The 57,671-nt window shown below is 63.3% G+C and carries 48 protein-coding genes and 4 tRNA genes (1 of these 52 running past the window's edge); 48 read left to right on the forward strand and 4 right to left on the reverse strand.

Features of this window, described 5'->3' with window-relative positions:
• Window positions 1-240: 240 nt before the first annotated feature.
• Window positions 241-921: a Bax inhibitor-1/YccA family protein gene (locus RUGAMON1_RS00005; protein ID WP_445228577.1), complete on the reverse strand. Its 681-nt coding sequence runs from the start codon at window positions 919-921 to the stop codon at window positions 241-243.
• Window positions 922-1,170: 249 nt separating this feature from the next.
• Here RUGAMON1_RS00005 and ndk point away from each other — a divergent pair, with 249 nt between their 5' ends.
• The 32 genes from ndk to RUGAMON1_RS00165 all read left to right on the forward strand — a co-directional run bounded on the left by ndk (window position 1,171) and on the right by RUGAMON1_RS00165 (window position 39,998).
• A complete protein-coding gene (gene ndk, locus RUGAMON1_RS00010; protein WP_020701986.1) occupies window positions 1,171-1,578 on the forward strand; it encodes a nucleoside-diphosphate kinase in 408 nt (135 codons plus the stop codon).
• 72 nt (window positions 1,579-1,650) lie between these two features.
• Window positions 1,651-2,823, forward strand: a complete 1,173-nt coding sequence (gene rlmN / locus RUGAMON1_RS00015) for a dual-specificity RNA methyltransferase RlmN (RefSeq protein WP_445228578.1) — start codon at window positions 1,651-1,653, stop codon at window positions 2,821-2,823.
• Window positions 2,823-3,644, forward strand: a complete 822-nt coding sequence (pilW, locus tag RUGAMON1_RS00020; RefSeq protein ID WP_445228579.1) for a type IV pilus biogenesis/stability protein PilW — start codon at window positions 2,823-2,825, stop codon at window positions 3,642-3,644. Before rlmN ends, pilW begins: the two co-directional genes overlap by 1 nt.
• Before the next feature lie 13 nt (window positions 3,645-3,657).
• Window positions 3,658-4,641: a helix-turn-helix domain-containing protein gene (locus RUGAMON1_RS00025; RefSeq protein WP_445228580.1), complete on the forward strand. Its 984-nt coding sequence runs from the start codon at window positions 3,658-3,660 to the stop codon at window positions 4,639-4,641.
• 22 nt (window positions 4,642-4,663) lie between these two features.
• A complete protein-coding gene (gene ispG / locus RUGAMON1_RS00030; RefSeq protein WP_445228581.1) occupies window positions 4,664-5,935 on the forward strand; it encodes a flavodoxin-dependent (E)-4-hydroxy-3-methylbut-2-enyl-diphosphate synthase in 1,272 nt (423 codons plus the stop codon).
• Window positions 5,922-7,265: a histidine--tRNA ligase gene (hisS, locus tag RUGAMON1_RS00035; protein WP_445228582.1), complete on the forward strand. Its 1,344-nt coding sequence runs from the start codon at window positions 5,922-5,924 to the stop codon at window positions 7,263-7,265. The genes ispG and hisS overlap by 14 nt, the downstream gene beginning before the upstream one ends.
• 51 nt (window positions 7,266-7,316) lie before the next feature.
• The gene (locus RUGAMON1_RS00040) at window positions 7,317-7,976 is read left to right on the forward strand and encodes a YfgM family protein (RefSeq protein WP_445228583.1); all 660 of its coding nucleotides are present in this window, start codon (window positions 7,317-7,319) and stop codon (window positions 7,974-7,976) included.
• A gap of 106 nt (window positions 7,977-8,082) precedes the next feature.
• A complete protein-coding gene (bamB, locus tag RUGAMON1_RS00045) occupies window positions 8,083-9,219 on the forward strand; it encodes an outer membrane protein assembly factor BamB (RefSeq protein WP_445228584.1) in 1,137 nt (378 codons plus the stop codon).
• Between the two features lie 4 nt (window positions 9,220-9,223).
• Entirely contained in the window at window positions 9,224-10,570 is a 1,347-nt protein-coding gene (gene der, locus RUGAMON1_RS00050; RefSeq protein ID WP_445228585.1) for a ribosome biogenesis GTPase Der, read from the forward strand.
• Window positions 10,571-10,753: 183 nt separating this feature from the next.
• Window positions 10,754-10,990, forward strand: coding sequence for an RNA chaperone Hfq (gene hfq / locus RUGAMON1_RS00055; protein WP_008450615.1), 237 nt, complete (start codon window positions 10,754-10,756; stop codon window positions 10,988-10,990).
• A gap of 48 nt (window positions 10,991-11,038) precedes the next feature.
• Window positions 11,039-12,223 (forward strand): GTPase HflX, encoded by a 1,185-nt coding sequence (gene hflX / locus RUGAMON1_RS00060; protein ID WP_445228586.1) that lies wholly within the window; start codon window positions 11,039-11,041, stop codon window positions 12,221-12,223.
• Between the two features lie 17 nt (window positions 12,224-12,240).
• Window positions 12,241-13,539 (forward strand): FtsH protease activity modulator HflK, encoded by a 1,299-nt coding sequence (gene hflK, locus RUGAMON1_RS00065; RefSeq protein WP_445228587.1) that lies wholly within the window; start codon window positions 12,241-12,243, stop codon window positions 13,537-13,539.
• The gene (gene hflC, locus RUGAMON1_RS00070; RefSeq protein WP_445228588.1) at window positions 13,539-14,450 is read left to right on the forward strand and encodes a protease modulator HflC; all 912 of its coding nucleotides are present in this window, start codon (window positions 13,539-13,541) and stop codon (window positions 14,448-14,450) included. The genes hflK and hflC overlap by 1 nt, the downstream gene beginning before the upstream one ends.
• A gap of 186 nt (window positions 14,451-14,636) precedes the next feature.
• Complete coding sequence (locus RUGAMON1_RS00075; protein ID WP_445228589.1) at window positions 14,637-15,797, forward strand: ATP phosphoribosyltransferase regulatory subunit; 1,161 nt, start codon at window positions 14,637-14,639, stop codon at window positions 15,795-15,797.
• Window positions 15,798-15,801: 4 nt separating this feature from the next.
• Window positions 15,802-17,112, forward strand: coding sequence for an adenylosuccinate synthase (locus RUGAMON1_RS00080; protein ID WP_445228590.1), 1,311 nt, complete (start codon window positions 15,802-15,804; stop codon window positions 17,110-17,112).
• A 16-nt stretch (window positions 17,113-17,128) separates the two neighbouring features.
• Window positions 17,129-17,674, forward strand: coding sequence for a phosphoribosyltransferase (locus RUGAMON1_RS00085; protein WP_217945404.1), 546 nt, complete (start codon window positions 17,129-17,131; stop codon window positions 17,672-17,674).
• A gap of 267 nt (window positions 17,675-17,941) precedes the next feature.
• Window positions 17,942-18,595 (forward strand): choice-of-anchor E domain-containing protein, encoded by a 654-nt coding sequence (locus RUGAMON1_RS00090; protein WP_445228591.1) that lies wholly within the window; start codon window positions 17,942-17,944, stop codon window positions 18,593-18,595.
• Between the two features lie 54 nt (window positions 18,596-18,649).
• Window positions 18,650-19,330 carry a choice-of-anchor E domain-containing protein gene (locus tag RUGAMON1_RS00095; protein WP_445228592.1) on the forward strand — a complete coding sequence of 227 codons (681 nt, stop codon included), beginning with the start codon at window positions 18,650-18,652 and terminating at the stop codon, window positions 19,328-19,330.
• Between the two features lie 67 nt (window positions 19,331-19,397).
• Complete coding sequence (locus RUGAMON1_RS00100) at window positions 19,398-19,994, forward strand: MarC family protein (RefSeq protein ID WP_070268658.1); 597 nt, start codon at window positions 19,398-19,400, stop codon at window positions 19,992-19,994.
• Between the two features lie 180 nt (window positions 19,995-20,174).
• A complete protein-coding gene (locus RUGAMON1_RS00105; protein WP_445228593.1) occupies window positions 20,175-21,188 on the forward strand; it encodes a LacI family DNA-binding transcriptional regulator in 1,014 nt (337 codons plus the stop codon).
• Window positions 21,189-21,242: 54 nt separating this feature from the next.
• Complete coding sequence (locus tag RUGAMON1_RS00110; RefSeq protein ID WP_445228594.1) at window positions 21,243-24,098, forward strand: TonB-dependent receptor; 2,856 nt, start codon at window positions 21,243-21,245, stop codon at window positions 24,096-24,098.
• 110 nt (window positions 24,099-24,208) lie between these two features.
• A complete protein-coding gene (locus RUGAMON1_RS00115; protein ID WP_445228595.1) occupies window positions 24,209-25,633 on the forward strand; it encodes a glucoamylase family protein in 1,425 nt (474 codons plus the stop codon).
• Window positions 25,630-26,898: a sugar ABC transporter substrate-binding protein gene (locus tag RUGAMON1_RS00120; protein WP_445228596.1), complete on the forward strand. Its 1,269-nt coding sequence runs from the start codon at window positions 25,630-25,632 to the stop codon at window positions 26,896-26,898. The genes RUGAMON1_RS00115 and RUGAMON1_RS00120 overlap by 4 nt, the downstream gene beginning before the upstream one ends.
• On the forward strand, window positions 26,895-27,770 hold the full coding sequence (locus RUGAMON1_RS00125) for a carbohydrate ABC transporter permease (protein ID WP_445228597.1): 876 nt from the start codon (window positions 26,895-26,897) through the stop codon (window positions 27,768-27,770). The genes RUGAMON1_RS00120 and RUGAMON1_RS00125 overlap by 4 nt, the downstream gene beginning before the upstream one ends.
• A complete protein-coding gene (locus RUGAMON1_RS00130) occupies window positions 27,767-28,597 on the forward strand; it encodes a carbohydrate ABC transporter permease (RefSeq protein WP_445228598.1) in 831 nt (276 codons plus the stop codon). Before RUGAMON1_RS00125 ends, RUGAMON1_RS00130 begins: the two co-directional genes overlap by 4 nt.
• Window positions 28,594-31,734: a discoidin domain-containing protein gene (locus RUGAMON1_RS00135; protein WP_445228599.1), complete on the forward strand. Its 3,141-nt coding sequence runs from the start codon at window positions 28,594-28,596 to the stop codon at window positions 31,732-31,734. Before RUGAMON1_RS00130 ends, RUGAMON1_RS00135 begins: the two co-directional genes overlap by 4 nt.
• 24 nt (window positions 31,735-31,758) lie before the next feature.
• A complete protein-coding gene (locus tag RUGAMON1_RS00140) occupies window positions 31,759-33,117 on the forward strand; it encodes a GH1 family beta-glucosidase (RefSeq protein ID WP_445228600.1) in 1,359 nt (452 codons plus the stop codon).
• Window positions 33,118-33,121: 4 nt separating this feature from the next.
• Window positions 33,122-36,934 carry a GH36-type glycosyl hydrolase domain-containing protein gene (locus RUGAMON1_RS00145; RefSeq protein WP_445228601.1) on the forward strand — a complete coding sequence of 1,271 codons (3,813 nt, stop codon included), beginning with the start codon at window positions 33,122-33,124 and terminating at the stop codon, window positions 36,932-36,934.
• A gap of 12 nt (window positions 36,935-36,946) precedes the next feature.
• Window positions 36,947-38,026, forward strand: coding sequence for an ABC transporter ATP-binding protein (locus RUGAMON1_RS00150; RefSeq protein WP_445228602.1), 1,080 nt, complete (start codon window positions 36,947-36,949; stop codon window positions 38,024-38,026).
• 91 nt (window positions 38,027-38,117) lie between these two features.
• A complete protein-coding gene (locus tag RUGAMON1_RS00155) occupies window positions 38,118-38,405 on the forward strand; it encodes an autorepressor SdpR family transcription factor (protein WP_445228603.1) in 288 nt (95 codons plus the stop codon).
• A complete protein-coding gene (locus RUGAMON1_RS00160) occupies window positions 38,402-39,037 on the forward strand; it encodes an SdpI family protein (protein ID WP_445228604.1) in 636 nt (211 codons plus the stop codon). The genes RUGAMON1_RS00155 and RUGAMON1_RS00160 overlap by 4 nt, the downstream gene beginning before the upstream one ends.
• A 13-nt stretch (window positions 39,038-39,050) precedes the next feature.
• Window positions 39,051-39,998: an alpha/beta hydrolase gene (locus RUGAMON1_RS00165; RefSeq protein ID WP_445228605.1), complete on the forward strand. Its 948-nt coding sequence runs from the start codon at window positions 39,051-39,053 to the stop codon at window positions 39,996-39,998.
• 11 nt (window positions 39,999-40,009) lie between these two features.
• Here the strand turns inward: RUGAMON1_RS00165 and uvrB are convergent, their stop codons facing one another.
• Entirely contained in the window at window positions 40,010-42,082 is a 2,073-nt protein-coding gene (gene uvrB / locus RUGAMON1_RS00170) for an excinuclease ABC subunit UvrB (protein WP_445228606.1), read from the reverse strand.
• Between the two features lie 113 nt (window positions 42,083-42,195).
• Between uvrB and RUGAMON1_RS00175 the strand changes: the two genes are divergently transcribed.
• The 5 genes from RUGAMON1_RS00175 (at window position 42,196) to RUGAMON1_RS00195 (ending at window position 45,622) form a co-directional block, all read left to right on the forward strand.
• Complete coding sequence (locus RUGAMON1_RS00175) at window positions 42,196-43,398, forward strand: amino acid aminotransferase (protein WP_445228607.1); 1,203 nt, start codon at window positions 42,196-42,198, stop codon at window positions 43,396-43,398.
• A gap of 49 nt (window positions 43,399-43,447) precedes the next feature.
• Window positions 43,448-43,523 (forward strand) — tRNA-Asn (locus RUGAMON1_RS00180).
• A 176-nt stretch (window positions 43,524-43,699) separates the two neighbouring features.
• On the forward strand, window positions 43,700-45,070 hold the full coding sequence (locus RUGAMON1_RS00185; protein WP_445228608.1) for an HD-GYP domain-containing protein: 1,371 nt from the start codon (window positions 43,700-43,702) through the stop codon (window positions 45,068-45,070).
• A gap of 61 nt (window positions 45,071-45,131) precedes the next feature.
• Window positions 45,132-45,207, forward strand: a tRNA-Asn gene (locus RUGAMON1_RS00190).
• Between the two features lie 124 nt (window positions 45,208-45,331).
• On the forward strand, window positions 45,332-45,622 hold the full coding sequence (locus RUGAMON1_RS00195) for a hypothetical protein (RefSeq protein ID WP_445228609.1): 291 nt from the start codon (window positions 45,332-45,334) through the stop codon (window positions 45,620-45,622).
• Window positions 45,623-45,627: 5 nt separating this feature from the next.
• Here the strand turns inward: RUGAMON1_RS00195 and RUGAMON1_RS00200 are convergent, their stop codons facing one another.
• Window positions 45,628-46,467, reverse strand: a complete 840-nt coding sequence (locus tag RUGAMON1_RS00200; RefSeq protein ID WP_445228610.1) for a substrate-binding periplasmic protein — start codon at window positions 46,465-46,467, stop codon at window positions 45,628-45,630.
• A 138-nt stretch (window positions 46,468-46,605) separates the two neighbouring features.
• Between RUGAMON1_RS00200 and RUGAMON1_RS00205 the strand changes: the two genes are divergently transcribed.
• The 5 genes from RUGAMON1_RS00205 to RUGAMON1_RS00225 all read left to right on the forward strand — a co-directional run bounded on the left by RUGAMON1_RS00205 (window position 46,606) and on the right by RUGAMON1_RS00225 (window position 49,698).
• On the forward strand, window positions 46,606-47,940 hold the full coding sequence (locus tag RUGAMON1_RS00205) for a GAF domain-containing sensor histidine kinase (RefSeq protein WP_445228611.1): 1,335 nt from the start codon (window positions 46,606-46,608) through the stop codon (window positions 47,938-47,940).
• Window positions 47,941-48,082: 142 nt separating this feature from the next.
• Entirely contained in the window at window positions 48,083-48,703 is a 621-nt protein-coding gene (locus RUGAMON1_RS00210; protein WP_445228612.1) for a choice-of-anchor C family protein, read from the forward strand.
• A gap of 59 nt (window positions 48,704-48,762) precedes the next feature.
• Window positions 48,763-48,838, forward strand: a tRNA-Asn gene (locus tag RUGAMON1_RS00215).
• Window positions 48,839-49,109: 271 nt separating this feature from the next.
• Entirely contained in the window at window positions 49,110-49,433 is a 324-nt protein-coding gene (locus tag RUGAMON1_RS00220) for a transcriptional regulator (protein ID WP_445228613.1), read from the forward strand.
• Entirely contained in the window at window positions 49,414-49,698 is a 285-nt protein-coding gene (locus RUGAMON1_RS00225; protein ID WP_445228614.1) for a BrnA antitoxin family protein, read from the forward strand. Before RUGAMON1_RS00220 ends, RUGAMON1_RS00225 begins: the two co-directional genes overlap by 20 nt.
• 10 nt (window positions 49,699-49,708) lie before the next feature.
• Here RUGAMON1_RS00225 and RUGAMON1_RS00230 read toward each other — a convergent pair whose 3' ends face one another.
• Window positions 49,709-50,575 carry a substrate-binding periplasmic protein gene (locus RUGAMON1_RS00230; protein WP_445228615.1) on the reverse strand — a complete coding sequence of 289 codons (867 nt, stop codon included), beginning with the start codon at window positions 50,573-50,575 and terminating at the stop codon, window positions 49,709-49,711.
• A 197-nt stretch (window positions 50,576-50,772) separates the two neighbouring features.
• Here RUGAMON1_RS00230 and RUGAMON1_RS00235 point away from each other — a divergent pair, with 197 nt between their 5' ends.
• The 6 genes from RUGAMON1_RS00235 to RUGAMON1_RS00260 form a co-directional block, all read left to right on the forward strand.
• The gene (locus RUGAMON1_RS00235) at window positions 50,773-50,985 is read left to right on the forward strand and encodes a hypothetical protein (protein WP_445228616.1); all 213 of its coding nucleotides are present in this window, start codon (window positions 50,773-50,775) and stop codon (window positions 50,983-50,985) included.
• A gap of 9 nt (window positions 50,986-50,994) precedes the next feature.
• Window positions 50,995-51,690, forward strand: a complete 696-nt coding sequence (locus RUGAMON1_RS00240) for a DUF3334 family protein (RefSeq protein WP_445228617.1) — start codon at window positions 50,995-50,997, stop codon at window positions 51,688-51,690.
• A 123-nt stretch (window positions 51,691-51,813) separates the two neighbouring features.
• Window positions 51,814-53,829: a methyl-accepting chemotaxis protein gene (locus RUGAMON1_RS00245; protein WP_445228618.1), complete on the forward strand. Its 2,016-nt coding sequence runs from the start codon at window positions 51,814-51,816 to the stop codon at window positions 53,827-53,829.
• A 315-nt stretch (window positions 53,830-54,144) separates the two neighbouring features.
• Entirely contained in the window at window positions 54,145-56,331 is a 2,187-nt protein-coding gene (locus tag RUGAMON1_RS00250; protein WP_445228619.1) for a TonB-dependent receptor, read from the forward strand.
• A 64-nt stretch (window positions 56,332-56,395) separates the two neighbouring features.
• Window positions 56,396-56,471 (forward strand) — tRNA-Asn (locus tag RUGAMON1_RS00255).
• 122 nt (window positions 56,472-56,593) lie between these two features.
• Window positions 56,594-57,671 carry the 5' end (the start) of a M35 family metalloendopeptidase gene (locus tag RUGAMON1_RS00260; RefSeq protein WP_445228620.1) on the forward strand. Its footprint extends 2,144 nt past the window's final position, so only the first 1,078 of its 3,222 coding nucleotides appear in the window; its start codon is at window positions 56,594-56,596; the stop codon falls past the right edge of the window.

Below are 57,671 nucleotides of genomic sequence, written 5' to 3' on the forward strand. Positions count from 1 at the left end.
GCACCTATCTGACCCACGGGCTCTATGGCACTAAGTCTGATCAGCGTCACTCCGCCTGACCGCACCTACGTCCTTATTATCCGATGGAGATGCGGTATGCTCAATATACGAGGTCTGACATTCGGACACGGCCTCTGCCGTAACAGCCGCTACGGCAGAGGCCGTGTCCGAATGTCAGACCTGACCCCATCATAAAAAAAGCCGGCGCTGGGCCGGCTTTCGAGGGTGTTGCAGGTTCGCTTAGTCGCGGTTGCCGCCGAAGATGCCCAGCAGCGACAGCAGGTTGACGAAGATGTTGTACACGTCCAGGTAAATGTTCAGCGTGGCGCGGATGTAGTTGGTCTCGCCGCCGTTGATGATCTGCTGTACGTCATACAGGATGTAGGCCGAGAAGATCGCGATCGCTACCACCGAGATCACAATCGCCAGCGCTGGGATGTGCAGGAAGATGTTGGCGATCGACGCGAGCAAAATCACCACCACACCCGCGAACAGCCAGGTGCCCATGCCCGAGAAATCACGTTTCGAGACGGTGGCGACGGTCGCCAGCACCGCGAACACCGTCGCCGTGCCGCCAAACGCGGTCATGATCAGGAAGCCGCCGTTGGAGTAGCCCAGGATGCGCGACAGCAATGGCGTCAGCATCAGTCCCATGAAGAAGGTGAAGCCCAGCAGCAGGGCCACGCCCAGGCCGGAATCCTTGTTCTTTTCAATCGCCCAGATGAAGCCGAAGGCCACCGCCAGGAACAGCAGCGCCATCAGCCCGCCGCCCAGCGGCAGGTGCAGCGAGACGCCCAGCGCCGCGCCGAAAATGGTCGGCACCATCGACAGCGCCAGCAGCCAGTAGGTGTTGCGCAGCACGGCGTGCTGCACCGAACGGCGGCTTCCCGCCAGGTCGTAGGTGTTTTGCATGTTGTTCATAAGGAACCTCCTTCATAGTGATTCGAATACCGCTTGCCAAAAGGATAGCACGCCGGGGTAAAAATGCGCAAAATAGGCCCAAAAACCCGCTTAAAGATGGCTTAATCTGGCCATAGTCCTAATATATGGCCGCTCTTGCAAGCTTATCTACGCCCGATTCTCGGTATATGGGGTGTTCTATGGTAAAATCAAAGGTTGATTGAGTTATCAATTTTGTTTTAAACCTTTCTTTTTATTGGAGTTTTTTAAATGGCAATCGAACGCACCCTGTCGATCATCAAACCAGACGCAGTTGCAAAAAATGTAATCGGCCAAATCTACAGCCGTTTCGAAGGCGCTGGCCTGAAGATCGTTGCTGCTCAAATGAAGCAACTGTCGCGTGAAGAAGCTGAAGGCTTCTACGCAGCACACAAAGAGCGCGGCTTCTTCAAGGATCTGGTTGACTTCATGGTCTCCGGTCCTGTCATGATCCAGGCTCTGGAAGGCGAAAACGCAGTCCTGAAAAACCGCGAACTGATGGGCGCCACCGATCCTAAGAAGGCTGAAAAAGGCACCATCCGCGCCGACTTCGCCGATTCGATCGACGCTAACGCTGTTCACGGTTCCGACGCTGTCGAAGCCGCCCAAGTTGAAATCGCTTACTTCTTCGGTAAGTAATTTTTAGTAGATCCGTTTCCGCGCCGCGGTGCGGAAACGGAAAAAATGATTAGTACTGTTTTGAACCTGAATATGACCGCTACTTCGACCAACTTGCTGGACTTCGATCCCGCGCAACTTATCGCTTACTGCGCCGAGTTGGGAGAGAAGCCGTTCCGCGCCAAGCAACTGCAACGCTGGATCCACCAATTCGGTGCGTCGGATTTCGACAGCATGACCGATCTGGCCAAGTCGCTGCGCGATAAACTGAAAACCCGCGCCCACGTCACGGCGCCGGCCGTCATCAGCGACCACACGTCCACCGACGGCACCCGCAAATGGCTGGTCGACGTCGGCAACGGCAACGCGGTCGAAACCGTGTTCATCCCGGAAGAGAACCGCGGCACGCTGTGCATCTCGACCCAGGCCGGCTGCGCCGTCAACTGCCGCTTCTGCTCGACCGGCAAGCAAGGCTTCTCGCGCAACCTGACCGTCGGCGAAATCATCGGCCAGCTGTGGATGGCGGAATTCGAACTGCGCCGCACCAAGGGCATCGAGCCCGGCCCGAAAGGCGAGCGCCAGATCACCAACGTGGTCATGATGGGCATGGGCGAGCCGCTGCTGAACTTCGAGCCGACCGCCACCGCCCTCAAGCTGATGCTGGACGATAACGCCTACGGCCTGTCGCGCCGCCGCGTGACCTTGTCCACCTCCGGCGTGGTGCCGATGATGGACAAGCTGTCGCAGGAAGTGCCGGTGGCGCTGGCCGTCTCGCTGCACGCCTCGAACGACAAGCTGCGTGACAGCCTGATCCCGCTGAACAAAAAATACCCGCTCAAAGAGCTGATGGCCGCCTGCAAGCGCTACCTGGAATTTGCGCCGCGCGACTTCATCACTTTCGAGTACTGCATGCTCGACGGCGTCAACGACTCCGACGAGAACGCCCGTGAACTGCTGGCCCTGGTGCAGGACCGCGAGTTCGGCGTCAACTGCAAATTCAACCTGATTCCGTTCAATCCCTTCCCGGAATCGGGCCTGCTGCGCTCCAAGAACCCGCGCATCAAGGCCTTCGCCCAGATCCTGGTCGACGGCGGCATCGTCACCACCATCCGCAAGACGCGCGGCGACGACATCGACGCCGCCTGCGGCCAGCTGGCCGGCGAAGTCCAGGACCGCACCAAGGTCGCCCAGCGCATGGAAAAAATGGCCGAGTACCAGCAGAAATTCGGCGCTGACTTCGGCAAGATCGTGGAGATCCGTTCCTGATGACCTTCCTGGCGCAGCGTAGCCGGCTCAGCCTCGTCGCCTTGTGCGCCGCAGGGGCGCTGGCCGGCTGTGCGTCGTCGGGACCTGAACGCGGCAAGAGCGGCCAGGCCGAGCTGACCACCGTGTCGGACCAGACCGCCGCCCAGCGCAAGGTGGAGATCCGCATGCAGCTGGCGGTCGGCTACTTCGAGCAGGCGCAGTACACCTTCGCGCTGGACGAGGTGAAGCTGGCGCTGGCCGCCGATCCGAACTACGCCGACGGCTACGGCATGCGCGGCCTGATTTACCAGGCGATGGGCGAGCAGGGCCTGGCCGAGGACAACTTCGTCCGCGCCCGCAAGCTGGCGCCGGCGAATCCGGATTTGGCCAACAATTACGGCTCCTTCCTGTGTCAGGCCGGCCGCGTGGCCGAGGCGCTGCCGCTGTTCGACGCGGCCCTGGGCAACCGTGCCTACCGTTCGCCGGCCAACGCCGCGAACAACGCCGGTTCCTGTGCATTGAAGATCAAGGATTACGCCAGCGCGGAGCGTTATCTGCTGCAAGCCTTGCAGTTGACGCCCGACCTGCCGGCCACCAACGCCAATCTGGCGCGGGTTTATTTTGAAAAGCGCGACTATGTGCGCGCCAATTTCTTCATTACCCGTCTGAACAAGGTGGCAAAGATGGAGAGCCTGACGGCCGATGTGCTGTGGCTCGGGATTAAGGTGCAGCATAAAGTGGGCGACACGGGTGCGGAAACCAGCTGGGCGACGCAATTGCGCCGCCACCACCCCGGTTCGACCGAGTATGCTGCTTATCAACGTGGGGCGTTTGATGAGTGAGACAGGGATACCAATGAATTCAGAGTGGGCAGAACCGCCAAAGGACCAGGGCAGCAGCCTGGCCACGCCCGGAGCACAACTGGCAGCCCAGCGTGAAGCGATGGGGCTGACGGTCGAACAGATTGCCGACCAACTGAAGCTGGCGCCGCGCCAGGTCAAGGCGCTGGAAGCGGGCGACTACGCCGCGCTGCCGAATATGGCCGTGGTGCGCGGCTTTGTGCGCGCCTACGCAAAGGTTGTGAAGATGGATGCCACGCCGCTGGTGGCGATGATCGAAGTGATCTCGCCGACCAGCCACGAAGCTGCGCCGCCGCGCAAGGAAATCGCGGCCACTTTTACCGAGTCGCGCTTCCCGTCGATGACGGGCCGTTCGCCCGGCCCGGCCGCGTGGCTGGTGGGCGTTGCGGTCGTGGTGGTGGTTGCCGCCGCCGGCGTCTATGCCTACCAGGCCGGTTTGATTCCGGCCACGCTGTTCCAGCGCTCGGACAAGGAAGCACCGGCCAGCGCGACCGCCGAGTTGCCGAAGCCGGCCGAGGTGGCGGTTGCGCCGATCGAGACCACGATCGCCAAGCCGGGCCAGGAAAGCGCGCCGTTGCAGTCGCCGAGTGTGCCGCTGATTTCGGTGCCGCCGCCAGGCGCCCCGGCGGATGCCGCACCAGCAGCGACGACGCCGGCGGCTACGACTCCAGCGCCGGCACCGGCGCCGGCCGCGCCGGTTGCGCAAGTGTCGCCGCCGGCCGCCGCTCCGGTGGCAGCCAGCGGTAGCCAGCTGGTGCTGAAGGTGACCCAGGATTCGTGGGTGGAAATCCGCCGCCCGGGCACGACGCCGCTGATTTCGCGGCTGGTGAAAGCCGGCAACACCGAGACCTTCGATATCAAGGATCCGGCGCTGCTGATCGTCGGCAAACCGAGCGGCGTGGAAGCCACGCTGGGCGGCGCGCCGCTGGCCTTGCCGCCGGTCGCCGGCGGTACGATTTCACGCGTGAACATCAAATAAAATAAGTACGAGTACAACCATCATGTCTTCAACGCAAACAGCTATTCCTTCGGGACCATTGAATCGCCGCGCCAGCCGCAGCGTGCTGGTGATGCACGGCCAGCGCAAGATCTGGGTGGGCGGCGACGCCCCGGTGGTGGTGCAGTCGATGACCAATACCGACACCGCCAACGTGATCGAGACCGCGATTCAGATCAAGGAGCTGGCGCGCGCCGGTTCGGAGCTGGTGCGCCTGACGGTGGACCGTCCCGAAGCCGCCGCCGCGGTGCCGTACATCCGCGAACAGCTGGACAAGATGGAGATCGACGTGCCGCTGGTCGGCGACTTCCACTACAACGGCCACACGCTGCTGAACGATTATCCGGAATGCGCCAAGGCGCTGTCGAAGTACCGCATCAATCCGGGCAACGTCGGCAAGGGCGCCAAGCGCGATACGCAGTTTGCGCAGATGATCGAAGTGGCCGCGCGCTACGACAAGCCGGTGCGCATCGGCGTCAACTGGGGCAGCCTGGATCAGGCGCTGCTGGCCCGCATCATGGACGAAAACGCCGGCCGCGCCGAGCCGTGGTCCGCGCAGGCGGTGATGTACGAGGCGCTGATCACCTCGGCCATCGAGAACGCCGTGCGCGCCGAAGAACTGGGCCTGGGCCGCGACAAGATCATCCTGTCGTGCAAGGTCTCGGGCGTGCAGGATTTGATCGCCGTGTACCGCGAACTGGCCAGGCGCTGCGACTATCCGCTGCACCTGGGCCTGACCGAGGCGGGCATGGGCAGCAAGGGCATCGTCGCTTCGACGGCCGCGCTGTCGGTGCTGCTGCAAGAGGGCATCGGCGACACCATCCGCATTTCGCTGACGCCGGAGCCGGGCGGCGACCGCACCAAGGAAGTCGTGGTCGGCCAGGAGATCCTGCAGACCATGGGCCTGCGCAAATTTACGCCGATGGTGATCGCGTGCCCGGGTTGCGGCCGCACCACCTCGACCACCTTCCAGGAACTGGCCGACAACATCCAGACCTATCTGCGCGACCAGATGCCGGAGTGGAAAAAGACCTATCCGGGCGTGGAGGCGATGAACGTGGCCGTGATGGGCTGCATCGTCAACGGCCCTGGCGAATCGAAGCATGCCAACATCGGCATCAGCCTGCCGGGCACCGGCGAGTCGCCGGCCGCGCCGGTGTTCGTCGACGGCGCCAAATTCGCCACGCTGCGCGGTGAGAACATCGTTGTAGAGTTCCAGGAAATCGTACTCAATTACGTCAAGAAGAATTACAGCAAAGAACATGTCCAAAACTGAAAAAATTGTCGCCGTCAAAGGCATGAACGACATCCTGCCGACCGACTCGCATCTGTGGCAGCTGTTCGAGAACACCGCGCAATCGGTGGTGCAGAGCTATGGCTTCCAGCAGATCCGCACGCCGATCGTGGAAAACACCGCGCTGTTCGCGCGCGCCATCGGCGCCGTGACCGACATCGTGGAAAAGGAAATGTACTCGTTCGAAGACTCGATGAACGGCGACAAGCTGACGCTGCGCCCTGAAGGCACGGCCGGCACGGTGCGCGCGGTGATCGAGCATAACCTGGTCTACGAAGGCCCCAAGCGCCTGTGGTACACCGGCCCGATGTTCCGCCACGAGCGTCCGCAGCGCGGCCGCTATCGCCAGTTCTACCAGTTCGGCTGCGAAGCCGTCGGCTTCAACGGTCCTGACATCGACGCCGAAATGATCATGCTGTGCCGCCGCCTGTGGGACGACCTGGGCCTGGAAAACATCCGCCTCGAACTGAACTCGATCGGCGACGCCGAAGAGCGCGCGCGCCACCGCGTCGACCTGATCGCGTATCTGGAACAGCACGAGGACGTGCTCGACGCCGAAGCCAAGCGCCGCCTGCACAGCAACCCGCTGCGCATCCTGGACACCAAGAATCCGGCGCTGCAGGAAATCGTCACCGCCGCACCCAAGCTGCTGGACTACCTGGGCGAGGAATCGCTGGCCCACTTCAACGGCGTGCGCAAGATCCTCGACCACAACAACATCCCGTACGTGATCAACCCGCGCCTGGTGCGCGGCCTCGATTACTACAACCGCACCGTGTTCGAATGGGTGACGGACGCACTGGGCTCGCAGGGCACCGTGTGCGCCGGCGGCCGTTACGATCCGCTGATCGCCTCCTTCGGCGGCAAGCCGACGCCCGCCGTCGGTTTCGCGATGGGCATCGAGCGCCTGCTGGAGCTGATGAAGGAAGCCGGCGAGCCGGCCGCGCCTGACCAGTGCGACGTCTACCTGGTGCACCAGGGCGAGGCGGCGCAGCTGCAAGCCTTCGTGCTGGGCGAGCGCCTGCGCGACGCCGGCCTGGACGTGGTGATGCACGCCTCGACCGCCAACGGCCCTGGCAGCTTCAAGACCCAGATGAAAAAAGCCGATGGCAGCGGCGCCTCGTTCGCCGTCATCATCGGTGAAGACGAAGTGGCCAACCACACCGCCAGCGTCAAGGCGATGCGCGCGGAAGAGGGCGCGTCGCAGCAGTCGACGGTGCCGTTCGACGACGTCGTCGATTTCGTGGTCGACCAGATCACCGACAGCGGCGACCATCACCACCACGTGCACGACGAGCATTGCAATCACTAAGCCGTACTTTCAATAACCCGCGTTTATTTAACCTCTAGCAGACGAACTGACATGGCATACGATCTCGAAGAACAAGAACAAATTGCAACCCTCAAAGCATGGTGGGACAAGTACGGCAATCTGACCTCGTGGGTGCTGATCGCCGGCCTGGCCGCGTATTCGGGTTTCACCGGCTGGAACTACTACCAGCGCAACCAGGCGACGCAAGCGGCGGCGCTGTACGACGAAGTGCAGGCGGCGGTGACCGCGAAAGACAACGCCAAAGTGCTGCGCGCCGCCGGCGACATGGAAAGCAAATTCGGCAACACCGCCTACGCCTCGATGAGCGCACTGGTGGCGGCCAAGAGCAGCTTCGAAGCGAACGACCTGAAATCGGCCAAGGCCCAGCTGCAATGGGCGGCGGAGCATGGCGGCGACGAGTTCAAGGCGGTGGCCAAGGTGCGCCTGGCCGGCCTGCTGCTGGACGAGAAAGCCTACGATGAAGCGCTGAAGGTGTTGGCTGGTGCAGCTGAATCTGCGCCGCAGTTCGCCGGCTCCGTGGCCGACCGCAAGGGCGACATCCTGGTCGCGCAGAACAAGCTGGTGGAAGCGCGTGCCGCCTACCAGGCCGCGCTGGACGCGACCGACAAGAAGAACCCGGGCCGTCAGCTGATCCAGCTGAAGTTCGAAGCCATCGGCGGCTCCGTGCCAGCCGCCAAGGACGCCGCATAACCCAGCGTCATTCCCGCGAAGGCGGGAATCCATGCTGAGCATATTCAGCATGGACCCCCGCCTTCGCGGGGGCGACGATGTACGTAACGATCAAGGTTGAAAATTTATGCGTATTACCGAAAAAGTTATTGCTGCAAGCGTGTTTGCGATGTTGGCCGGTTGTTCCTTGTTCTCGTCCAAAGAAACCAAGAACCTGCCGGCGCCGCTGGTGGAGCTGAAGGGCGGCACGACGCCCAAGACGGTCTGGAAATACTCGATGGGCAAGGCCGGCACCGCCGTCTTCACCCCGGCGCTGGCCGGCGACAGCCTGTACGTGGCCGACGCCGACGGCGCGCTGGCGCGCCTGAACGTGGCCACCGGCAAGGAACAATGGCGCGTCAAGACCGGCACCGATTTGACCGCCGGCGTCGGTACCGACGGCGAAGTGGTCGTGGTCGGCGGCGTCAAGGGTGTTATCCTCGCGTATGACGCCAGCGGCAAGCAGTTGTGGAAAGGCCAGGCGTCGAGCGAAGTGCTGTCGTCGCCGGTGGTGGGCGGCGGCATGGTCATCGTGCGCAGCGTCGACAACCTGATCACCGCGTATGACGCCAAGACCGGCGCCAAGCGCTGGAACGTCACCCGCACCACGCCGGCCCTGACCCTGCGCAACGCGCCGGGCATGGTGGTCAACGGTCCGAATGTGTACGTGGCCCAGCCGGGCGGCAAGCTGCTGGCGCTGGTGCTGGCCACCGGCCTGCAGCGCTTTGAAGTGGTGGTCGGCGAACCGCGCGGCGCCACCGAGCTGGAACGCGTCACCGACATCGCCGGCACCCCGGTGGTGCTGGAAAAAGATGTCTGCGCCGTGTCGTACCAGGGCCGCGTGGCCTGCTACGACGCCATCACCGGCGCCCCGCACTGGAGCAAGCCTGCCTCGTCCGACGTGGGCGTGGCGGTGGACCAGCGTTTTGTATTCGTCTCCGACGACAAAGGTGAAGTTGCAGCCTACAGCCGTGAAAACGGCAGCAACGCCTGGAAGAACGACAAGCTGGCTTACCGCCGCCTGTCGACGCCAGTTTCCTACGGCCGTGCAATTGCCGTGGGCGACTACCAGGGTTATGTCCATCTCCTGTCACGGGAAGATGGCGCATTAATAGGTCGCGCCGCGACCGACGGCAGCCCGATCCAATCGGACCCTGTCATCGCCGGCACGAATTTGATTTTCCAAACCCAATCAGGGACAGTGACCGCTCTCGCGGTCGAGTAATAAAATGAAGCCGGTAATCGCACTAGTGGGTCGACCCAATGTAGGGAAATCGACCTTGTTTAATCGTCTGACCCGCTCGCGCGATGCGCTGGTGGCGGACTTGCCTGGGTTGACGCGCGATCGTCACTATGGCGAGGGCCGTGTCGGCGAACGTCCCTTCCTCGTCATCGACACGGGCGGCTTCGAGCCGGTCGCCAAGGAAGGCATCATGCATCAGATGGCGCTGCAGACCAAGCAGGCCGTGGCCGAAGCCGACATCGTCGTGTTCCTGGTCGACGGCCGCCAGGGCCTGACGCCGCATGACAAAACCATTACCGACTTCCTGCGTAAAAGCGGCCGTCCGGTCATGCTGGTCGTGAACAAGTCGGAAGGCATGCGCTACACCGCGGTCGTCGCCGACTTCTACGAACTGGGACTGGGCGAGCCTTACTCGATCTCGTCGGCACACGGCGACGGCGTCGCCGACCTGGTGGAGGAGGCGCTGGACCTGGCCTTCGCCCAGCGTCCGGACGATCCCGAAGAACTGGAAAAGACCGAGCACGGCATCAAGCTGGCGCTGGTCGGCCGTCCCAACGTCGGCAAGTCCACGCTGATCAACACCCTGCTGGGTGAAGAGCGCGTGATCGCCTTCGACATGCCGGGCACCACCCGCGATTCGATCGAGATTCCGTTCGAGCGCGAAGGCAAGCAGTACACGCTGATCGACACCGCCGGTATCCGCCGCCGCGGCAAGGTGTTCGAAGCGATCGAGAAGTTCTCGGTCGTCAAGACGCTGCAATCGATCTCGGAAGCCAACGTCGTCGTGCTGATGCTCGACGCCCAGCAGGACATCTCCGAGCAGGACGCCCACATCGCCGGCTTCGTGCTGGAGACCGGCCGCGCGCTGGTGATCGCCGTCAACAAGTGGGACGGCCTGCGCACCGACGAGCGCGACGAGATCAAGATCGACATCGACCGCAAGCTGGACTTCCTGTCGTTCGCCAAGATGCACTTCATCTCGGCGCTGAAGTCGCAGGGCATCGCTCCACTGATGAAGTCGGTTGATGCGGCCTACGCCGCCGCCATGTGCAACCTGTCGACGCCGAAGCTGACCCGCGCCCTGATCGAGGCCGTGGAGAAGCAGGAGCCGCGCCGCAAGGGTTCGATCCGTCCGAAGCTGCGTTATGCGCACCAGGGCGGCATGAATCCTCCGGTGATCGTCATCCACGGCAATGCCCTGGACGCGGTCGGCGAGCCGTACAAGCGCTATCTGGAAAAGCATTTCCGCGACACCTTCCAGCTGGTGGGCACGCCTCTGCGCATCGAACTGCGCACCGGTAAGAATCCATTCGCCAAAACTCAGTCGAAATAAGCGGTTTTTTTTGCAGGTGCGCCCTGCAAAAAAGGCAAAAACAGGTTACAGTGGCTTAGAAGCACCATTCCCGGCGTGGCGAACGGTGTTTCAGCGAAAATAGTTTGACTTTCGCTGGGCCACGTACTTGAAATTAAGCGTTCCGCCTCCAATTCCAACACAACAACATAAAATGGAGCTGTTATGAGCAACAAAGGGCAACTGTTACAAGACCCATTCCTCAATGCCTTGCGCAAAGAGCATGTTCCTGTCTCGATCTACCTGGTCAACGGCATCAAGCTGCAGGGCCATATCGAATCGTTCGACCAGTACGTCGTACTGCTGCGTAACACCGTGACCCAGATGGTTTATAAGCACGCCATCTCCACCGTGGTACCGGCACGCGCCGTCAACCTCAACATTGAATCCGAAGCGGAATAAGCGCTTGCAACACAGCTTCTTCTCAACTCGCTCAGCCTTGACCGTCGTATGCGCGCAGCTCTAGTCGGTATCGATTTCGGTCAGGGCGACTTTGCCGCCAGCGTCGAGGAACTGAACCTGCTGGCGCGCTCGGCAGGTGCGGAACCGGTGACGACGATCACGGCCAAGCGTTCGTCCCCGGACGCCGCCTATTTCGTCGGCAGCGGCAAGGCCGATGAAATCGGTCTGGCCGTGCTGGATCACCGCGTCGAAATCGTCATCTTCAATCACGCCCTGTCGCCTGCCCAGCAGCGCAACCTGGAAAAGCGCCTGAACATCCGGGTGCTGGACCGCACCAGCCTGATCCTCGACATCTTCGCCCAGCGCGCCGCCTCCCACGAGGGCAAGCTGCAGGTGGAGTTGGCCCAGCTGCAGCATCTGGCCACGCGCCTGATCCGCGGCTGGACTCACCTCGAGCGTCAAAAGGGCGGTATCGGTTTGCGCGGCCCCGGCGAAACCCAGCTCGAGACCGACCGCCGGCTGATCGGCGAGCGGGTCAAGGCCCTGCGCGCGCGACTGGACAAGCTGCGCAAGCAGCATGAAACCCAGCGCCGTTCGCGCGGCCGCAGCCAGACGTTCTCGGTGTCGCTGGTCGGCTATACCAATGCCGGCAAGTCGACGCTGTTCAACGCCGTCACCAAGGCCGGCGTGTATGTCGCAGATCAATTGTTCGCCACGCTGGACACCACCTCGCGCCGTGTGTACATGGGGCAGGAAGTGGGCAACGTGGTGATCTCGGACACGGTCGGTTTCGTGCGCGAGCTGCCGCACCAGCTGGTGGCGGCGTTCCGCGCCACGCTGGAGGAGACCATCCATGCCGACCTGCTGCTGCACGTCGTCGACGCTTCGTCGCCGGTGCGCATGGAGCAGATCGAGCAGGTCAACCTGGTGCTCAAGGAAATCGGCGCCGACCATATCCCGCAGATCCTGGTGTGGAACAAGATCGACGCCGCGGGGCTGGAGCCGTCGGTCGAGCGGGATGAATATGATAAGATTTCCCGCGTTTTCCTCAGCGCCCGCACCGGTCAGGGCACCGACCTTCTGCGCGGCGCCATCGTCGAATGGGCCAAGAACGCGCCGGGTGCCCGGCTCAATCAGGCCTACCACGTCGATGCTGAAGCAGACGAAGAATCGGCTGAACCCGCAGCGGAACCGGATAGCAGTCCCACCCTCACTCATGTCGGATCACACTAATGCGTGTCTCGTCACTTATGAAACGTCTCGGCCTGAAGCTGTCGCTGAACGATCCCCAATGGGGCTCGGGCAAAAAAGACGGCAAGCCGCAAGCCAATGAAGGCAAGAAGCCCGGCGACGGGCCGCCCGACATGGAGCAGCTGTGGCGCGATTTCAATCAGCGCCTGAACAGCTTCTTCGGTCAGAAGAATCGTCCCGACGGTAACGGCGGCGGCAACGGCGGCAGCGGCGGCGGTCGTCCCGACCTGGCCGGCATGCGCGCCACCGCCGGCGCGATCGGCGCCGTGATCGGCTTGATCTGGCTCGCCAGCGGTTCCTTCATCGTGCAGGAAGGGCAGGCCGGCGTGGTCTACACCTTCGGCAAGATCAGCCATGTGACCGGTTCCGGTTTCAACTGGCGCTGGCCGTATCCGTTCCAGAGCGACGAAACCGTCAAGGTCTCGCAGATGCGCATGGTGGAAATCGGCTACCGCAGCAACATCAAGAACAAGCAGGCGCGCGAATCGCTGATGCTGACCGACGACGAAAACATCATCGACATCCAGTTCGCCGTGCAGTTCAAGCTGAAAGACCCGGTGGCCTGGCTGGTGAACAACCGCGACGAGGAGGAAACCGTACGCCAGGTGGCCGAGACCTCGATCCGCGAAATCGTCGGCAAGAACAAGATGGACTTCGTGCTGTACGAGGGCCGCGACAAGGTCGCCCTCGAAACCCAGCAGCTGATGCAGCAGATCCTCGACCGCTACGCTTCCGGCGTGCTGATCTCGAACGTGACCTTGCAGGCGGTGCAGCCGCCGGAGCAGGTGCAGGTCGCCTTCGACGACGCCGTGCGCGCAGGGCAGGACCGCGAGCGCCAGAAGAACGAAGGCCAGGCCTACGCCAACGACGTGATCCCAAGAGCACGCGGCAGCGCCTCGCGCCTGCTGCAGGAAGCCGAGGGCTATCGCTCGATGATCACCGAGAACGCCACCGGTAACGCCTCGCGCTTCAAGCAGGTGCTGGCCGAGTACCAGAAGGCGCCGGGCGTCACGCGCGACCGCATGTACCTGGAAACCATGCAGCAGATCTTCACCAGCACCAGCAAGGTGATGGTCGACGCCAAGTCCGGCAGCAATATGCTGTACCTGCCGCTGGATAAAATGATCGCCCAGGCCGCGGCCACCGACAGCGCCGCCGCTGCCGCCCGCGCCGCCTCGCAGGCTGCCGCCTCGCCGTCGACGTCCGCGCTGCCGGCCGAAGTGATGCCGCAGGTGGAAGTCAGTCGCCAGCGCGATTCACGCGCCCGCGACGCCTTACGTGAACGGGAGGGTCGTTAATGAACCGCATAGCCAGTACCCTCATTGCGGCCTTCGTCGCGTTCCTGCTGCTGTCGTCCACCATGTTCGTGGTCGACCAGCGCAAGTACGCCATCGTGTTCGCGCTGGGCCAGATCAAGGAAGTCATCCGCGAACCGGGCCTGCACTTCAAACTGCCGCCGCCGTTCCAGAACGTGGTCTACCTCGATAACCGCATCATGACCATCGAGACCCCGGACGCCGAGCGCTTCATCACGGCCGAGAAGATGAACATCCTGGTCGACAGCTTCGTCAAGTGGCGCATCGGCCGCGCCGAGAGCCAGCCCAAGCTGTACTACGTGACCTTCGGCGGCGACGAGGGTCGCGCCCGCGACCGCATGTCGCAGATCGTCAAGGCGGCGCTGAACGAGGAAATCACCAAGCGCACCGTGGGCGAAGTGATCTCCGGCCAGCGCGGCAAGGTGATGGAGGCGATCCGCGCCAAGGTGGTGGCGGAATCGTCGCAGATCGGCGTCGAGATCATCGACGTGCGCCTCAAGCGCGTCGAGTATGTCGAGCAGATCAACAACTCGGTGTACGAGCGCATGAAGGCCGAGCGCATGCGCGTGGCCAACGAACTGCGTTCGACCGGTAACGCCGAATCGGAGAAGATCCGCGCCGACGCCGACCGCCAGCACGCCGTGATCATCGCCGAAGCCTACCGCGACGCCGAGCAGATCCGCGGCGAGGGCGATGCCAAGGCCTCGGCGATCTACGCCGAAGCGTTCGGCAAGAACCCGGAGTTCTACAAGTTCTACCGCAGCCTGGAAGCCTACCGCGCCACCTTCAAGAATCGCAGCGATGTGATGGTGATGGATCCGAGCTCGGACTTCTTCAAGTACTTCAAGGGCTCCGGCGCCGCCGGCCCGGCAGCGGCTGCTGCCAAAAAATAAGTTGTATAGTCATTCCCGCAAGGTGGGAATCCATAGTCAGTATGGATTCCCGCCTGCGCGGCGATGACATCCGGTGTATCTTTTTCCCCTCCCGCAACGCATTTTCGCGTAAAATATCAGGTTCGGCCTTCCGCTTCACGGGCCTCGGCGCGTGCGCCACATTGTTCATTTTTAAACTGCCTCCCCATGCCGAATTGGCTTTTGCCTGAGAATATCGCCGACGTTTTGCCGTCGGAAGCGCGCAAGATCGAAGAGTTGCGTCGTCTGATGCTGGATAATTTCCGTCTGTACGGATATGAACTGGTGATGCCGCCGCTGCTGGAGTACCTGGAGTCGCTGCTGACCGGCGCCGGCCAGGATACCGATCTGCGCACCTTCAAACTGGTGGACCAGCTGTCGGGCCGCATGCTGGGCCTGCGTGCCGACATGACGATCCAGGTGGCGCGCATCGACGCCCACCTGCTGAACCGCGAGTCGGTCACCCGGCTGTGCTACGCCGGCAGCGTGCTGCATACCCGTCCGTCGGGCCTGCACGCCACCCGCGAGCCGCTGCAGATCGGCGCCGAGATCTACGGCCACGCCGGCCTGGAGGCGGATGCCGAGATCCAGGAACTGGCGCTGGCGTCGCTGGCCCTGGCCGGCTTCACCGAGGTGCGGCTGGACCTGACGCATGTCGGTGTGCTGTGCGCCATCCTCGAAGGCGACGCCGCGGCCTTGAAGGATGAAGCCCAGCTGTACCTGCTGCTGCGCGCCAAAGACGTGCCGGGCCTGCAGGCGCTGGCGCAACATTATTCGCCGGTGGTGCGCGACGCGCTGCTGGCATTGCCGAATCTGTACGGCGACGTCGAAGTATTGAAGCGCGCGCGCGAAGTGCTGCCGGACCTGCCGGGCATCAGCAAGGCGCTGGCCGAACTGGCAGCGTTGGCGGCCTCGGCCATCAATCGCGCCGAAGTGGCGATCGACCTGGCCGACCTGCGCGGCTATCAGTACGAAAGCGGTGCGATGTTTGCGCTGTACGTGCCGGGCCTGCCGAACGCGGTGGCGCGCGGCGGCCGTTACGATCACGTAGGCGAGGCCTTCGGCCGGGCGCGTCCCGCCACCGGCTTCTCGCTCGACCTGCGCGAACTGGCGCGCCTGTTGCCGACCGCGGAGCGCAAGCATTCGATCCGCGCGCCGTGGGGCAATGCGCCGGAATTGAAGGAAAAAATCGCCGAACTGCGCAAGTCCGGCGAAGTCGTGATCCAAAGCATGCCGGGTCACAGCAACGAACTGGACGAGTTCGAGTGCGATCGCGCTCTGGTCCTCGATGATAATGGTAGCAACTGGATTCTTAAAAACTTAGGTTAGTGTGATGTCAAAGAAAAACGCAAAAAACGTCGTCGTCATCGGTACCCAATGGGGCGATGAAGGTAAAGGCAAGATCGTCGACTGGTTGACCGATCATGCACAAGGTGTGGTCCGCTTCCAGGGCGGCCACAACGCCGGCCACACGCTGGTCATCGGCGGCGTCAAGACCGCGCTGCAACTGATCCCGTCGGGCATCATGCGCCCGGGCGTGGCCTGCTACATCGGCAACGGTGTGGTGGTGTCGGTGCCGGACGTGCTGCGCGAAATCGACAAGCTGGAAAAGGTCGGCGTCGAAGTCGCGTCGCGCCTGAAGGTGTCGGACGCGGCTCCCGTGATCCTGCCTTACCACTCGGCGCTCGACCTGGCGCGTGAAGCCAAGCGTGGCGAAGCCAAGATCGGCACCACCGGCAAGGGCATCGGCCCGGCCTACGAAGACAAGGTCGCGCGCCGCGCGATCCGCGTCGCCGACCTGCTGAACGAAACCCGTTTCGCCGAGAAGCTGGCCGAAAACCTGGACTACCACAACTTCGTGCTGGAACACTATCTGAAGGCGCCCAAGGTCGACTACCAGAAGACCCTGGACGACGCGCTGGCCTACGTGCCGCGCCTGCGCCCGATGGTGACCGACGTCTCGAGCGCGCTGTACGCCGCGCACAAGGCCGGCGCCAACCTGCTGTTCGAAGGCGCGCAGGGCTCGCTGCTGGACGTCGACCACGGCACCTATCCGTTCGTCACCTCGTCGAACTGCGTGGCCGGCAATGCCGCCGCCGGCGCCGGCGTCGGTCCGAACATGCTGCACTACATCATGGGCATCACCAAGGCCTACACCACCCGCGTCGGCTCCGGCCCGTTCCCTTCGGAACTGCCTACCGATGCAGGCGTCGGCCATCACCTGGCGCAAGTGGGCCACGAATTCGGCACCGTGACGGGCCGCGCCCGCCGCTGCGGCTGGTTCGACGCGGCGCTGCTGCGTCGTTCGGTACAGATCAACGGCGTGACGGGCATGTGCCTGACCAAGCTGGACGTGCTGGACGGCCTGGAAACGCTGAAGCTGTGCACCGGCTACACCATCGACGGCGTGGCCGTGGACATCTTCCCGTCCGGCGCCGAAGAAGCCGCCCGTTGCGTGCCGGTGTACGAAGAAATGCCGGGTTGGACCGACAGCACCGTGGGCGCCAAGTCGCTGGCGGCGCTGCCGGCCACGGCCCGCGCTTACATCAAACGTATCGAAGAGTTGGTCGGCGTGCCGGTTGACATGGTATCGACCGGCCCGGATCGTGAGGAAACGATCGTGCTGCGTCATCCATTCGAGTAATCAAAGGATTTTGCAAATGACGACCCCACAAACGAACGACAAACACCTCTGGGTCTCCTGGGATGAATACCACCGCCTGATCGAGCGCCTGGCGCTCAAGGTGCACGAGTCGGGCTGGAAGTTTGACCAGGTGCTGTGCCTGGCGCGCGGCGGCGTGCGTCCGGGCGACGTGTTCTCCCGCATCTTCGACGTGCCGCTGGCGATTCTGTCGACCAGTTCGTACCGCGAAGAAGCCGGCACCGTGCGCGGTGACCTGGACATCGCCAAGTACATGACGATGACCAAGGGCCCGCTGAGCGGCCGCATCCTGCTGGTCGACGACCTGGCGGATTCGGGCGTCACGCTGGTCAAGGTGATGAAGCATCTGACCGACAACTTCGAAGGCGTGACCGAAGTGCGTTCGGCGGTGATCTGGACCAAGGGCAGCTCGGTGTTCAAGCCGGACTACCAGATGGAAGAACTGCCGCACAACCCATGGATCCACCAGCCGTTCGAAGACTACGACGGCATCCGTCCGCACCAGCTGGCGGCATGGATCAAGAAGGGCGAAAGCGGCAACTAAACGCCGAATACACTGCGTTTATTGCTCCAAAGAAAAGCGGCCACTGGCCGCTTTTTTTATTTGTATGTCGTAGACAACGAATATATTCTTTAAGGCAATAAAAGTTGTAAATTGAATCTGTTAGATGTGCAAAAAGAAATGCAATTAGGATATTTTGTGTTAAGATAGCTTTAAGGTTTGGCGGAAACGATTTTTTGGCCACGCCATGTAGTTTAGCTGGGCAGAAAGAATTCCCCTCAAGAAAAAATAATCTGAATTGGAACATTTATGAATCTGAATAAAATTGCACAAGCTCTCTTCGTAGCAGGTTGCTTCGTTTCCGCCGCCGCATCGGCCGCCACCCAAACCTTCACCAGCAATGTCATCGCCAGCACCCAGACCGACCTGAACGCCGTGCTGAATTTCGCACAGTTCAACGCCTCGCTGGGCACGCTGACCTCCGTTAAGTTCGATCTGTTCGCCGACGTAGCCGGCAAGGTTGACCTGACCAATTACAATGACGACGCGATCACCGTTCCTGTCAGCCTGAGCGTGGACGTCTGGCTGAACCGTCCGGACCACAGCACCCTGGCGCTGTTTTCGGCCCCAGTGCTGAACCAGGATGCGACCATCGACGGCAACGGCACCCTGACCCTGAACAACGCCTTTACGATGTCGAACAGCGCCAGCTTCAACGGCGCCGGCGATCTGTCGCTGTTCACCGGCAACGGCAACGTCGCTACGCTGTTCGCCGCCAAGGCCTACACCCAGGCCAACGGCGATAGCGTCGAAGCAGACTTCATGACCACGGTCGGCGGCTACGGCAAGGTGACCTACACCTACACCACCGCTCCGGTACCTGAGCCAGAAACCTACGGCATGCTGCTGGCTGGCCTGGCCCTGGTAGGCGTCGCAGCCAAGCGCAAATCGCGCAAGGCCTGAGCTGTACCAACACGATACGCCTGCCGATACCCCGGACCATACTACGGATAGAACATGAAAAAACTGACTCAAACCCTCGTCGCCATCGCGGCCCTCAGCGGCGTTGCCGCTGCCCAGGCAGCCACCCAAACCGTCACCGTCAATTCCAACGTCATCGCCAACGCCAAAGTGGGCAACGGCGTACTGGACCTGACCAAGTTCAACACCACGCTGGGCACCCTGCAATCGGTGAAAGTTGAGCTGTTCAGCTCCTTCACGCCAACGCTGAAAGTGGAAAACCTGAGCACCAGCTCGGGCTCGACGATCACCGCCAGCGCCAGCGAAAAGCTGGTGCTGAGCGCTGCGACCGGCACGCTGGTGGTACTGCAAGGTACCGTTGCCAAGAGCTTCGTCGAAGCGGCGTTTGACGGCGTCGCCAACTACGGCGGCCTGTCGGGCGCGACCTACGCCCCTGGCGCCACGCTGTTCAGCAACTCGGCAGTGTTCTCGGACGCCGGCACGCTGGCGCTGTTCTCCGGCGCTGGCGCCGTGCACGCCAATCTGGCCGGCACCGCCACCTCGGCCTTCAACGGCACGTCGGGCAACACCAAATCGCTGAGCGTGACGGCCTTCAACGGCTACGCCAACGTGACTTACACCTACGCGCTGCCAGTACCTGAGCCAGAAACCTACGCCATGCTGCTGGCTGGCCTGGGCCTGATGGGTGTGGTAGCACGCCGCCGCAAATCGGCATAAGCCGAATCTGGTGGTACACTGCAAACGGGAGCTTCGGCTCCCGTTTTTCATTTGACACAGGGATGCCATGACCCAGAACTTCTTCCAGACCTTCATCCTGCTGCTGCTGGTGACCGACCCGTTCGGCAACGTGCCGCTGTTCGCCAGCGTGCTCAACCCGGTGCCGGTGGCGCGCCGTTCGCGCATCGTCATCCGCGAATGCGCGATCGCCTTCGTGCTGCTGCTGGTCTTCATGTTCTTCGGCCGCCATTTCCTGACCGCGCTGCAATTGTCGGAAGTGTCGCTGCGCATCGGCGGCAGCGTGATCCTGCTGCTGATCTCGATCCGCATGATCTTCCCGCACCCGGACGGCGTGCTGGGCCGCACTGAAGGCGGCGAGCCCTTCATTGTGCCGTTGGCGATTCCGGCGCTGGCAGGGCCGTCGGCGCTGGCCACGGTGCTGCTGTTCTCGCGCGAGAGCACCGGCGAAGTGCTGGTGCACGTTGCCGCGCTGGCGGCCGTGGGCGTGGTCTGGCTGGCCGTGTTCCTCAGCGCCGAGAAGCTGCAGAAGGTCCTCGGCCCCCAGGTGATGACGGCCTTCGAGCGGCTGATGGGCCTGATCCTGACCGCGATGTCGGTTGAGATGCTGTTGGGCGGCATACGCGAGTTCGTCAAGACGCTTTAAGCAGGGCGGCGGGGCGGGCACGCGCAGTGCCGCGCAATGTTATGAAAATCGCTTTACAGCCTCGACAAAACGCGAGTAGACTTATCGCTGTCGAATGTAACCGGTTACATTTTCAAAAAAACGTAGCCGGTTTTCTTTTCGATCGTAATGTAACCGGTTACATTTTCATGAAAGCACTCAATGGCGATCACCATCAAGGATGTGGCACAGGAGGCGGGCGTTTCCGTTGCGTCCGTTTCGCGCGCGCTGAACGGCCATGCCAGCATCACCGACGACACCCGCAAGCACATCCTGGCCGTGGTCAAGCGCATGCGCTACATGCCGCACGTGGGCGCGCGCAGCCTGACCACCAGCTTCACCAACACCATCGGCGTGCTGCTGCCTGACCTGTATGGCGAATTCTTCTCGGAGATGATACGCGGCATAGACGGCGCCGCCCGTCGCCGCGGCCTGCACCTGATGGTCTCCAGCCTGCATGGCGACGCCGACGAAGCGGCGCTGGCGATCCGCGCCATGCGCGGCCGCGTCGACGGCCTGCTGGTGATGTCGCCGCACGTCGATGCCGCCTTCCTGTCCGATAACCTGCCGGAAGACCTGCCGATCGTGTTGATGAACACCGCCGCCGGCGGCACCCAGTATCCATCCATCTCGGTCGACAACTACAGCGGCGCGCACGCCATGGTGGCGCACCTGGTGGCGGGCGGGTATCGCCGCATCGCCTTCCTGGCCGGCCCCTCCGGCAACTTCGAGGCGCAGGAGCGCCTGCGCGGCTACCGCGCCGCGCTGGCCGAACTGGCGCCCGGCGCCGCCGCACATGTCTACGAAGGCGACTTCTCGGAGCAGTCAGGCCAGGCGGTCGGCCAGCTGCTGTTGGAGATGAGCGCGGACCAGCGTCCCGACGCGCTGTTCGCCGCCAACGACATGATGGCCATCGGCGCGCTGCTGGCGCTCAAGCAGGGCGGCCTGCAACTGCCGCGCGACATGGCCTTGGCCGGCTTCGATGATATTCCGATTGCGCGGTATGTCAGCCCGGCGCTGACCACCGTGCGAGTCCCGATTGCCGATCTGGGCGTGCAGGCGCTGGAGAGCCTGGTCGCCAAGATCGGCCAGCCGGGCAGCGTGTCCGCCACCGCGCAGACCTTGGGCGCCGAGCTGGTGGCGCGCGCTTCGACGGGAGACGGCACACCCACATAACCCGCAGTTCCGCTTCATGCCCTAGATGTACACAACAAAAATCAGGAGACAAACATGAAAACAAATCCACGGCAGTTGCCCGCATTCCGCCTTTCCATCATGGCCGCCTCGCTGGCCGCCGCCTTGCTGGCCGCGCCCCACGCCGGCGCGCAACTGAGCAGCGCCACCATCCAGGGCCAGGTCACGGCCGCCAACGCGGCGCCGTCGGCAGGCGCCGCGGTGACGGCCACCAATCAGCTCAACGGCTACGTCTACCGCACCACCACGCGCGCCGATGGCAGCTATGTGCTCAGCGGCGTCGCTCCCGGCACTTACCAGATCAAGGTCGGCGAGCAGAAGGCGGAGCTGGTCACCGTCAGCGTCGGCCAGACCAGCCAGGTCAACCTGGCCTTGCAGGGCGGGGTGCAGCAGGTGGTCATCACCGGTTCGGCTACGCGGCGCGATGTCGCCGGCTCCGAGGTCGGCACCTCGGTCTCGCGCGAGCAGATCGAGAAGCTGCCGCAGGTGACGCGCAACTTCCTGTCCTTCGCCGACCTCGCGCCCGGCGTGCGCTTCAACGTCGACGGCAGCGGCAACGTCAAGGTGCAGAGCGGCGCGCAGAACCAGGACAACGTCAACGTCTTCATCGATGGCGTCAGCCAGAAGAACAACATCCTGCGCGGCGGCGTCTCGGGCATCGATTCCAGCCGCGGCAATCCCTTCCCGCAATCGGCGGTGGCCGAGTACAAGGTCATCTCGCAGAACTACAAGGCGGAGTTTGACCAGGTGTCCAGCGCGGCGATCACCGCCGTCACCAAGTCGGGCGGTAACCAGTTCCACGGCGACGTGTTCTGGGACCATACCGGCACCAACCTGACCGCGCTCGATCCGTTTCAGAAGAGCGCGGAGCGCGGTGGCATCTCGCGGCCGGCATCGTCGCAGGACCAGTACGGCATGACGCTGGGCGGTCCGATCAAGCAGGACGTGGCGCACTTCTTCTTCGCCTACGAAGGCAAGAAGATCGACAGCCCGCGCCAGGTGGTGGCGCAGCGTACCGACTTGCTGCCGAATGCCGGCGTGGTGCCGGGATTGCTGGCGCAGCAGGGCGCGGCGGTGTCGTCGTTCAAGGAGAACCTGTTCCTGTTGAAGGTCGATGCGCAGATCGACCGCGACCAGCGCGTCGAGGCGACCGCCCGCATGCGCCGCGAGACCGACCTGGTGCCGGAAGACGCCAAGTTGAGCGTGGCCGAGAATGTCCTCAACCGCAGCAACGACGAGGACCGCTTCGACTTCAAGCACGAATGGAGCAACGACCGCTGGCTCAACGAGGCGCGCCTGGGTTACGAAAAATACAGCTGGAATCCACATTCGAACGCCAACACGCCGTACATCAAGTACCAGGTCTCACCCAGCAATACCGACAACAACATCGTCGACGTGATCATCGTCGGCGGCTCGCCCAACAACCAGTTCCGCCAGCAGAGCGGCACGCTGTTGCAGGACGACCTGACCTACACCGGCATGGCTGGCCACACGATGAAGGGCGGCGTCAAGGTCAAGCACATCAGCTATGACCTGTCCGGCACCGCGCGCGCGGTCGACCAGATCTATGAGCGCATCGACACCGTGACCGGCCTGGCGAGCGTGATCCGCACCGACAAGGCGATCCCGCCGAGCGGCGTCGAATTTGCCAACAACCAGTACGGCGTGTACTTCCAGGACGACTGGCAGGCCAGCGACAAGCTGCTGCTGAACCTCGGCCTGCGCTACGACTACGAAGACAATATGCTCAACAACAGCTACGTGACGCCGGCCGACCGCGTGGCCATCTTCGACCTGCAGGATCCGCGCGACGGCGCGCCCGCCGGCCAGACGTATGCGCAGTCGCTGGCCAAGGGCGGCATCAACATCAAGGACTACATCAGCAACGGCAGCAACCGCAAGCCGTTCAAGGGGGCGTGGGCGCCGCGCCTCGGCCTGTCCTACGACATCAAGGGCGACCGCGCCTCGGTGCTGTTCGCCGGCTGGGGCAGGGCCTACGACCGCACCATCGCCAACCATGCGCTGGACGAATCGCAGAAGAACGCGCAGCCGGGCGGCGAGGTCTGGATGATCAAGAGCGATCACAAGATGGCCTACACCGACCAGTTCAGCTTCGGCCTGCGCCAGGCGCTGGGCATCTGGAACGGCGAGGCGGGCTACACCAACTCGCGCAGCCACAACCAGTTCAACTGGTTCGGCGGCAATCGCGATCCGAAGGGCGGCTGGGGCACGGCCTCGCCGATCGATCCGCTGTGGGGCTCGATGCCTGGCTTCGGCACGCTGATCCTGGGTGACTTCATCACCGAGGCGAAGACCGATGCGGCCTATCTGAAGATGGACAAGCCGTACACCAAGGCTTCCACCTGGAGCCTGGGCGCGACTTATACCTACAGCCGTGGCGAGACCACCAACAAGGAATGGACCAACGATATCTTCAACTGGACCTACGGCCGCAATACCTCGGGCTGGCATCCGTCGACCGATGTCGAACGCCATCGCCTGGTGATGGCCGGCGTCAGCGACGGCTTGCTGCCGTTCGGGGTGATGTTGTCCGGGAAGCTGACGCTGGGTTCCGGCCTGCCTTACCGCATCACGGACTGCTCGACCGGCTTCGATCACTGTGTATCGGCCAAGGGTAACGGCAGCGCCTTCCACCAGGTCGATGTCGGCCTGTCGAAGGAGGTCGGTTTCCGCTTTGGCAATGTATCGCTGCGCGCCGACGTGCTCAATCTGTTCAACAGCGTCAATTACGGCGGCTATGATGGTTGGGGCGGTGGCCCCGGCAATCCGCAGAACCGCCTGGGTGGCGACAACAAGAACCTGGGCACGCCAAACTCGGTGGGCGGCCCGATGCGCACCGTGAAGTTCAGCGCGCGCTACACCTTCTGAGCTTGAGGTAGCAGTGTTCCGCAGTGCCGCTCCCGGTCGAATGGGAGCGGCGGTTTCCTGACGCGCCTTGTGCGCTCGCCATTGGAAGAAAACGATCCATGTCATTTGTCATGCCCCTCGCATTACGCCGCACGCCGCACGCCCTGGCCGGCGTCGCGTTGGTCGTCTCGGCGCTGTTCTCCGGCGCCGCCGCCGCGCGCGACAACCAGTTGCCACCGCTGTTCGACCAGCTGGAACAGCGCACCTTCGACTTTTTCTGGAATACCGCCAATCCGGCCAACGGCCTGGTGCCGGACCGCCATCCAACGCCGTCGTTTTCCAGCGTGGCGGCGGTGGGCTTCGGCCTGACCGCATATCCGGTCGGCGTCGAACGCGGCTACATCACGCGCCAGCAGGCGCGCGACCGCGTGCTGGCCACCCTGCGTTTCTTCCACAACGCGCCGCAGGGGGAGGCCAAAGGCACCGGCACCAGCGGCTACAAGGGCTTCTTCTATCACTTCCTCGACATGAAGACGGGGCTGCGCTACAACGACAAGGTTGAACTGTCGACCGTCGATACGGCGCTGTTCCTGGCTGGCGCCTTGTTCTGCCAGTCTTACTTCGACGGCGACGACGCCGCCGAGAAAGAAATCCGCAAGCTGGCGACGGAGATCTACGAGCGCGTGGACTGGACCTGGGCACAGGCGCGCAAGCCGTCCATCGCGCTGGGCTGGCATCCCGAGTCGGGCTTCATCGGCTATGACTGGAAGGGCTACAACGAGGCGATGCTGGTCTACGTGCTGGCATTGGGCTCGCCGTCGCATCCGGTGCAGCCGGATGCGTGGAAGGCCTGGACCAGCAACTACGCCAAGAGCCTGGAGGGCAAGGGCGACAAGGAACACCTGGGATTCCCGTCGATGTTCATCCACCAGTACAGCCATGTATGGATCGACTTCCGCGGCATCCGCGACGAGTACATGCGCGAACGCGGCTACGACTATTTCGAAAACAGCCGCCGCGCCACCTATGCGCAGCGCGACTACGCCATCAGCAATCCGCTACGCTGCAAAGGCTACGGCGCCAATGTCTGGGGCATCACCGCCAGCGACGGCCCGGTCGACAAGACGCTGGAGTACGAAGGCCAGCAGCTGCCGTTCCACACCTACGCCGCGCGCGGCATCGGTGGCCTGAAAACCTATGACGATTGCACGCTGGCGCCTACCGCCGTCGCCGCATCGCTGCCGTTCGCGCCCGAGATCGTGATTCCCGCCGTGCTGGAAATGAAGCAGCGCTATGGCGATTTCATCTACGGCCGCTACGGCTTCCTGGACGCGTTCAATCCAAGCTTTGCCTACAAGGTGCCGGTGCAGCAGGGGCGCGTGGTGGCCGGCAAAGGCTGGGTGGACAACGACTACCTCGGCATCGACCAGGGCCCGATCATCGCCATGACCGAGAACTATCGCAGCGACTTGATCTGGCGCGTCATGCGCGGCAATCCCGCCATCCGGCGCGGGCTTGAACGCGCCGGCTTCACCGGTGGCTGGCTGTCGAAATGACGCTGCGATTTTCTCCCGCCGTGCTGGTGCTGGCCTGCGCCGCCCTGCTGGCCTCCTGCGCGCCGCGCCGGGAGGAGGGCGTGGTGTTGAAGTTTTGGGCCATGGGCCGCGAGGGCGAAGTCGTCACCGCGCTGATGCCGGAGTTCGAACGCACGCACCCCGGCGTGCGCGTCGAGGTGCAGCAGCTGCCGTGGACCGCCGCGCACGAGAAACTGCTGACCGCCTTCGCCGGCGACGTCATGCCGGATATTTTCCAGCTCGGGAATACCTGGGTGCCGGAGTTCCAGGCCATCGGCGCCTTGCAGGCACTGGACGGCGTGGTGGCGGCTTCGCCGCTGGTGACGCCGGCCGATTACTTCCCGGGCATCTGGGACACCAATATCGTCGACGGCAAACTGTGGGGCGTGCCCTGGTATGTCGATACCCGCGTGATGTTCTACCGCCGCGACATGCTGGCCCGCGCCGGCTACGCCAGGCCGCCGCAGAACTGGGCGGATTGGATGAAGGCGATGACCGCGATCAAGCGCATTGTCGGGCCGGACAACTATGCCATCCTGCTGCCCAGCGATGAATTCGAACCGCTGCTGGCGCTGGCGTTGCAGCAGGACGAGCCGCTGCTGCGCGACGGTGGCCGCTACGGTAACTTCCGCACCGCCGGTTTCCGCCGCAGCTTGCAGTTGTATGCGGACATGTACGCGCAGAAGCTGGCGCCGCTGAACCGCATCACCAATGTGTATCACGAATTCGGCATGGGTTATGTGTCCTTCTACATTTCCGGCCCCTGGAATATGGGCGAGTTCAAACGCCGCCTGCCTGCGGACCAGCAGGACAGCTGGATGACGGCCATCCTGCCCGGTCCATCCGGCCCCGCCGCATCGGTTGCGGGCGGTTCCAGCCTGGTGCTGGCGGCATCGTCCAAACATCAGCGCGAGGCGTGGCAGCTGATCGAATACCTGTCGAGCACCGGCAGCATGGCGCGCTTCCACCAGCTGACCGGCGACCTGCCGCCACGCCGCAGCAACTGGCAGCACGCGCCGCTGGCGGATGACAAGTACGCCTACGCATTTGGCCAACAGCTGGAACGCGTCAAGCCGGCGCCCAAGGTGCCGGAATGGGAGCAGATCGCCACCGAGATGCGGCTCGTCACAGAGCGCGTCACGCATGGCGAACTGACGGTCGAACAAGCCGCAGTCGAACTGGATGCGAAGGCCGACCATATCCTCGAAAAGCGCCGCTGGATGCTGGCGCGGAAGGAGGGAAAATGAACTCGCAACGCGCCGCCTGGTGCTTCGCCGGACCGGCGCTGCTGGTCATCGGCGTGTTCTTCTTCCTGCCGGTGCTGGCCGCGCTGGTCATGAGCCTGACCGACTTCGACATCTATGCGCTGGCCGATTTGCGCAACCTGCGTTTCGTCGGCCTGCGCAATTACGTGGAACTGCTGCAAACACCGTTGTTCTGGCAGGCGCTGGGCAATACGCTGTACTTCGTGGTGGCGGGTGTGCCGTTGTCGATCGCGGCGTCGCTGGGCGCGGCCTTGCTGCTGCATTCGCGGCTGACGCGCTTCAAGGGCCTGTTCCGCACCGCCTTCTTCGCACCGGTGGTGACGTCGCTGGTGGCGGTGGCGGTGATCTGGCGCTATTTGCTGCACACCCGCTACGGCATGATCAACCACGGACTGGAACTGCTGGGCATTTCGCCGGTGGACTGGCTCAACGACCCGCACTGGGCGATGCCGGCGATTATCCTGTTCGCGCTCTGGAAGAACTTCGGCTACAACATGATCATTTTCCTGGCCGGGCTGCAAAGCATCCCGGACGATTTGTACGAGGCGGCCGGCCTCGATGGCGCGGGCGTGTGGCAGCAGTTCCGCTACATCACCTGGCCGATGCTGGGGCCGACGCTGCTGATGGTCAGCATCCTGAGCATGTCCGGCTACTTCCAGCTGTTCGCCGAACCGTATGTGATGACGCAGGGCGGGCCGGTGCAAAGCACGGTCAGCGTGTTGTACTTCATGTATGAGCAGGGCTTCAAGTGGTGGAACCTGGGCGCGGCGTCCGCCGTGGCCTTCGTGCTGTTCGCGATCATGTTCTGCGTCACGCTGCTGCAACTGCGGGTCGCCAAAGGAGTGGACGCATGAGCGCCTTGCATAACAAACCGCGTGCGCTGCTGCTGAATGTCCTGATGCTGGGCGCGGGCGCGCTGACCCTGTTCCCGCTGCTGTGGATGTTGTCGACGTCATTGATGGCGCCGGGGGAATCGAGCAGCTTCCCCTTGCCGCTGTTGCCGCGCTCCGCCACGCTGCATAACTACCGTGAGCTGTTCGGTCACGCCGGCATCGGCAAGTATCTGCTCAATAGCGTGCTGCTGTCGTGCGCGGCGACGCTGCTGTCGCTGCTGTTCAATGTCAGCGCCGGCTATGCCTTCGCCAAACTGCGTTTCCAGGGACGCGACCGCATCTTCAAGGTCATGCTCGGCGCGCTGGTGATACCGAGCCAGGTGGCGATGCTGCCGCTGTTCCTGCTGCTGAAGTATATGGGACTGGTGAACAGCTACGGCGCCGTGCTGGTGCCGGCGATGGCGGGCGTCTTCGGCATCTTCCTGGTGCGGCAGTATGCATTGACGATACCGGACGCCTTGCTGGAGGCCGCGCGCATGGACGGCGCCAGCGAGTTCCAGATCTTCCGCATCATCGTGCTGCCGCTGCTGACGCCTATCCTGGTCACGCTGGGGATCTTTACCTTCCTCGGCACCTGGAACGATTTCATGTGGCCGCTGATCGTATTGACCGACAAGGACTTGTACACGCTGCCGGTGGCGCTGGCGTCGCTGTCGCGCGAGCACGTGCAGGACAATGAGCTGATGATGGCCGGCTCGGTGCTGACCATCCTGCCGGTGCTGCTGCTGTTCCTCGGTTTGCAGCGCTACTACATACAGGGCTTGCTGGTGGGGAGCGTCAAGGGATGAAGCGCATCGTCACATTGTTGGCCATGTTGTGGGCGGCGTTGTCGGCGCATGCCGCCGTGCTGGACGACTTTTCGAATATCGCCCATTGGCAGGCGCAGGCGTCGGATGGCGTGCTGTCCAGGGCCAGCGCGGCCGACGGCGGCCTGCGGCTGGACTTCGACTTTGCGGGCAAGGGCGGTTATGCCTTTGCGCGCCGCAGCCTGCCGCTGGATCTGCCGGAGAATTACGAGATATCGTTCTACATCCGTGCCGACGCACCGGTCAATCACTTTGAGTTCAAGCTGACCGACGCCAGCGGCGACAACGTCTGGTGGTTCCAGCAGCAGAACTACGTGTTTCCCAAACAGTGGCAACTGGTGCGCATCAAGAAGCGCCAGATGCTGTTTGCCTGGGGACCGACCAAGGACCGCAACCTGACCCATGCCGACCGCATCGAATTTGTCGTCAGCGCCGGCAGTGGCGGCGGCAGTGGTTCGGTGACCATACGCCAGCTGGCGATCCGCGAACTTCCACCGACGCCCAAGGCCTGGCCGCAAGCCACTGCTCAAGCCTCGTCTGCATCCGCGCAGGGTGGGGCGGCGCTGGCGCTGGATGGGAATGCGGCGACCGCGTGGATCAGCGCCACCGGCAAACGTCAGCAGTTCGTGATTGACCTGGGAGCGGAGCGCGAATTCGGCGGCCTGGTGCTGCACTGGCAGGGCCGTCGCCATGCGCGCCGCTACGATATCGAGCTCTCCACCGATGGCGGCAACTGGCGCACGGTGCGCCGGGTGGTCGACGGCAACGGCGGCGACGATCCGCTGCGCTTGCCGGAATCGGAAGCGCGGTATATACGCCTTGACTTGCACGACGGCCCGGCGTGCGGCTACGCGCTGGCGGAAGTGGAGCTGAAGGACCTGGTCTACGGCGCCACGCCGAACGATTTCATCTCGGCCGTGGCGCAGGGCGCGCAACGCGGCCTGTATCCGCGCGGCTTCTCCGGCCAGCAATCCTACTGGACGCTGGTGGGCGTGGACGGCGGCGGCGACCATAGTGCGCTGATTTCCGAGGACGGCGCCATCGAGGCGCGGCAGGGCGGCTTCTCGGTCGAGCCATTCGTCGAGGATGGCGGCGCCTCGGTCAGCTGGGCGGATGTCAAAGTCAGCCAGAGCCTGCGCGATGGCTATCTGCCCGTGCCGACGGTGCGGTGGGAGCATCCTTCGTGGACGCTGAACGTGACTGCTGCTGCGGCAGGAACGCCTGCGTCTTCGCAGCTGCTGGCCCGCTACGAGCTGAAAAACCTGACTGCCGCAAGCCGGAAGCTGAAACTGGTGCTGGCCATACGGCCATTCCAGGTGAATGGACCACGCCAGTTCCTCAACACGCCCGGAGGCTTCAGCGCGATCAACGACCTGGCGTGGGATGGCAAGGCCTTGACCATCAACGGCGACGCCAGGGTGTATCCGTTGGAGCGCCCGACCCGTGTGGCGCTGGCGTCGTTCGATGCCGGCCTGTTGCCGGCTGGAGCCGGCGCGGTCAAGCCGGCGGCACGTTCCGCCGCTGCGCACGACGACACCGGCATGGCATCCGCAGCGCTGACCTACGAGATCACGTTGCCGCCGCATGGTAGCGCCGTGCTGGGCGCCATTCTGCCGATGGCCGGTGGAGCCGCCATGCCTGCAGTGGCCGGCCGCAACGCAGCGTGGCTGACACGGGAGCAGGATAAAGTGGCGGGCGGCTGGCGGGTCAAACTGAACCAGGTCACCCTTAGCATGCCACCTGCCGGCCAGCACATGGCCGACACGCTGCGCTCATCGCTGGCCCATATCCTGATGACCCGCGAAGGCGCCGCGCTCCAGCCAGGCACGCGTTCCTACCGCCGCTCCTGGATACGCGACGGCGCCATGATGTCCGAAGCGCTGCTGCGCCTTGGTCAGTCCGCTATCGCCGCCGATTATCTGCGCTGGTACGCGCCATACCAGTTCGATAACGGCAAAGTGCCATGCTGCGTCGACCGCCGTGGCGCCGATCCTGTGCCTGAAAATGATAGCCACGGCCAGCTGATCTTCCTCGCCGCCGAACTGTATCGCTACACGCAGGACAAGGCTGCGCTGGCCGCATCCTGGCCGCGCATGGACGCCGCCGCGCGCTATATGGAAGCGCTGCGTCAGTCCGAACGCACGGCAGCCAACCAGACGCCGGAACGCCGTCCGCTTTTCGGCTTGATGCCGGCGTCGATCAGCCACGAAGGCTATTCCGAAAAGCCCATGCACTCCTACTGGGACGACTTCTGGGCCATGCGTGGTTACAAGGACGCGGCCGACATGGCGGCGGTACTGGGCGAAAGTGCGGCAGCGCAGCGGCTCTCGCTCCAGCGCGACGAGTTTCGTCATGACCTGTATGCCTCCCTGGCCGCCAGCACCGCTGCGCACAAGGTGGACTACATGCCCGGTGCGGCGGAGCTGGGCGACTTCGACCCCACCTCGTCCACCATCGCTCTGACACCCGGCGGCGAACAGCAGCAGCTGCCGCCTGCGCTGCTGCAAGCGACCTACGAAAAATACTGGGACTTCTTCCGCGCCCGCCGCGACGGCAGCAAAGCCTGGGAGGACTACACGCCCTACGAACTGCGCAACGTCAGTGCCTTCATCCGGCTAGGCTGGCGTGAACGCGCCGCCGAACTGCTGGATTACTTCTACGCCGACCAGCGCCCGGCCGCATGGAACCAGTGGGCCGAAGTGGTCGGCCGCGACGCGCGCCAGCCGCGCTTTCTCGGCGATATGCCGCATGGATGGATCTCCTCCGACTACATCCGCGCGGCGCTCGATACGTTCGCGTATGAACGCGAACCCGACCACGCGCTGCTGCTGGGCGAGGGCATACCCAACGCCTGGTTGCAAGGCGGCGGTGTCGGCCTGCACGGCCTGCGCACGCCATACGGCCCGCTCAGCTACACGCTGGCGGCGCAGGGCGGCCGCCTCACGTTGCGCATCGAAGCCATGCCGCGCATGTCGCCCGGCGGCGTGGTTTATACCTGGCCCGGGGCTGGCATGCCGGGCGCGGTACGCCTGAACGGCCAGCCGGCGGCCTTGCAGGGCAAGCAGATCACCATCACCAGACTTCCAGCGGTTTTGCAGATAGATGCCGCGCCGTTTTAACTTCCGTATTCAAGGGATTTTTACATGAACAAAGCAATGCGATTTCCAGCCAACTTCCTGTGGGGTAGCGCCACGTCGGCCTACCAGATCGAAGGATCGCCGCTGGCCGACGGTGCGGGACCGAGCATCTGGCAGCGTTTCTGCGCGGTGCCCGGCAATGTGCGCGACGGCGACCATGGCGACATCGCCTGCGACCACTACAACCGCTACAAGGAAGACGTGGCGTTGATGGTCAAGCTGGGATTGAAAGCCTACCGCTTCAGCGTATCGTGGAGCCGCATCCTGCCGCAGGGACGCGGGATCGTGAACCAGGCAGGCCTGGATTTCTACAGCCGCCTGATCGACGAGCTGCTGGCCAACGGCATCGAGCCGATGGTGACGTTGTATCACTGGGACCTGCCGGCTGCGCTGGACGACCGCGGCGGCTGGCTCAATCCCGATATTGCCGACTGGTTCACCGACTACGCCCGCGTGTTGTTCCGCGCCTTCGACGGCCGCGTCAAATCCTGGGCTACGCTCAACGAGCCATGGGTGGTGACGGACGGCGGCTACATGCATGGCACGCTGGCCCCCGGCCATCGCAGCCTGCACGAAGCGGCGCTGGCCAGCCATAACCTGATGCGTGCGCACGGCAGCGCCGTCAAGGCCTACCGCGAAGAGGGCAAGTACCAGATCGGCATCGTGGTCAACATCGAACCCAAGTACCCGGCCAGCGATTCGCAGGCCGATCTCGATGCGACCCGCCGCGCCGACGCCTACATGAACCGCCAGTATCTCGATCCGATTTTCCTCGGCAGTTATCCGCCGGAGCTGAAGGAGATCTTCGGCGATGCCTGGCCCGATTGGCCGGCCGCAGATTTCGAGTTGATCGGCCAGAAGCTGGACTTCGTCGGCATCAATTACTACACCCGCAGCGTGGTGCGCCACGAGCCGACAAACTGGCCGCTGCGCGTGGCGCCGGTGCGCCAGAGCCAGGCCACCTACACGGAGACCGGCTGGGAAGTGTTCCCGCAAGGGCTGACCGATACGCTGCTCAACTTCAAGCAACGCTATGGCGATACGCCGCTGTATGTGATGGAGAATGGTTCCGCCTTTTACGATCCGCCGCAGGCGGAGGATGGACGGGTGCACGATCCCTTGCGCGTCAGCTGCCTGCGCAAGAACATGGGCGCGCTGCGTGCGGCGCTGGAGCTGGGCGTGGACCTGCGCGGCTACATGGTGTGGTCGCTGCTGGACAACCTGGAATGGTCGCTGGGTTTTTCCAAGCGCTTCGGCATCATCCACGTCAATTTTGAAACCCAGCAGCGCACCTTGAAGGATAGCGCGCTGCTGTACGCCGACATCGTCGCCAGCAATGGCGCTTGCCTGAACCAACCGGTATAACGCCATGACCACTCCTGAACTGTCGCGTCACGCGCAACTGCTGTCCAACGGCAGCTTTACCACCTTGATCACCGGCGCCGGCACCGGTTTCAGTCGCGTCGGCGATTCCATGCTGTCGCGCTGGAATGGTGATCGCATCGAGGATGCGGAAGGCTACTTCTTCTATTTGCGTGATGCCGAAGACGGCCACCAGTGGACCGTGGGCGCGCAGCCCGGTGCGGCCGATGCCGCCGGCGTGCAGCGCTCCGCCGGCGGCGATGCCGGCAGCTGCTGGATCGACGTTGTCGCCCACGGCATCGGGGCGCGCATGGAAGTCGCCGTCGATCCGCTGCGTGACGTGGAGTTGCGCAGCGTCTTGTTGAGCAATCTGTCGGAGCGCGAACGCGCCATCGAATTGACCAGCTATCTGGAGGTGGTGCTGAACCGCCAGTCCGACGAGGCTGCGCATCCGGCGTTCTCCAAGCTGTTCGTGCAGACCGCGCGTGACGACGCCACCGGCGCCTTGCTGGCGCGGCGGCGCCCTCGTGGCGAAGGGGAGGCCGGTCTGTGGATGGTGCATGCGGCGGCCGGTGGCGCCGCAGCAGGATACGAAACGGACCGCACCCGCTTTATTGGCCGTGGACGCGACCTGCGCGCGCCGGCTGGATTGGACGGCGAGTTGTCCGCCACCGCCGGCAATGTGCTCGATCCGGCCTTCAGCCTGCGCCGCAGCGTCGTGCTCGGGCCGGGCGAGCAGGTGCGCCTGGTCTTCATGCTGGGCGCGGCGCCGGGCCGCGAACAGGCGTTGGCGCTGACATCGGCCATGGAGGGCGACGGGCAGCCGCTGTTCGCCGCCGCGCGCGCCGCCGGCAAGGCCTTGCAGCAGCGGATCGGGCTCAGTGACGCGCAGGCCGAATATTGCCATCGCCTGGCGGGCGCCATGTTGTACGGGCAGTCGGCGGTGCGGGTGCCGGCTTCCACTGCGGCCATTGCCAGCGCGGTATTCAGCGCGTCCGCCGGCGACGTCGCAGCGCCGGGTGCGCCAAGTTCCGGCTTGCCGGCGGGGCCGATGATACTGCTGCGCAGCGTGAGCCGCGTCGATTCCAGTGTCGACCTGGTGCTGCGCGCGCGCCGCTACTGGGCCGCGCTGGGTCTGCCGATGAACGTGCTGCTGCTGGCGGCCGACGGCAATTGGCCGCAGCAGGAAGGTGTTTACCAGCGCAAGCCCGACGACATCGCCCCGGCCGACATGGCGAACATTGAACTGCACGCCCTGCTGATCGTGCGTGGCGGCTTGCCTGCGCTCGGCGATGTCGATGGCGCAGCCTGTGCGCCGGCGTCGCTGCCTGAAGCGCGGGCAGACGGTCCGGCATTGTCTCCCGGCCGTTCGCTGCTGCGGCTCTTCAACGGCAACGGCGGCTTCTCCGACGCCGGCGACGAGTATGTGATCCGCCTGGGCTGGGATGCACAGCGCGGGCTGCACCGGCCGCCGCTGGCCTGGAGTAACGCCATCTCCAACGAAAATTTCGGCTTCCTGGTCAGCGAAAGCGGCGCGGGCTACACGTGGAGCCGCAACAGCCGCGTGCATCGCCTGACCCCGTGGTACAACGACCCTATCCGCGATCCGCACGGTGAGGCGCTGTATCTGCGCGACGAGGACAGCGGCGCTTACTGGTCGCCGCTCCCCGGTCCTGCGCCTGCCGGCGCCGGCTATGAGGCGGCGCACGGCTTCGGCTACTCGCGCTTCAGCCACGTCAGCCACGAGCTTGAGCAGGAAACCGTCATGTTCGTGCCGCGCCATGATCCGGTCAAGATCGTCCGCGTCCGCGTGACCAATCGCGGCGCCGTGGCCCGCCGTTTGTCGCTGTTCTCTTACCAGCGCCTGGTGTTGGGCGGCACGCCGGCCGACAGCAGCCGCTTCGTCGTCACCGAACATGACGCCAGCGGCGTGCTGCTGGCCCACAATCCGCTGGCCGGCCAGTTTGCCGACGGCGTGACTTTCGCGGCCGTATTGGCCGGCGAGGGCGCGGCTGTCCACCACAGCGCCGACCGCGCGGCCTTCATCGGCCGCCACGGCAGCCCGGCAAATCCCGCCGCGCTGGCGGCGCCGCGACTCGACGGCGCCACCGGCGCCGGTCTTGACCCCTGCGCGGCGCTGCAGGCGGTGCGCGATCTGGCCCCCGGCGCTACGCTGGAATGCATATTCCTGCTGGGAGAAACCGTGGAGCGCAAGGCAGCGCTGGACCTGGTGCAGCGCTACAGGGCGCCCGGCGCGGTGCAGGCGGCGTTCGATGAGATCACCGCGTTCTGGCGGCATACCGTCGGCGCCGTACAGGTGACGACGCCCGCGCCTGCGGTGGACCTGATGCAGAACGGCTGGCTGGCCTACCAGAACCTGAGCTGCCGCATCTGGGGCCGCTCGGCCTTCTACCAGTCCGGCGGCGCGCTGGGCTACCGCGACCAGCTGCAGGACTCCAGCGCGATGATCTACGCCCGGCCGGACCTGACGCGTCAGCAGATCCGCATCCATGCGGCGCACCAGTTTGTCGAAGGCGACGTACTGCACTGGTGGCACGCGGCGCCATTGGAGCAGGGCTTGCGCACGCGCTTCTCGGACGACCTGCTATGGCTGCCCTATGTGACCACCTTCTACATCAGCACCACCGGCGACTGGAGCGTGCTCGATGAAGTCGAACCCTTCCTCACCGCGCGCCTGCTGGAGGAGGGCGAGGATGAGGTCTATCTGAAGCCGGAGCTGTCGGGCTTCAGCGGCGACGTCTACGAGCATTGCTGCCGCGCGCTGGACCGCTCGCTGACGCAGGGCGCACACGGCCTGCCGCTGATGGGCACCGGCGACTGGAACGACGGCATGAACCGCGTCGGCCGCGAAGGGCGTGGCGAAAGCGTGTGGATGGGCTTTTTCCTGTCGCGCATCATCAAGGACTTCCTGCCGATCTGCGAGCGACGCGGCGACAGCGCGCGCGTGATGATCTACAGCGCCTATCACGACCACCTCGGCCAGGCGTTGAACGCGGACGGCTGGGATGGCGAATGGTACCGCCGCGCGTTCTACGACAACGGCGCCGTGATCGGCTCGAAAGACAGCGACGAGTGCCAGATCGACGCGCTGGCCCAGGCCTGGGCCATCATCTCCGAAGTGGCGCCGCCGCAGCGCGCAGCGCAGGCGCTCGATGCGATGGAACAGCGCCTGGTGTCCGTGCCGGACAAGCTGATACGCCTGCTGACGCCGGCCTTCGTCGACACGCCCAACGATCCCGGCTACATCAAGGGCTACGTGGCCGGGGTGCGCGAGAACGGCGGCCAGTACACGCACGCCGCTTGCTGGGCGGTGCGGGCGATGGCCGAGGCGGGCCGCCGCGATCGCGCCGCCGCGCTGCTGGAGATGCTCAGTCCCGTCAGCCATGCGCTGGACCCGGCGGCGGTGGCCGTGTATCAGGTCGAGCCGTATGTGATCGCCGCCGACATCTACGGCGAAGCGCCGCACGTCGGCCGCGGCGGCTGGACGTGGTACACCGGCTCGTCGGGATGGATGTACCGCGTCGGACTGGAATCGGTGCTCGGGTTCGGCATCGAAGGCGGCAACACCATCGTGATGGCGCCGCGCATTCCAGACGAATGGCCGGAGTTCAGCATCAGGCATCAACTGCCGGATGACGGCGGCAGCTACGAGATCGTCGTGCGCAATCCACAGCGCAGCGCCGGCGTGGTGCTGACCGCCACGCTCGATGGTGCGTCGTTGGCGGTGTTCGACGGTATAGCGCGCATACCGATGCGGCGCGACGGTGCGGCGCATCGCGTCGAACTGGTGTTGGGCTAACAGGGGAACGGAATGGCTGGACTGGAAATACAAGGCATCAAAAAAGGGTTTGGCCAGCAGCAGATCTTGCGCGGTATCGACCTGAGCATCGCCGATGGAGAGTTTGTGGTGTTCGTCGGGCCGTCCGGCTGCGGCAAGTCGACGCTGTTGCGCACCATCTGCGGATTGGAGAACAGCGACGAAGGCGCGGTGCTGATCGGTGGTAAAGACATGACCGACGTGGCGCCGGCCGCGCGCGGCATCGCGATGGTGTTCCAGAGTTATGCGCTGTATCCGCACATGACGGTGTACGACAATATGGCTTTCGCGCTGAAGCTGGCGGGCCTGCCGCAGGACGAAATCCGCAGCAAGGTGACGCAGGCGGCCGTCATCCTGCGTATCGAACCGCTCTTGCAGCGCAAGCCCAAGGAGCTGTCCGGTGGCCAGCGGCAGCGGGTGGCGATAGGCCGAGCCATCGTCCGTCAGCCGCAGGTGTTCCTGTTCGACGAGCCGTTGTCGAATCTGGACGCGGCCCTGCGGGTGCAGATGCGCATCGAGTTGAAGAACCTGCACCGCACCTTGCGCAGCACGATGGTCTATGTGACCCACGACCAGGTGGAAGCGATGACCCTGGCCGACCGTATCGTGGTGCTGCGCGGCGGCGTGGTGGAGCAGGTGGGGGCGCCGCTGGATTTGTACCAGCGTCCCGCCAACCGGTTTGTGGCGGGTTTCCTCGGTTCGCCGGCGATGAACTTCATTGACGGCACGGTGGAGCAGCTGGCGCCGGCAATGATGTCGGTGCGGCTGGCCGGCGGCGCGCTAGTGCAGGTTGCCGCGCGCGCTGGCCTGGCCGCGGGCGACCGCATCACGCTGGGTGTGCGCGCCGAGCACATGGCGCTGGAGGCGGCGGGCGGCGAGGGTATCGCCGTCACCGTGCTGGCGGCGGAGCTGCTGGGCGATGCCAGCTATGTCTACCTGACGCCGGATGGCGGCACGACGCAATTCATCGCCCGTACCGACCCCGAGGTACGCTGGCAGAACGGGCAGGTGGCGGTTTTGCGCGCCGAGCCGGCGCGCTGGCATGTGTTCGACGGCGACGGCCTGGCCATCTAGCCCGGCATGACGGCGGCGGCGAATATCGCTTGACCGCCGTTTTTTTTCGGCCTATATTTAGATAACTGTCTAATTAGATGATTGCCTTAATATGAGTGCTTCCAACAACGCCTTCAAGGCCATCGCCGATCCGGCAAGACGCGAGATATTGCGTCTGCTGCGTCCAGGCGAGATGACGGCTGGCGACCTGGCGGCGCACTTCGACATGAGCAAGCCGACCATGTCGCATCACTTCGCGGTACTGGCCGATGCCGACCTGATTACGCGCCGCCGCGAAGGGCAGACCATCTGGTACGGCTTGAACACCACAGTGCTGCAGGATGTGCTGTCATGGATGATGGACCTGGCCGGCGCCGAAACCAAAGGGGGAAAGAAATGAAAACGCGTTATCTGCTGTTTTGCACCTTGCTGATCGCTGTCGCCAGCGCGGCCACCGTCTACTTCTGGCCGCAACTGCCGGCGCGGGTGCCGGTGCACTGGAACGCCGGCGGCGTGGCCGACGGCTATGGTCCCAAGACGGCCTTGTGGCTGCTGGGCCCCGGCATGATGGCGATGGTGGCGTGGCTGGGCGTGGTGATGCCCGGGATATCGCCGCGCCGCTTCGAGATCGGCGGCTTCGAGTCGACCTGGTACTACGTGAGCGGTGTCGTGGTCGGCCTGCTCGCCTATGTCTACGCGCTGGTGCTGGCGGCTTCGTTGCACATCCCGGTGCCGATGGGGACGGCCATCCCGGCCGGCATGTTCGTGCTGCTTATCCTGGCCGGCAACCCGATGGGCAAGGTGCGCCGCAACTTCTTCATGGGCATCCGCACACCGTGGACCTTGGCCAGCGAGTGCGTTTGGTACGCCACGCACAGGCTGGCGGCGCAACTGATGGTGACCAGCGGGGTGCTGGGACTGTTCGCCCTCTGGCTGGGCGCCCCGATATGGGCCCTGCTGGCGCTGATGCTGGCCTGGGCGCCGCTGGCCGCGGGCTACTCGCTGCTGCTCTACAAACGTCTTCCTCATTGATCGGAGAATTGGTATGCGCTTCAAGCTATTGCTGTCTTTGTTGATGTTGTCGCTGTCGGCCCATGCGGCCCAGCGTCCGGTGTCGCTGGATGTGGGCGGCGGCACCTTGTATGGAACCGAACTGCTGCCTGACGGCGGCGGCAAGTTCCCGGTGGTGCTGCTGCACGCCGGTTCCGGCCCGACTGACCGCGACGGTAACAACAGGCTGCTGCCGGGCCCCAACGATTCGCTGCGCATGGTGGCCGAGGCCTTGGCCCAGCGCGGCATCGCCTCGGTGCGCTACGACAAGCGCGCCATCGGCGCCAGCGCGCTGCCGGTATGGAAGGAGCAGGACCTGCGCCTGGACGACTACATCGGCGACGCCGCCGCATGGCTGCGCAAGCTGCGCGCCGATCCGCGCTTCTCGCGCGTGGTGATGGCGGGGCATAGCGAGGGCGCGCAGATCGCCGCCGAGGCCTGCCGGCAGGCCGCCACCGATGCCTGCGTGCTGATCGCCGGCGCCGGTCATCCGCTCGACGACATCCTGCGCGACCAACTCAAAGGCAAGCTGCCGCCGGAGCTGGAGGCGCAGAATGAACGCATACTGGCCGCGCTCAAACAGGGCAAGACGGTCGACGATGTGCCGCCGGGGTTGATGATGTTGTACCACCCGTCCGTTCAGCCGTATCTGATTTCGTCGCTGAAGCACGATCCGCGCACGGCGATTGCGGCGTTGACGATGCCGGTGCTGATCCTGCAAGGCACGTCCGACATCCAGGTGCCGGCGTCGGAAGCGAAGGTGCTGGCGGCGGCTGCGCCGCGCGCCACGCTGGTGGTGGTGGAAGGCATGAACCATCTGCTGAAGATGGTCGGCGACGACGAGGCCAAACAGAAGAAATCCTACGGCAGCCCCGAGTTTCCGGTGGCGCCGCAGCTGATCGACGCCTTGAGCAGCTTCGTCAAGGCGCCTGCGGGCAAGTGAACAAGTAGGCGTCAGGCGATATTGTCCGCGCCCGGCGCGCCGAACAGCTGCTGCTTGAGATGATGCAGCTGGTCGCGCACCTGCGCGGCCTTTTCGAACTCCAGGTTCTTGGCGTGATCGAGCATGGTCTTCTCCAGGCGCTTGATCTCCTTGCTGATCTGCTTCTCGCTCATGGATTCGTACTTGGCCGTCTCCTGCGCCACCTGCAGCTCTTCCTTCGCATCCTGCGGGCTGTAGACGCCGTCGATCATGTCGCGGATCACCTTGTGCACGCCGCGCGGCACGATGCCGTTGGCGGTGTTGAAGGCGATCTGCTTGGCGCGGCGGCGCTCCGTCTCGCCGATGGCGCGTTCCATCGAATCGGTCATGCGGTCGGCGTACAGCAGCGCCACGCCGTTCAGGTTACGGGCGGCGCGGCCGATGGTCTGGATCAGCGAACGCTCGGAGCGCAGGAAGCCTTCCTTGTCGGCGTCCAGGATCGCCACCAGCGACACCTCCGGCAAGTCCAGGCCTTCGCGCAGCAGATTGATCCCCACCAGCACGTCGAAGGTGCCGAGGCGCAGGTCGCGCAGCAGCTCGACCCGTTCCACCGTCTCGATATCGCTGTGCAGGTAGCGCACCTTGATGCCGTGGTCGCTCAGGTATTCGGTCAGCTGTTCGGACATGCGCTTGGTCAGCGTGGTCACCAGCACGCGCTCGTTCTTGGCGACGCGCAGCGTGATCTCGGACATCAGGTCGTCCACCTGCGAGCTGGCCGGACGCACGATGATCAGCGGGTCCACCAGGCCGGTCGGGCGCACCACCTGCTCGACCACCTGGTCGGCGTGGGTGCGTTCGTATTCGGCCGGGGTGGCGGAGACGAACACCGTCTGCCGCATTTTCTGCTCGAACTCCTCGAACTTCAGCGGCCGGTTGTCCATCGCGGACGGCAGGCGGAAACCGTAGTCCACCAGGTTGGCCTTGCGCGAACGGTCGCCGTTGTACATGGCGCTCAGCTGGCCGATCAGCACGTGCGATTCGTCGAGGAACATCAGCGCGTCCTTGGGCAGGTAGTCGACCAGCGTCGGCGGCGGTTCGCCGGGCAGGGCGCCGCTCAGGTGGCGCGAGTAGTTCTCGATGCCCTTGGTGAAGCCGATCTCGGCCATCATCTCCAGGTCGAAGCGGGTGCGCTGTTCCAGCCGCTGTTCCTCGATCAGCTTGTTCTCCTTGCGGTAGAACTCCAGCCGCTCGCGCAGCTCCACCTTGATGGTCTCGATCGCGCGCAGCACGGTCGAACGCGGCGTGACGTAGTGCGAACCCGGATAGACGGTGAAGCGCGGGATCTTCTGCTTGACGCGGCCGGTCAGCGGATCGAACAGCTGGATCGATTCCAGCTCGTCGTCGAACAGGTCCAGGCGCACCGCCAGTTCCGCATTCTCGGCCGGGAAGATGTCGAGCGTGTCGCCGCGCACGCGGAAGGTGCCGCGGCCGAAGTCCACTTCGTTGCGGGTGTACTGCATCTGGATCAGGCGGGCGATGATGTCGCGCTGCGAGACGCGGTCCTTGGCGCGCAGCGTCAAAATCATCTGGTGGTACTCGGTCGGATTGCCGATACCGTAGATCGCCGACACGGTGGCGACGATGATGACGTCGCGCCGCTCCATCAGCGACTTGGTGCACGACAGGCGCATCTGCTCGATGTGCTCATTGATGGACGAATCCTTTTCAATGAACAGGTCGCGCTGCGGCACGTAGGCTTCCGGCTGGTAGTAGTCGTAGTAGGAGACGAAGTATTCGACCGCGTTCTCCGGGAAGAACTCGCGGAACTCCGAGTACAACTGCGCGGCCAGCGTCTTGTTCGGCGCGAAGACGATGGCGGGACGGCCCTTGCGGGCGATCACGTTGGCCATCGTGTAGGTCTTGCCGGAACCGGTCACGCCGAGCAGGGTCTGGAAGAACAGGCCGTCGTCGATGCCCTCGCACAGCTGGTCGATCGCGGTGGGCTGGTCGCCGGCCGGCGGGAAGGGTTGGTGCAGCTTGAACGGCGAGTCCGGGAAGGTAACTACCGTTGCGTTTGGGGTGTCTACTACTGGTAAATCAGCCATCTTGTCCGACCTTTGTTAAAATAATGGCCTGCCAGCGGCCTGAAGCAGTTTTTCATTGGGCGCTGTCTACCTTCAACCGCTGCGTACCGCTTCCAATCGAATCCAATCTTATCATGACGAATCCTAGCTTGTTCAGCGCCATCGACATGGCCCCTCGCGACCCTATCCTGGGCATTACCGAAGCCTTCAACGCCGACCAGAACCCGGCCAAAATCAATCTGGGCGTGGGCGTCTATTATGACGACAACGGCAAAGTGCCGCTGCTGTCGTGCGTGCAGAAAGCGGAAGAGATGCTGATCGCCGCGCCTGCCCCGCGCACCTACCTGCCGATCGAAGGCCTGGCCGCCTACGACAAGGCGGTGCAGGAGCTGGTGTTCGGCGCCGACAGCGCCGTGATTCAAGAAAAGCGCGCCGTGACCGTACAGGCCATCGGCGGCACCGGCGCACTGAAGATCGGCGCCGACTTCCTGAAGCGCTTCGCGCCGGACTCGCAGGTCTACATCAGCGATCCGAGCTGGGAGAACCACCGCGCGCTGTTCGAAAGCGCCGGTTTCGTCGTCAACAACTACGCTTACTACGATGCGGCCACCCACGGCGTGAACTTCGCCGGCATGCTGGCCGACCTGAAGGCCATGCCGCGCGGCTCCATCGTGCTGCTGCACGCCTGCTGCCACAACCCGACCGGCGCCGACCTGACCTCGGCCCAGTGGGATGAGGTGATCGCGGCCGTGACCAATGGCGGCCTGGTGCCGTTCCTGGACATGGCTTACCAGGGCTTCGGTGCCGGCATCGCCGAAGACGGCGCCGTGGTGCGTCGCTTCGCCGCCGCCGGCGGTCCGCTGCTGGTGTCGAACTCGTTCTCGAAGTCGTTCTCGCTGTACGGCGAGCGCGTGGGCGCGCTGAGCGTGGTCGCCGCCAGCGGCGAAGAGGCGAGCCGCCTGATGTCGCAGCTCAAGCGCGTGGTGCGCACCAACTATTCGAATCCTCCGGTCCACGGCGGCAAAGTGGTGGCCACCGTGCTGACCACGCCGGAACTGCGCCAGATGTGGGAAGACGAACTGGCCGGCATGCGCGTGCGCATCAAGGAAATGCGCGAAGCCTTCGTGGCCAAGCTCAAGGCCAAGGCGCCGGCCCACGATTTCGCCTTCGTGCGCGACCAGGTCGGCATGTTCTCGTACTCGGGCCTGAGCAAGGCGCAGGTCGAGCAGCTGCGCGCGCAGTCGATCTACGCCGTCGATACCGGCCGGATCTGCGTCGCCGCGCTCAATTCCCGCAACATCGACATCGTTATTGACGCGATCGCCAAAGTCCTTTAAAATCTTGCTTCTTCGGGTTGAGCGACTAAGCTTAACCTGAATGTGCTAATCCCTGATAGCTCAGTTGGTAGAGCGACGGACTGTTAATCCGCAGGTCCCTGGTTCGAGTCCAGGTCGGGGAGCCAGAATTTGAAAGCCGCATGTGTGCCTAAACGCCACATGCGGCTTTTTGTTTGTACGCCCCAGCTGTGAATCTGGTGTTTATTTCTACGTAGCAATATATATTTCCTTTCGGTAACTTTTCGACTATCATTTCGATAGTTGAAATTTCGGCCTAGCGCCGCGACCGGAAGGAACCCTCATGTCTGCCCTGCACGCCGCCCCTGTCAATCGCCACTACCTGGAGAAGGTGATGTCGGTGGCTGAAATCATGGAGGTGGAAGTGATCGTCGACATCCTCGACGTGCGCGGCCTGAAGCTGGTCGCCAAGGGCACCCAGGTTACCCGCGCCCTCCAGGAAAAGCTGATCCTGCATAAATTGCGGCAACCGTTTGAAAATTGCGTGCGGGCGAACGGCAGAGTCGATGCGCGCGCCATCGTCGCCGTCGCAAGCCGCCTGATCGATACCAGTCCGCCGGTGGCCCACATCGTGCGCGCCACCAGCAAGGGCGGCGCCTCCGTGCTGGCGCAGCTGGGGCGGCTGGAATTCGGCGGCGCGCTGGAGATGATGCTGACCGTGGCCGACCGCAGCGGCGCCCATGCGCTCGAGCACGCCGTGCTGGTCAGCCTGCTGTCCATCTGCATGGCGCAGAAGCAGGGCCTGAGCGAGCAGGACCAGATGGTGGCCGGGCTGTCGGGCATGCTGCACGATATCGGCGAGCTGTACATCGCCCCGGCCCACCTGGCGCGCGGCAGGCGACTGCTGCCGCACGAGTGGTCGCATGTGGTCGTGCATCCGCGCATCGGACAGATGCTGATCGACGAGCTGGGCAGCTATCCGTTCTCGGTGGGACGGGCGGTGGCCGAACATCACGAGCGTTTCGACGGCAGCGGTTACCCGCGCCAGATCGGCGGCGACCAGATCAGCGCGCCGGGCCAGGCGGTGGCGGTGGCTGAGATGATCGCCGGCCTGTTGTTGAAGGATCATCCGCTGGAGCGGGCCGAGCTGGCGCTGAAGATCATCCCCGGCGAGCACTCGCATCAGTTGCTGTCGGCGATCTCGGGTGCGCTGCGGATGGCCGCCCCGGAAATGGGCGCCGATCCGGTCCGGGCGCAGGGCGGGGAGGACGTGGGGCGCTTGTTTGCCCGCATCGCGGCCATCCTCGACATCGGCGACGGATTGACGGCGGGGGCGGCGGCGAAGTCGCCCAGCACGCTGCAACTGTTGCACAAGACGCTGGAACGGGTGCGCAATATCCGCCGGGCGTTCATCAGCACCGGCCTTGACGTGTATTTGCGGCCTGAGCCGGACCTGGGCGCCGGGACGGACCATATGCTGCTGTTCGAGCGCGAGGTGGCCTGCCGGGAGATTCAATGGCGGCTGCGCGACATCGCGCGCGACCTGACATTGCAGACCACGACCCCGGACGAGCGGCTGACGCTGGCGCCGCTGGTGCGCATGCTGGATGATGACTTGCTCGGGGAGTCGGCTGGCGAAGCGGGTGTTGTCATGCCGCTAAGATGCGTGCAGCCCGGCGCGGACATGGCGGGTGTGCGGCGCTACGGCACCTGAGGAAATTTTTTCCCCAGGGGGAAGCCAAATTGGCTGTGAGCAGCTATAATGTTGCCTCTTTTCCCTGATAGCTCAGTTGGTAGAGCGACGGACTGTTAATCCGCAGGTCCCTGGTTCGAGTCCAGGTCGGGGAGCCAGAATTCAAGGGCCACATCGTTAGGTGTGGCCCTTTTCTATTTCCGCACTGACAAAAACTCAACAACAGGATACAGTCCCGACATTCCTTGTGCGCGCAAGCTCAACAACCAGGGGTATCCCAATATGTTTTCATCAATCGCTTTTGTTGTTTGTTGGATACTGGCGGTGGCTGGCAATTTAGGCTTCATGTTGATGTGGGCGGTCTTTGGGCTGGCGGCTTCAGGTTCGGAGCACAAAACCATGACATTGGGAATTATGCTTGCCGCCCTGAGCGGTATCGCAATTTCGTTGACGGTATCAATCAGGTACATGCGGCGGCAGAGAAAACTGATGGGCGTGCTGAGTATCTTCCTGATGACGCCTGTCGCATTTCTATTCCTGATGGTGTTTGGACTGTTCAACAAGGCGGCATGAAAGGCTTACTTGCTGAGTTTCTTGCATTTCTGCGGGATCGGTTCTGGTCGGAATTGGCAATCCAGCGAGACGAAGAAGTCGCGCGTCACGCCGTAGTCGCGTTGGTAGCGCCCCAGTATGCGGTCGATCTCCCCGGTGGCATAAAGTTGTGCGATGCCGCGTTCAAACGTGTCCCGCTGCGCCTCCGTGCGGAACCGCATCCAGTAGAATTTTCCCGGCCCCAGCACGTCGTGGTACGCCAGCTCCGCCTCGGCAATGCGTTTCTGGGGCAACTGCTGCCTGAGGTAATACCGGAACACATCGGGCTGCGAAATAATGACGTCCGTGCGGTCCAGGAACAGGGCGCCGGAAGGCATGGTGGTCGCTTCCCTGTATTGCGGATGATCAGCCGTCGCTGCGGCGTAGGCCGGGCCCAGCACCTTTTGCGCGTTGCGGAACGCGGTCACCCGATACTTTTTCAAGTCATCCACGCTGGATAGCGTTGGAATCCGGCTGCGCAAGGTAATCGCCATGTTGTGGAAATACGTAACCGGCCACCGGCTCAGATAACCATCCTGCGCTTGCCGGGGAGTGGATGCCGTCGTAACGTCGAATATGCCCTGGCGAAATTGTTCTTCGAAACGCACATTGGGCAGATAGAGAAATTCGACGCTGACCTGCTGCGATGCGAAGGCGGCGCGCAGCACGTCTGCCAACAGGCCGGATGCGCGGTCCGAAAGCACGAAGGGTGCGATCACGCTCTGCAGGCCTATCTTGACGGTGGAGGAGCCGGGACTGGCCGGCGCCTGCTCTGCGACGGGGCTCGCAGCGGCAGTCGCGGCAAACACTACGGCGGTTAACCACATCGGCGCCCCCATCAGTCCAATTAGCTTTCTTCATTATAGCCAGAATAATTTCACTGATTTCCCGCAAATGGGCCTACCATTTGCAAATCAACACACAATTTGTATCCCTTGTACCGACTGATCAAGGAGCTCGCCCTCATGTTCCAGCAACGTGTCGTTTCAGACGATTTCCTGGGGAAGTGGCAGCAGACCACGAATGTGATGGCGGGCATCTTCGATGTGCCGGCCGGCCTGATCATGCGCGTCGGGGCGGAGCAGATCGAGGTGCTGGTGTCCAGCCACACGCCGGGCAACCCCTACGAAGCGTACGAGAAAGCCAACCTCAACACCGGCCTGTATTGCGAAACGGTGATGGCGACACGCTCGCTGCTGCATGTGCCGCACGCGTTGGAAGACGAGCACTGGAAAGACAATCCGGATGTCGCGCTGAACATGATTTCCTACCTGGGCGTGCCGCTGCTATGGCCCGACGACGAGGTATTCGGCACGATTTGCGTACTCGACAGCAAGAAGCGCTCATATCAACAGCGTTACGTCGATTTATTGTGGGAAATTAAGAAGGCGATCGAGGCGGATTTCAAGGTCATGGAGCAGCAGCAGAAGTTGATCTCAAGTAATGCCGAGCTGCTCAGCGCCAATCAGGCGCTGTCCTTCAGCAACGGCGAATTGAAGACGGCGCTGGACAAGATCGGCGCGATGCAGGCCGAATTGCTGCGTGCGGAAAAAATGTCGGCCCTGGGCAATCTGGTGGCCGGCGTCGCGCATGAACTCAATACGCCGATCGGCAACGGCCTGCTGGTCGCCAGCACGCTCAAGAGCAACGTCGGCACGATCGCCAAGGAGCTGGAGGCGGGCGTGACGCGCAAGCATATGGACGACTTCATCGGCGGGGTCGACCAGGGCGCCGATATCCTGCTGCACTGCCTGGGGCGGGCGGCCGAGCTGGTGGACAGTTTCAAGCAGGTCGCGGTGGACCAGTCCAGCAAGCGCCGGCGTCAATTCGACCTGAAGAAGACATTCGCCGAGATCCTGGCGACGGTGGGAACCGTGATCCGTCAGAGCGGCCACCAGGTGCTTTGCGAAGTGGACGGCGATATCACCATGGATAGTTACCCCGGCGCGCTTGAGCAGGCGCTGCTCAATTTGATCAACAACGCCTTGGTGCATGCTTTTCCCGAACGGGAGCAAGGCCGGATCCGCATCGCGGCCTGCCTGCATGCCGATGATTTTGTGGAAATAAGCGTGACCGACGACGGCATCGGCATCCCGCGCGCCAATCTGGCGCGTGTGTTCGAGCCTTTCTTCACCACCCGACTGGGGCAGGGGGGGAGTGGCTTGGGGCTGCACGTGGTCTACAACCAGGTGACGACCGCCTTGTGCGGCGGCGTGCAGGTGGTTAGCGAGCCGGGCCACGGCGCCTGCTTTACGTTGCGGGTGCCGCGTGTCGCGCCGCCAAGTCCTTCCCCGGGATAGGCCGGGGGGCGGCCAGCCGGCGGCTCGTTGTTTTTAAGATGTTTCCAAAATGAAACCATTGATGTTTCCTTGTTATCGTATACCATGACGTTAATTCTAGGAAATCCTAGTTGCCGTTGTGATACCAAATGGGGAAAATAACATGCTGAAAATTAAAAAACTGGCTGCAATCGCTGCGTTGGCCGCGCTCGCTCCACTGGCGCATGCATCGCCGGAGTTGATCGTCAATGGCGGCTTCGAGTCCTCCGCGAACGCCTTCAGCGGCAATTTCACCACATTCAGCTCCGGCCTGGATGGCTGGACCATCAATGACGGCAGCGTGGATCTGATCCGCAGCTACTGGCAGCCTGCCGGCGGCAGCTATAGCCTGGACCTGAACGGCAGCGGCACCGGCACGATTTCCCAGTCGTTCGCCACCACGGTCGGCGCCACGTATAACGTCAGCTTCAGCCTGGCCGGCAACCATGACGGCGGCGGCGACAAGACCATCACCGTCGGCGTGACCGATCCGCACAGCTTCTCGTTCGCGCTGGCAGGTAGCTCGCACAGCGCCATGGGCTGGCAAACCGAGAGCTTCAGCTTCGTCGCCACCTCGGCCCAGAGTACGCTGACCTTCGCCGGCAACCCTGCCAACACGTATTACGGCGCGGCGCTGGACAACATCTCGGTCACCGCGGCTGTGCCTGAGCCGGAAACCTACGCCATGCTGCTGGCTGGCCTGGGCCTGGTGGGCGCGATTGCGCGCCGCCGCCGCGCTGCATAAAAAAATTTCACGGCGGGGTCGCCAAATCTGATTTGAGCGGATATAATTCGGGCCTCAATTCCCTGATAGCTCAGTTGGTAGAGCGACGGACTGTTAATCCGCAGGTCCCTGGTTCGAGTCCAGGTCGGGGAGCCAGAATTTTAGTAGTACAGAATCAAGGGGTTACATGCTGCGGCGTGTAGCCCCTTTTTTCGTTTTGGGTCCATGCCCAGGCGGCACTCTTGTGGTTTGAGATCTCATGCAGACGGGAGCTGGTTCGCCGGTCTCATGGCGAACGGAAGGAGTCGCGCAGCCATTTTGATTTTCGTCAGGCCCGGCAGAGTGTTTCGTTGATGCGTCTGCTTTAATTAAACGTACTAACAAATTATTCTTGTTGCTCTAATTTTTTGTTAGTACAATTAAATCAATGCTAACCGTCATTGAGACGCCGGCGTTTATTGCTTCGGCTGCCACGTTGTGGACTGACGCGGAGCGCGTCGAGTTCATCGATTGGATCGCTGACAATCCGCTAGCCGGGGCTGTGATTCCTGGCGCGGGCGGGCTGCGCAAGGTACGTTGGGCTCGACGGGGCATCGGCAGGCGAGGTGGCGCGCGCGTGATCTATTTCACGCGGCTTACCAGTGGCGAACTGGTGCTGCTGCTCGTTTACGCGAAAGCCAAGTTCGATAACTTGCGGCCGGAGTTCCTGCTAAGGTTGAAGGAGAAGTTTGATGAGCAAGCGAACAATTAACCCAGAAATTATCGAGTTCGAGGAGGCGCTGCTACGAAGCCTGGACCAAGCCATGCATGGCGAAGGGCGAGTGAATACTCCACAACAGATCGCGGCCCGTCGCGGCCGTCCTATCGGGAGCGTCAAGGCCAATCCCAAGGTGCCTACCACCATTCGTTTCGACCAAGACGTTCTCGATGCGCTCAAAGCGAGCGGGCCTGGATGGCAAACTCGTGTAAATGATGCCATGCGGGACTGGCTGGCACGACAATCAAAGACCGATTGATTTCGGGCCATTATTTGTCCTGCCGCAGCGGCGGGAAAAGGAAATACTCGGGATGTTGCCTGATCATCTCCGCCGTCCGCGGCGACAGCAGCGGATTGGGCAGCTGAAACACCAAACGGTTCTTCATGTTGTTGGCGATCAGTGTTTTGCTCCAGCGCTTGTCGAAGATCTTGTTGAAGCTGCCGTCCTCCATCATCAGGCGCAAGCCTTTTTCGATGCGCTCTGCCAGCGCCTTCTTCTTCGGCGTGACAAAGAAAAACACCGGCGCGGGGTAGGCGATCGCGATATTCCGTTCGATGGTCAGGTCGGGGTCCCGCTGCTTGGCCAGTTCATCGTCGATCTCGTTCGCGCCCAGTGAGATGCCGTCAAAACGCTTGGCCTTCAGCATCAGGAACAGGGTGTCGTACGAAGATGAGGTGACGACATGCAGCCCGGCCGCGGTCTTGATGGCCGTGTCCGGCCAATCCAGGCCTTGGCCGATGCTGATGGTCTTCAGGTCGTCCAAGGTCTTGATGCGGTCGAATTTGTCGGACGACTCCTTGCGGATGATCAGCAGTCTGCTGCCGAGCAAGCCTTTCATTAACGGAATGCGCACCGTGATCACGCCTTGTTCGCGCGCCGTCGACGTCATGCTCCAGTAGACATCCAGATCCAGGCCGGCCCGCAGCAGCGCGAACGCGCGGTCCTGGTTCATCCGGGTTTCCACCCAGCGCCATTGATCGGGCTCCGGCCCGGGCGCCCTGGCCAGCGCTTCGGTGAGGAGTTCGAGTATGTAACCCGTCCAAGGCTCGCGCTGGTTGTGCTTCGGCACGCCCAATTCTTCGGCGTCGACCCCCATGCACATCAGGCTGACCAGTATTGCAAGAATTATTCGCATTCTTATGCCTCCCTGCTCAGCCGATTATAGGGGTACTCAGCAGGCCTGTGGTGGTCACGGCGTCCGCCCGGCGTTAATTTCCGGCGTTGGGCTTTTTGCATTTTGGCACGCAAATCTCACCGAAATGCGCGATTCCGGTGGACGGGAATCTTGCACCTCGGTATTCTGAATCTTATTTCTGGCCGGAAGGAAAAGCGATGGTCATCTCAGCCGAAGCGGTCGATCAGGTGCGGCGGGTGCGTGAGCTGGAGCGCGAAGTGGCGCTGTTGCGCAGCACCCTGGCCGACCTGCCGGCCGGCGGCAGGGACCAGGAATGGAAAGATGAGGTCGTCCGCTTGCTGAGCGAAGTGGTCTTGTTCCGTCTCTCGCTGGACCAGGAAACCGTGCTTTCATCTTGTAAAAATAACTAGAGGTAGATCATGAGCGAGGAAAACAAGGAAGTTGTGTACGGGACTGAAGACTTGTTGATGAGTCTGTGCAACTCGGTGACCCGTGTCCTGAACGTCGCCACCCAGAGCAAGGTCAATTATTCCGGCATGGTGCAGCGGATCACCAAGACCGGCCTCAAGCCCGATATCGGCTGTTTCGTGTTGTTCGACGGCGGCTTCACCGGCCTGGTGGTGCTGAACTTTGCGGCCGACACGGCCATGGAAATCTACGAACGCTACATGTTGCACATGGGTATGCCGAAGTCCGAGCTGGCCAGTTCCCACACGTCGGACGAGGTGTCCAACATCATGGGCGAGCTGATGAACCAGATCGTCGGCGACTTCACCGGCAAGGTGCGGCGCGAGCTGCAAACCAATATCACGCAGAACCAACCGAAAATGCTGGTGCTGACCAAGCAGGTGATGCTCAGCGTGGACACACCGTTGGATCGCCCTGAGATGCGGCGCGTCACGTTTTATACGGAAAAGAGTAATATCTTTTATCTGGAGCTTGCTATCGACCGCACCGAGTTCATCCGTTTGCACGACTTCGATTCCAGCGAGGTCACCGATACGGACGCGCTGATGGACCAGGAGCGCGGCAACCAGGGCGGCGGATCGAGTGCCCCGTCCGCTTCGGCAGAAGATGAGGCCAACGACGAGCTGTTGAGGTCGCTGGGCATGTAGGCGATCTGCGACTTGTGCTATTAAAGCCACCACGACCGCCCGGGATAGGACTATGATCAAAAGCAACGGGCCGTAGTTTGCCGGTGGGTGCGGCCCGGTGACTTACACTCACGGAGGCGCGACATGGACAAGCACACTCTTCTTGGCGGCCTGCGGCTCGGGCACAAGTTCCTGATCCTGAGCCTGATCGCGGTCATCCTGGCCAGCATCCCCACCTGGCTGTACATGCGTGAAGCCGGCAAGGGACTGGATGCTTACCTGGACGAGCGCGCCGGCATGCCGGCCGTGGTGGGCGGCCTGCGCATGGTGCAGCTGACCCAGCAGCATCGCGGCCTGGCGGCGCTGGTGCTCGGCGGCGTCACCTCGGACGAGAAGCGCGCGGCCAAGCAACAGGAGGCGGACAGCGCCTACGCCGCCACCGACGCCCTGGTCAAAACCCTGCACGACGCCGTACTGGATGCCGCCTGGTCGCAGGCGCGCAGCGACTGGCAGACCCTGCGCTCCCAAGTCTCCTCAAAAAGCCTGACGGTGCCGCAAAGCTACGCCGCGCACACCGCGCTGGTGCCCAAGCTGCTGAAGGTGAACGACCTGATCGGAGACTACTACGGCCTCAGCCTCGATCCCGACCGCGACACCTACCAGCTGATCCAGGCCATGTTCTATCAGCTGCCCTATCTGTCCGAGGAGCTCGGCAAGACCCGCGCCAAGGGCGCCGGTCTGCTGGCGAAAAAGGAAGCCAGCCCGGCCGACCGGCTGCTGATGTCGTCCATCGTCGCGCGCGTGACGGACCGGCTGGACCAGACCCTGACCGCTTTCGGCAAAGCTGCCCGCTACAACTCGGAGTTCGACACCACGCTGGCGCCGGCCATGCGCGAGGCCGCCCAGGCCGCCACCAAGATCACCGACCTGGCCCTCCATGAGATCGTGCAGCCGGAAACGTTGAGCTATTCGGCGGAGAATTACGTGGCGCTGGCGACCCAGGCCATCGACCTGCAGTTCGCGCTCAACGCGGTCGCCAGCAAGCAGCTGGACGCGCTGCTGGACGAGAAGATCAGCGCCTTCTACACCACCCGCTGGATGATGTTGGGCGCGATGTTCGGGCTGCTGGCGCTGGCCGGCTATGTGGCCCTGCTGATATCGCGTTCGGTGACGCGGCCATTGAGCAACGCCATCGCCGTCGCGCAAAGCGTTGCGCGCGGCAACCTGGTGAGCGATTTCGACGTCGGCGCGCCCAACGAAGTGGGGCAGGTGCTGCGCGCGCTCAAGGACATGAACGACAGCCTGCGCAATATCGTCGGCGATGTGCGGGGCAGCATCGACCATATCAGCGCCGCCACGCGCGACATCGCCAGCGGCAACGCCGATGTGTCGGCGCGGCTGGAATCGCAGGCCTCCAACCTGGAGGAGACCGCATCGTCGATGGAGCAGCTGACCTCCACCGTCAAGCAAAACGCCGACAACGCGCGCCAGGCCAACCAGCTGGTGATCAGCGCCTCCGATGTCGCCAGCCGGGGCGGCGAAGTGGTGTCGCAGGTGGTGCAGACCATGGGCGAGATCAACGAGAGTTCGCACAAGATCGTCGACATCATCAGCGTGATCGACGGCATCGCATTCCAGACCAACATCCTGGCGCTGAACGCGGCCGTGGAAGCGGCGCGGGCGGGCGAGCAGGGCCGCGGCTTCGCCGTGGTGGCGTCCGAGGTGCGCAACCTGGCGCAGCGCTCGGCCGCCGCCGCCAAGGAAATCAAGGAGTTGATCAACCGCAGCGTCGAGCGGGTCGAGGTCGGCAACCGGCTGGCCGACCAGGCCGGCGAAGCGATGGGCGAGATCGTCACCAGCGTGCAGCGCATCACCATCATCATGTCGGACATCGCGACCGCCTCGGCCGAGCAGGGCGCCGGCATCGAGCAGGTCAACCACGCGGTCACGCAGATGGACGATATGACCCAGCAAAACGCCGCCCTGGTCGAGCAGACGGCGGCGGCCTCCGCCAGCCTGGAAGAGCAGACCCAGGCGCTGGTCGGAGCGATGAGCCGCTTTGTCCTGGGGAACGAGAAGCCCGCCGGCGGCGCTGCCCCGCCCCGCCCAGCGGCAAGACCTGTTGTGCAACAACAACGTCTGGCGATCCGCCATGGCTGAACAACTAGCTTGATTGATCGGCCAGACAAACCGCCACGGCGGACTGTCTGGCCTTTTATTATTCAGTCCGCCCTCCTAGGGCACCAAATTTCTAACAGTAAATTCCCATTTGCTTATATTGCTCTTGCAATACCTGCTATCAATGAAAGAAAATACCGCCTTTCTGCAAGACGGTGCATTCTAGACATCGAAAACGGCCTCACCTCCGCTTGCGCCGCCACGGTCACGTTAGATGACCGGGTGGTATCAAAAAGAAAGAGAGAACAGGAGACACTGTTTTTAACTCTTTGCCTTACCTCAAAATCGGGAAATTGAATGATCAAACTGTCGAAGATGCACAAGCGCCTGCTGGCGCTGAGCGCCGTTATGCCTATCGGTACCGCCATCGCGCAAACCGCCGCTGAACCGCAACTGGAAACCGTCACCGTCACCGCCCAGCGCCGTGCCGAAAACATCAAGGACGTGCCGGTCTCCGTCACGCTGCTGAAGGACGAGAAGCTGGACGTGCTGCTGTCCGGCGGCCAGGACATCCGTCTGCTGGCAGGCAAAGTGCCGTCGCTGAACGTGGAGTCGTCGAACGGCCGTACCTTCCCGCGCTTCTACATCCGCGGCTACGGCAACACCGACTTCAGCACCTTCGCTTCGCAGCCGGTGTCGCTGGTGTATGACGACGTGGTGCAGGAAAACGGCATCCTGAAAGGTTTCCCGATCTTCGACGTGGCTGGCGTGGAAGTGCTGCGCGGCCCGCAGGGCACGCTGTTCGGCCGCAACACCCCGGCCGGCGTGGTCAAGTTTGAATCCGAAAAGCCGAACACCAAGAAGGTGGAAGGTTATTACAACCTGTCGTGGGCGACCCACAACACCATCAACGCCGAAGGCGCCGTCAACCTGCCGCTGAGCAGCGAATGGGCGATGCGCGTTTCGACGCTGCGCCAGCACCGCGACAACTTCGTCGACAACACCTTCACCAAGCAGAACGATGTGCTGGAAGGCTACAACGAACACGCCGAGCGCGTGCAGTTCCTGTACACCCCGAGCACCACCTTCAATGCCTTGTTCAATGTGCACTCGCGCACCACCGACGGCAGCGCCCGTCTGTTCCGCGCCAACCTGATCAAGAAGGGCACCAACGACTTCGCCGACGGTTACAGCTTCACCAAGATCGCCACCAACGGCCAGAACACGCAGAGCCTGAGCACCAACGGCGCCAACGCCCGCCTGAGCTGGGACCTGGGCGCGGTCAAGCTGTTCTCGATCACCGGCTACGAAGCCGTGGACAACTACTACAGCCGTGGCGACATCGACGGCGGCAGCCCGGCCGGCCCCGGCTTCATCCCGTTCCAGGTACAGACCGGCGGGGGCTTGAGCGGCCTGCATCAGTACACCCAGGAATTCCGCGTCGAATCGAAGAACCCCGGTCCGTTGAACTGGCAGAGCGGCGTCTACTACTTCAAGGAAAGCGCCAGCGGTTACAGCGACAACTTCGACAGCAACACCCAGCTGCAAACCTCGCACCTGGCCAGCCACCAGAACAACACCGCCGCGGCAGTGTTCGGCTCGCTGACCTATGACCTGTCGGACCAGCTGGTGCTGCGCGGCGGCCTGCGCTACACCCACGACAAGAAGGACTTTGCCACCACCTCGCGCGTCAACGTGACGCAGACCGGTCCTGACTCGGTCGACGAGAGCAAGAACAAAGCCAACTGGGACATGAGCGCGACCTACAAGATCAACAAGGACGTCAACGCCTACGCCCGCGTAGCGACCGGCTTCCGCGCCCCGAGTATCGCCGCCGCTTCGGCATCGGTGCCGATCACCGTGGCCGATGCTGAAACCATCGTCTCGTACGAAGCCGGCATCAAGGCCGACCTGTTCAACCGCCGCGCCCGCGCGTCGGTCAGCATCTACAACTACGATGTGAAGAACCAGCAGCTGACCGTGGTCGGCGGCACTTCCAACGTGACCAAGCTGATCAACGCAGCCAAGACCGTCGGTCGCGGCCTGGAGGCGGACTTCGAAGCCTTCGTGACGCCTGACTTCAAGGTCACCGCCGGCGGTTCGTACAACTTCACCAAGATCGAAGATCCGTCGCTGTCGGTCGCCAAGTGCGGTTCGTGCACCGTGACCGATCCGCTGAACGCGGCCGGCCGCGTCAGCATCGACGGCAACCCGCTGCCGCAAGCGCCCAAGGTCATCCTGAACGCCACCGCGCGCTACAACTGGGCGCTGGCCGACGGCAACCTGTTCGTGCTGACCGACTGGGCCTATCGCAGCAAGATCAACTTCTTCCTGTACGAAGCCAAGGAATTCACCGGCAAGTCCATGGTTGAAGGCGGCCTGCGCGTGGGTTACAACTGGCAGGGCGGCAAGTATGAAGTGGCGGCTTTCGCGCGCAACATCACCAACACCGAGCGTATCGTCGGCGCGATCGACTTCAACAACCTGACCGGTTTCGTCAACGAACCGCGCCAGTTTGGCGCGCAGTTCAAGGGCAGCTTCTGATTGTTTGATTTTTGCCTTCCAGCCTAGACAGCTGGAAATTGGCCGTATATAATGCGGCCTCTTTTCCCTGATAGCTCAGTTGGTAGAGCGACGGACTGTTAATCCGCAGGTCCCTGGTTCGAGTCCAGGTCGGGGAGCCAGAATACAAGCGCCCCCGCGAGCAATCGCGGGGGCGCTGTCGTTTACGGCCGTCTGCGCCGTATCAATGTCGAAGCCAGCGGCAGTCTTATGCTCGGTCGGTAGTCCTTAAAGGAGACCCGACATGAGACACCAGCCGTTTGTTACCACTCTGACAGCCCAGCCTGTGTATGCGCTGGGCGATCCCATCGTCATTACCGTTGACATCGAAAACACCAGCGCCGAGGCCTACCAGCTGCTGACCTGGGGCACGCCGCTGGAGCCCACCCTCAGCGGCGACTGCTTCGTCGTCGAGCGCGACGGCCAGACCATCCCCTACGACGGCCGTTTCGTCAAACGCGGCGACCCGCCGGCCAGCGCCTATACGCTGATCGGTCCGGGCGAGCGCCAGAGTTTCAGCGTCGATATTTCGGAGGTGTACGCGATCGACCAGGCCGGGCAATACAAGGTGGCGCTGAACGCCGTGTTTTTCGATGCCTTCATGGTGGCCGGCAACGTCAAGGCGGGCGCGCGCAAGCGCCAGGCGCACGAGCCGCACGCGGCGCCGCCGGCCGATGTGCAGTTCGAGGTGGTGGCCGGCGCCGCGCCCAAGTCGACCTCCGGCCAGCTGGCGCGCAAGGCCGAGTCGCAACTGGCGAAGAACAATGCCAAGGCGCCCAGTTTCAACGGCGGTACGGCGACCCAGCAGGCCGACACCATCATCGCCCACGGCAATGCGCAGTATTTCGCGGCGCTGTCCGCGGCCCAGCTGGCCGCCGGGCCGGCCAGCAGCAACAGCTTGTACCAGACCTGGTACGGCGCCTTCAACCAGGGCCGCTACGACAAGGTCACCGACGACTACAACAAGATCGCCAACACGCTGGCCAACGAGCAGGTGACCTACGATTTCACCGGCCACGGGCACGGCAGCGACACCTGCCAGCCGGGCTACTTCGCCTTTACCTACAAGGGTTCGCGCACGGTCTGGCTGTGCAGCAGCTATCTGAGCGCGGCGCAGATCGGCACCGACTGCAAGTTCGGCACGCTGGTGCACGAGTGGAGCCACGCGGTGGCCAATACCGACGACATCCAATACGGCGAAACGGCCTGCCTGGCGCTGGCCACCAGCGATCCCGGCAAGGCGGTCAACAACGCCGACAGCCACGAATATTTCGCCGAGCACCTGGCCCAGTCGGACTTCGGCAAGAGCTTCACCTTCATCA

It is taken from the genome of Duganella rhizosphaerae, assembly GCF_040364205.1.
In the GTDB taxonomy this organism is placed as follows: Bacteria; Pseudomonadota; Gammaproteobacteria; order Burkholderiales; family Burkholderiaceae_D; genus Rugamonas; species Rugamonas rhizosphaerae.

Excerpts from the sequence above, each read along its gene's own strand:
- hisS (WP_445228582.1), top strand. The coding sequence starts at position 5,922 with ATGTCCAAAACTGAAAAAATTGTCGCCGTCAAAGGCATGAACGACATC.
- RUGAMON1_RS00160 (WP_445228604.1), top strand. The coding sequence starts at position 38,402 with ATGAAAACGCGTTATCTGCTGTTTTGCACCTTGCTGATCGCTGTCGCC.
- RUGAMON1_RS00210 (WP_445228612.1), top strand. The coding sequence starts at position 48,083 with ATGCTGAAAATTAAAAAACTGGCTGCAATCGCTGCGTTGGCCGCGCTC.
- rlmN (WP_445228578.1), top strand. The coding sequence starts at position 1,651 with ATGACCGCTACTTCGACCAACTTGCTGGACTTCGATCCCGCGCAACTT.
- RUGAMON1_RS00025 (WP_445228580.1), top strand. The coding sequence starts at position 3,658 with ATGAATTCAGAGTGGGCAGAACCGCCAAAGGACCAGGGCAGCAGCCTG.
- RUGAMON1_RS00145 (WP_445228601.1), top strand. The coding sequence starts at position 33,122 with ATGACCACTCCTGAACTGTCGCGTCACGCGCAACTGCTGTCCAACGGC.
- RUGAMON1_RS00125 (WP_445228597.1), top strand. The coding sequence starts at position 26,895 with ATGAACTCGCAACGCGCCGCCTGGTGCTTCGCCGGACCGGCGCTGCTG.
- RUGAMON1_RS00095 (WP_445228592.1), top strand. The coding sequence starts at position 18,650 with ATGAAAAAACTGACTCAAACCCTCGTCGCCATCGCGGCCCTCAGCGGC.
- RUGAMON1_RS00105 (WP_445228593.1), top strand. The coding sequence starts at position 20,175 with ATGGCGATCACCATCAAGGATGTGGCACAGGAGGCGGGCGTTTCCGTT.
- RUGAMON1_RS00040 (WP_445228583.1), top strand. The coding sequence starts at position 7,317 with ATGGCATACGATCTCGAAGAACAAGAACAAATTGCAACCCTCAAAGCA.
- RUGAMON1_RS00240 (WP_445228617.1), top strand. The coding sequence starts at position 50,995 with ATGAGCGAGGAAAACAAGGAAGTTGTGTACGGGACTGAAGACTTGTTG.
- RUGAMON1_RS00100 (WP_070268658.1), top strand. The coding sequence starts at position 19,398 with ATGACCCAGAACTTCTTCCAGACCTTCATCCTGCTGCTGCTGGTGACC.
- RUGAMON1_RS00220 (WP_445228613.1), top strand. The coding sequence starts at position 49,110 with ATGCTAACCGTCATTGAGACGCCGGCGTTTATTGCTTCGGCTGCCACG.
- RUGAMON1_RS00005 (WP_445228577.1), bottom strand. The coding sequence starts at position 921 with ATGAACAACATGCAAAACACCTACGACCTGGCGGGAAGCCGCCGTTCG.
- RUGAMON1_RS00200 (WP_445228610.1), bottom strand. The coding sequence starts at position 46,467 with ATGTGGTTAACCGCCGTAGTGTTTGCCGCGACTGCCGCTGCGAGCCCC.
- RUGAMON1_RS00185 (WP_445228608.1), top strand. The coding sequence starts at position 43,700 with ATGTCTGCCCTGCACGCCGCCCCTGTCAATCGCCACTACCTGGAGAAG.
- RUGAMON1_RS00235 (WP_445228616.1), top strand. The coding sequence starts at position 50,773 with ATGGTCATCTCAGCCGAAGCGGTCGATCAGGTGCGGCGGGTGCGTGAG.
- RUGAMON1_RS00130 (WP_445228598.1), top strand. The coding sequence starts at position 27,767 with ATGAGCGCCTTGCATAACAAACCGCGTGCGCTGCTGCTGAATGTCCTG.
- pilW (WP_445228579.1), top strand. The coding sequence starts at position 2,823 with ATGACCTTCCTGGCGCAGCGTAGCCGGCTCAGCCTCGTCGCCTTGTGC.
- RUGAMON1_RS00135 (WP_445228599.1), top strand. The coding sequence starts at position 28,594 with ATGAAGCGCATCGTCACATTGTTGGCCATGTTGTGGGCGGCGTTGTCG.
- ispG (WP_445228581.1), top strand. The coding sequence starts at position 4,664 with ATGTCTTCAACGCAAACAGCTATTCCTTCGGGACCATTGAATCGCCGC.
- RUGAMON1_RS00090 (WP_445228591.1), top strand. The coding sequence starts at position 17,942 with ATGAATCTGAATAAAATTGCACAAGCTCTCTTCGTAGCAGGTTGCTTC.
- hflX (WP_445228586.1), top strand. The coding sequence starts at position 11,039 with ATGCGCGCAGCTCTAGTCGGTATCGATTTCGGTCAGGGCGACTTTGCC.
- bamB (WP_445228584.1), top strand. The coding sequence starts at position 8,083 with ATGCGTATTACCGAAAAAGTTATTGCTGCAAGCGTGTTTGCGATGTTG.
- RUGAMON1_RS00075 (WP_445228589.1), top strand. The coding sequence starts at position 14,637 with ATGCCGAATTGGCTTTTGCCTGAGAATATCGCCGACGTTTTGCCGTCG.
- ndk (WP_020701986.1), top strand. The coding sequence starts at position 1,171 with ATGGCAATCGAACGCACCCTGTCGATCATCAAACCAGACGCAGTTGCA.
- RUGAMON1_RS00150 (WP_445228602.1), top strand. The coding sequence starts at position 36,947 with ATGGCTGGACTGGAAATACAAGGCATCAAAAAAGGGTTTGGCCAGCAG.
- RUGAMON1_RS00120 (WP_445228596.1), top strand. The coding sequence starts at position 25,630 with ATGACGCTGCGATTTTCTCCCGCCGTGCTGGTGCTGGCCTGCGCCGCC.
- hflK (WP_445228587.1), top strand. The coding sequence starts at position 12,241 with ATGAAACGTCTCGGCCTGAAGCTGTCGCTGAACGATCCCCAATGGGGC.
- RUGAMON1_RS00195 (WP_445228609.1), top strand. The coding sequence starts at position 45,332 with ATGTTTTCATCAATCGCTTTTGTTGTTTGTTGGATACTGGCGGTGGCT.
- RUGAMON1_RS00085 (WP_217945404.1), top strand. The coding sequence starts at position 17,129 with ATGACGACCCCACAAACGAACGACAAACACCTCTGGGTCTCCTGGGAT.
- RUGAMON1_RS00080 (WP_445228590.1), top strand. The coding sequence starts at position 15,802 with ATGTCAAAGAAAAACGCAAAAAACGTCGTCGTCATCGGTACCCAATGG.
- RUGAMON1_RS00225 (WP_445228614.1), top strand. The coding sequence starts at position 49,414 with ATGAGCAAGCGAACAATTAACCCAGAAATTATCGAGTTCGAGGAGGCG.
- hfq (WP_008450615.1), top strand. The coding sequence starts at position 10,754 with ATGAGCAACAAAGGGCAACTGTTACAAGACCCATTCCTCAATGCCTTG.
- RUGAMON1_RS00205 (WP_445228611.1), top strand. The coding sequence starts at position 46,606 with ATGTTCCAGCAACGTGTCGTTTCAGACGATTTCCTGGGGAAGTGGCAG.
- RUGAMON1_RS00165 (WP_445228605.1), top strand. The coding sequence starts at position 39,051 with ATGCGCTTCAAGCTATTGCTGTCTTTGTTGATGTTGTCGCTGTCGGCC.
- RUGAMON1_RS00155 (WP_445228603.1), top strand. The coding sequence starts at position 38,118 with ATGAGTGCTTCCAACAACGCCTTCAAGGCCATCGCCGATCCGGCAAGA.
- der (WP_445228585.1), top strand. The coding sequence starts at position 9,224 with ATGAAGCCGGTAATCGCACTAGTGGGTCGACCCAATGTAGGGAAATCG.
- RUGAMON1_RS00250 (WP_445228619.1), top strand. The coding sequence starts at position 54,145 with ATGATCAAACTGTCGAAGATGCACAAGCGCCTGCTGGCGCTGAGCGCC.
- RUGAMON1_RS00175 (WP_445228607.1), top strand. The coding sequence starts at position 42,196 with ATGACGAATCCTAGCTTGTTCAGCGCCATCGACATGGCCCCTCGCGAC.
- RUGAMON1_RS00230 (WP_445228615.1), bottom strand. The coding sequence starts at position 50,575 with ATGCGAATAATTCTTGCAATACTGGTCAGCCTGATGTGCATGGGGGTC.
- RUGAMON1_RS00115 (WP_445228595.1), top strand. The coding sequence starts at position 24,209 with ATGCCCCTCGCATTACGCCGCACGCCGCACGCCCTGGCCGGCGTCGCG.
- RUGAMON1_RS00140 (WP_445228600.1), top strand. The coding sequence starts at position 31,759 with ATGAACAAAGCAATGCGATTTCCAGCCAACTTCCTGTGGGGTAGCGCC.
- RUGAMON1_RS00110 (WP_445228594.1), top strand. The coding sequence starts at position 21,243 with ATGAAAACAAATCCACGGCAGTTGCCCGCATTCCGCCTTTCCATCATG.
- uvrB (WP_445228606.1), bottom strand. The coding sequence starts at position 42,082 with ATGGCTGATTTACCAGTAGTAGACACCCCAAACGCAACGGTAGTTACC.
- RUGAMON1_RS00245 (WP_445228618.1), top strand. The coding sequence starts at position 51,814 with ATGGACAAGCACACTCTTCTTGGCGGCCTGCGGCTCGGGCACAAGTTC.
- hflC (WP_445228588.1), top strand. The coding sequence starts at position 13,539 with ATGAACCGCATAGCCAGTACCCTCATTGCGGCCTTCGTCGCGTTCCTG.